This window comes from Paenibacillus prosopidis, from assembly GCF_003337375.1.
GTDB lineage: Bacteria > Bacillota > Bacilli > Paenibacillales > Paenibacillaceae > Pristimantibacillus > Pristimantibacillus prosopidis.
Map to the genome: position 1 here is coordinate 1 of NZ_QPJD01000006.1, position 45,074 is coordinate 45,074.

36 protein-coding genes, 12 tRNA genes and 1 pseudogene are annotated in these 45,074 nt (G+C 46.7%); 43 read left to right on the plus strand and 6 right to left on the minus strand.

Annotated features, from left to right (window positions below):
- Positions 1 to 199 precede the first annotated feature (199 nt).
- The 21 genes from DFP97_RS10365 (at position 200) to DFP97_RS10465 (ending at position 13,113) form a co-directional block, all read left to right on the plus strand.
- Positions 200 to 275: transfer RNA gene (locus tag DFP97_RS10365), tRNA-Asn, on the plus strand.
- Positions 276 to 279: 4 nt separating this feature from the next.
- Positions 280 to 355, plus strand: a tRNA-Thr gene (locus DFP97_RS10370).
- Between the two features lie 39 nt (positions 356 to 394).
- Positions 395 to 469: transfer RNA gene (locus DFP97_RS10375), tRNA-Glu, on the plus strand.
- An 8-nt stretch (positions 470 to 477) separates the two neighbouring features.
- A tRNA-Val gene (locus DFP97_RS10380) sits at positions 478 to 553 on the plus strand.
- A 9-nt stretch (positions 554 to 562) separates the two neighbouring features.
- Positions 563 to 637 (plus strand) — tRNA-Gln (locus DFP97_RS10385).
- A 10-nt stretch (positions 638 to 647) separates the two neighbouring features.
- Positions 648 to 723 (plus strand) — tRNA-Lys (locus DFP97_RS10390).
- A 22-nt stretch (positions 724 to 745) separates the two neighbouring features.
- Positions 746 to 828: transfer RNA gene (locus DFP97_RS10395), tRNA-Leu, on the plus strand.
- A gap of 61 nt (positions 829 to 889) precedes the next feature.
- Positions 890 to 972, plus strand: a tRNA-Leu gene (locus DFP97_RS10400).
- A 492-nt stretch (positions 973 to 1,464) separates the two neighbouring features.
- On the plus strand, positions 1,465 to 2,385 hold the full coding sequence (locus tag DFP97_RS10405; protein WP_114379946.1) for a helix-turn-helix transcriptional regulator: 921 nt from the start codon (positions 1,465 to 1,467) through the stop codon (positions 2,383 to 2,385).
- Positions 2,386 to 2,589: 204 nt separating this feature from the next.
- Positions 2,590 to 3,447 carry an ABC transporter ATP-binding protein gene (locus DFP97_RS10410; RefSeq protein WP_114379947.1) on the plus strand — a complete coding sequence of 286 codons (858 nt, stop codon included), beginning with the start codon at positions 2,590 to 2,592 and terminating at the stop codon, positions 3,445 to 3,447.
- 216 nt (positions 3,448 to 3,663) lie between these two features.
- Positions 3,664 to 3,738: transfer RNA gene (locus DFP97_RS10415), tRNA-Gly, on the plus strand.
- A gap of 6 nt (positions 3,739 to 3,744) precedes the next feature.
- Positions 3,745 to 3,821 (plus strand) — tRNA-Arg (locus DFP97_RS10420).
- Between the two features lie 34 nt (positions 3,822 to 3,855).
- Positions 3,856 to 3,932 (plus strand) — tRNA-Pro (locus DFP97_RS10425).
- A gap of 12 nt (positions 3,933 to 3,944) precedes the next feature.
- A tRNA-Gly gene (locus DFP97_RS10430) sits at positions 3,945 to 4,018 on the plus strand.
- Between the two features lie 235 nt (positions 4,019 to 4,253).
- Entirely contained in the window at positions 4,254 to 7,058 is a 2,805-nt protein-coding gene (gene ppc / locus DFP97_RS10435) for a phosphoenolpyruvate carboxylase (protein WP_114379948.1), read from the plus strand.
- Positions 7,059 to 7,241: 183 nt separating this feature from the next.
- Complete coding sequence (locus DFP97_RS10440; protein WP_245976092.1) at positions 7,242 to 8,372, plus strand: S1C family serine protease; 1,131 nt, start codon at positions 7,242 to 7,244, stop codon at positions 8,370 to 8,372.
- Positions 8,373 to 8,553: 181 nt separating this feature from the next.
- The gene (locus DFP97_RS10445) at positions 8,554 to 9,477 is read left to right on the plus strand and encodes an EamA family transporter (protein WP_114379950.1); all 924 of its coding nucleotides are present in this window, start codon (positions 8,554 to 8,556) and stop codon (positions 9,475 to 9,477) included.
- A gap of 2 nt (positions 9,478 to 9,479) precedes the next feature.
- Positions 9,480 to 10,046 carry an RNA polymerase sigma factor SigW gene (gene sigW, locus DFP97_RS10450; protein WP_114379951.1) on the plus strand — a complete coding sequence of 189 codons (567 nt, stop codon included), beginning with the start codon at positions 9,480 to 9,482 and terminating at the stop codon, positions 10,044 to 10,046.
- 109 nt (positions 10,047 to 10,155) lie between these two features.
- On the plus strand, positions 10,156 to 10,785 hold the full coding sequence (locus tag DFP97_RS10455; RefSeq protein ID WP_114379952.1) for a zf-HC2 domain-containing protein: 630 nt from the start codon (positions 10,156 to 10,158) through the stop codon (positions 10,783 to 10,785).
- A gap of 189 nt (positions 10,786 to 10,974) precedes the next feature.
- Positions 10,975 to 11,697: an isochorismatase family protein gene (locus tag DFP97_RS10460; protein WP_114379953.1), complete on the plus strand. Its 723-nt coding sequence runs from the start codon at positions 10,975 to 10,977 to the stop codon at positions 11,695 to 11,697.
- Between the two features lie 123 nt (positions 11,698 to 11,820).
- Positions 11,821 to 13,113: an MFS transporter gene (locus DFP97_RS10465; RefSeq protein ID WP_220271145.1), complete on the plus strand. Its 1,293-nt coding sequence runs from the start codon at positions 11,821 to 11,823 to the stop codon at positions 13,111 to 13,113.
- 43 nt (positions 13,114 to 13,156) lie between these two features.
- Here DFP97_RS10465 and DFP97_RS10470 read toward each other — a convergent pair whose 3' ends face one another.
- Entirely contained in the window at positions 13,157 to 14,095 is a 939-nt protein-coding gene (locus DFP97_RS10470) for a LysR family transcriptional regulator (RefSeq protein ID WP_114379955.1), read from the minus strand.
- 267 nt (positions 14,096 to 14,362) lie between these two features.
- Between DFP97_RS10470 and DFP97_RS10475 the strand changes: the two genes are divergently transcribed.
- The 16 genes from DFP97_RS10475 to DFP97_RS10555 all read left to right on the plus strand — a co-directional run bounded on the left by DFP97_RS10475 (position 14,363) and on the right by DFP97_RS10555 (position 32,955).
- Complete coding sequence (locus tag DFP97_RS10475; RefSeq protein WP_114379956.1) at positions 14,363 to 15,064, plus strand: isochorismatase family protein; 702 nt, start codon at positions 14,363 to 14,365, stop codon at positions 15,062 to 15,064.
- A gap of 70 nt (positions 15,065 to 15,134) precedes the next feature.
- Positions 15,135 to 15,842: an isochorismatase family protein gene (locus tag DFP97_RS10480; protein WP_181873456.1), complete on the plus strand. Its 708-nt coding sequence runs from the start codon at positions 15,135 to 15,137 to the stop codon at positions 15,840 to 15,842.
- A gap of 44 nt (positions 15,843 to 15,886) precedes the next feature.
- Positions 15,887 to 17,488 carry an ABC transporter substrate-binding protein gene (locus tag DFP97_RS10485; RefSeq protein ID WP_114379958.1) on the plus strand — a complete coding sequence of 534 codons (1,602 nt, stop codon included), beginning with the start codon at positions 15,887 to 15,889 and terminating at the stop codon, positions 17,486 to 17,488.
- Positions 17,489 to 17,550: 62 nt separating this feature from the next.
- Positions 17,551 to 18,498: an ABC transporter permease gene (locus DFP97_RS10490; RefSeq protein WP_114379959.1), complete on the plus strand. Its 948-nt coding sequence runs from the start codon at positions 17,551 to 17,553 to the stop codon at positions 18,496 to 18,498.
- Positions 18,499 to 18,599: 101 nt separating this feature from the next.
- Positions 18,600 to 19,493: an ABC transporter permease gene (locus tag DFP97_RS10495; protein ID WP_147275041.1), complete on the plus strand. Its 894-nt coding sequence runs from the start codon at positions 18,600 to 18,602 to the stop codon at positions 19,491 to 19,493.
- 54 nt (positions 19,494 to 19,547) lie between these two features.
- Entirely contained in the window at positions 19,548 to 21,683 is a 2,136-nt protein-coding gene (locus DFP97_RS10500; protein WP_181873457.1) for an ABC transporter ATP-binding protein, read from the plus strand.
- Positions 21,670 to 22,980, plus strand: coding sequence for an MFS transporter (locus DFP97_RS10505; RefSeq protein ID WP_114379962.1), 1,311 nt, complete (start codon positions 21,670 to 21,672; stop codon positions 22,978 to 22,980). Before DFP97_RS10500 ends, DFP97_RS10505 begins: the two co-directional genes overlap by 14 nt.
- A gap of 377 nt (positions 22,981 to 23,357) precedes the next feature.
- The gene (gene cdaA, locus DFP97_RS10510; protein WP_114379963.1) at positions 23,358 to 24,200 is read left to right on the plus strand and encodes a diadenylate cyclase CdaA; all 843 of its coding nucleotides are present in this window, start codon (positions 23,358 to 23,360) and stop codon (positions 24,198 to 24,200) included.
- The gene (locus tag DFP97_RS10515; protein WP_181873458.1) at positions 24,193 to 25,578 is read left to right on the plus strand and encodes a CdaR family protein; all 1,386 of its coding nucleotides are present in this window, start codon (positions 24,193 to 24,195) and stop codon (positions 25,576 to 25,578) included. The genes cdaA and DFP97_RS10515 overlap by 8 nt, the downstream gene beginning before the upstream one ends.
- Before the next feature lie 53 nt (positions 25,579 to 25,631).
- Positions 25,632 to 26,972, plus strand: a complete 1,341-nt coding sequence (glmM, locus tag DFP97_RS10520) for a phosphoglucosamine mutase (RefSeq protein ID WP_114379965.1) — start codon at positions 25,632 to 25,634, stop codon at positions 26,970 to 26,972.
- Positions 26,973 to 27,217: 245 nt separating this feature from the next.
- Entirely contained in the window at positions 27,218 to 27,466 is a 249-nt protein-coding gene (locus DFP97_RS10525) for a hypothetical protein (protein ID WP_147275042.1), read from the plus strand.
- An 84-nt stretch (positions 27,467 to 27,550) separates the two neighbouring features.
- Positions 27,551 to 29,383, plus strand: a complete 1,833-nt coding sequence (gene glmS / locus DFP97_RS10530; RefSeq protein WP_114379967.1) for a glutamine--fructose-6-phosphate transaminase (isomerizing) — start codon at positions 27,551 to 27,553, stop codon at positions 29,381 to 29,383.
- A gap of 195 nt (positions 29,384 to 29,578) precedes the next feature.
- Complete coding sequence (locus tag DFP97_RS10535; protein WP_114379968.1) at positions 29,579 to 29,884, plus strand: helix-turn-helix domain-containing protein; 306 nt, start codon at positions 29,579 to 29,581, stop codon at positions 29,882 to 29,884.
- A 378-nt stretch (positions 29,885 to 30,262) separates the two neighbouring features.
- Positions 30,263 to 30,826 (plus strand): NAD(P)H-dependent oxidoreductase, encoded by a 564-nt coding sequence (locus DFP97_RS10540; RefSeq protein WP_114379969.1) that lies wholly within the window; start codon positions 30,263 to 30,265, stop codon positions 30,824 to 30,826.
- A gap of 22 nt (positions 30,827 to 30,848) precedes the next feature.
- Positions 30,849 to 31,694, plus strand: a complete 846-nt coding sequence (locus DFP97_RS10545) for an oxidoreductase (protein WP_114379970.1) — start codon at positions 30,849 to 30,851, stop codon at positions 31,692 to 31,694.
- Positions 31,695 to 32,037: 343 nt separating this feature from the next.
- Entirely contained in the window at positions 32,038 to 32,955 is a 918-nt protein-coding gene (locus DFP97_RS10555; RefSeq protein WP_245976093.1) for a helix-turn-helix domain-containing protein, read from the plus strand.
- A gap of 704 nt (positions 32,956 to 33,659) precedes the next feature.
- Here the strand turns inward: DFP97_RS10555 and DFP97_RS10560 are convergent.
- Positions 33,660 to 34,355, minus strand: coding sequence for a response regulator transcription factor (locus DFP97_RS10560; protein ID WP_114379971.1), 696 nt, complete (start codon positions 34,353 to 34,355; stop codon positions 33,660 to 33,662).
- A 43-nt stretch (positions 34,356 to 34,398) separates the two neighbouring features.
- Complete coding sequence (locus tag DFP97_RS10565) at positions 34,399 to 35,547, minus strand: low temperature requirement protein A (RefSeq protein ID WP_114379972.1); 1,149 nt, start codon at positions 35,545 to 35,547, stop codon at positions 34,399 to 34,401.
- A gap of 328 nt (positions 35,548 to 35,875) precedes the next feature.
- On the opposite strand from DFP97_RS10565, the gene DFP97_RS10570 reads away from it, so the two are divergent.
- The 3 genes from DFP97_RS10570 (at position 35,876) to DFP97_RS31135 (ending at position 39,423) form a co-directional block, all read left to right on the plus strand.
- Complete coding sequence (locus DFP97_RS10570) at positions 35,876 to 37,396, plus strand: putative bifunctional diguanylate cyclase/phosphodiesterase (RefSeq protein WP_114379973.1); 1,521 nt, start codon at positions 35,876 to 35,878, stop codon at positions 37,394 to 37,396.
- A 565-nt stretch (positions 37,397 to 37,961) separates the two neighbouring features.
- Entirely contained in the window at positions 37,962 to 38,855 is an 894-nt protein-coding gene (locus tag DFP97_RS10575; protein ID WP_114379974.1) for an AraC family transcriptional regulator, read from the plus strand.
- A 121-nt stretch (positions 38,856 to 38,976) separates the two neighbouring features.
- Complete coding sequence (locus DFP97_RS31135; protein ID WP_245976137.1) at positions 38,977 to 39,423, plus strand: hypothetical protein; 447 nt, start codon at positions 38,977 to 38,979, stop codon at positions 39,421 to 39,423.
- On the opposite strand, the gene DFP97_RS10585 is transcribed toward DFP97_RS31135, so the two are convergent.
- On the minus strand, positions 39,349 to 40,239 hold the full coding sequence (locus DFP97_RS10585) for an SDR family oxidoreductase (protein WP_114380194.1): 891 nt from the start codon (positions 40,237 to 40,239) through the stop codon (positions 39,349 to 39,351). The genes DFP97_RS31135 and DFP97_RS10585 overlap by 75 nt on opposite strands.
- 152 nt (positions 40,240 to 40,391) lie before the next feature.
- Positions 40,392 to 41,416 (minus strand): annotated as a pseudogene (locus tag DFP97_RS10590) (catalase); the annotation flags it as partial.
- A gap of 402 nt (positions 41,417 to 41,818) precedes the next feature.
- On the opposite strand from DFP97_RS10590, the gene DFP97_RS10595 reads away from it, so the two are divergent.
- From DFP97_RS10595 to DFP97_RS10610, 3 genes are all read left to right on the plus strand, one after another.
- Complete coding sequence (locus DFP97_RS10595) at positions 41,819 to 42,214, plus strand: hypothetical protein (protein ID WP_220271146.1); 396 nt, start codon at positions 41,819 to 41,821, stop codon at positions 42,212 to 42,214.
- Positions 42,207 to 43,001, plus strand: coding sequence for a hypothetical protein (locus tag DFP97_RS10600; protein ID WP_114379976.1), 795 nt, complete (start codon positions 42,207 to 42,209; stop codon positions 42,999 to 43,001). Before DFP97_RS10595 ends, DFP97_RS10600 begins: the two co-directional genes overlap by 8 nt.
- Before the next feature lie 858 nt (positions 43,002 to 43,859).
- On the plus strand, positions 43,860 to 44,306 hold the full coding sequence (locus DFP97_RS10610) for a Dps family protein (protein ID WP_245976094.1): 447 nt from the start codon (positions 43,860 to 43,862) through the stop codon (positions 44,304 to 44,306).
- 286 nt (positions 44,307 to 44,592) lie between these two features.
- On the opposite strand, the gene DFP97_RS31450 is transcribed toward DFP97_RS10610, so the two are convergent.
- Positions 44,593 to 45,074, minus strand: a 482-nt coding sequence (locus tag DFP97_RS31450) for a hypothetical protein (RefSeq protein WP_245976096.1), incomplete at its 5' end; no start/stop codon positions are given.

Below are 45,074 nucleotides of genomic sequence, written 5' to 3' on the forward strand. Positions count from 1 at the left end.
GCAGCTGACGAATACTAATCGGTCGAGGGCTTATCCTAAAACCGTTTGCCTGGACCCATACATCCGGCAGACAAACAGCTAAAGTTCAGCAGCAACTTCTTTCGTATCCAGTTTTCAAGGCGCAATATGCCTTGGTTTTCAACCGTGCCTCTTTTGCAGTTGAAGCTCTTGGAGACATTTCAACCCAAAAGTGCAATGTTCCCTGATAGCTCAGTTGGTAGAGCACTCGACTGTTAATCGAGTTGTCACAGGTTCGAGTCCTGTTCGGGGAGCCATTTTGCTCTCATAGCTCAGTAGGTAGAGTGCATCCATGGTAAGGATGAGGTCACCGGTTCGATCCCGGTTGAGAGCTCCAGAATACTTTCAACTGTAAGGAAAACAATAATTTTAGCATGGCCCGTTGGTCAAGGGGTTAAGACACCTCCCTTTCACGGAGGTAACAGGGGTTCGAATCCCCTACGGGTCACCATTAGTTTTGGAGGATTAGCTCAGCTGGGAGAGCATCTGCCTTACAAGCAGAGGGTCGGCGGTTCGATCCCGTCATCCTCCACCATATCGCTGCTGGGGATTAGCCAAGCGGTAAGGCAACGGACTTTGACTCCGTCATTCTCAGGTTCGATCCCTGAATCCCCAGCCATTTATATTATGAGTCATTAGCTCAGTTGGTAGAGCACCTGACTTTTAATCAGGGTGTCGTAGGTTCGAATCCTACATGACTCACCATTTTATTTATTGCTTCACACATGCGCGTATGGCGGAATTGGCAGACGCACCAGACTTAGGATCTGGCGGGCGACCGTGGGGGTTCAAGTCCCTCTACGCGCACCATACTTCTTTTAGTAAGTATTTATCGCAACACGCATTACCTAGAATTACACGTTTAACCCACGCGCGTATGGCGGAATTGGCAGACGCACTAGACTTAGGATCTAGCGGGCGACCGTGGGGGTTCAAGTCCCTCTACGCGCACCATACCATGAGAAAACCCTTGGCGAACAAGGGTTTTTTGTTGTTTATTTTTCTTTTCCCCTTAAGCACGCCTATTGCACCAAGACATATAATTTATCTCTAATGCGTTAAACATTCGGCATAATATCCACTATGAAAGATTAGAGGAAAGTTTTGGTCTTATTGTTTGGTTTTAAACTTATAAAAATCAATTTCCCTCGCAATAACACCTATTTTTACTGCTATCACTTATACTCCCATTGCTTATAAGCAATATAACGCCCATAATGTCCGTTCGTGGAATGAATGTAAGCAATGAAATCAATCCGCTTTAAATCGCAACATTAAACCTTTATTGGATGAAAAGTAAAGTCCCTTATTATTTAAGGCGTGGAAGGAATCGCATTCATCATTCGAGGGGATTGATTTTCTTACAAAGGACGACAATTGGCAGCAAGATGTCAGCAGATAAATGTTATAATGAAAAAAAGTGAAATGACTTGGAGGTAGTGATTGTTGAAGCTGGACCGACTTCTTTCCATTACGATGGCTTTATTGAATACTAAGAGGGTAGGCGCCGCCGAATTGGCTGAGCGGTTCGAGGTATCTTTGCGCACGATATACAGGGATATGGAGTCAATCAACCAAGCTGGTATTCCAATTGCTTCATTTGCAGGGCAGGACGGCGGATACGAAATAATGGAGGGCTATCGATTGGAAAGGCAGAGTCTGTCTCTTGATGATTTTGCATCCATTTATTCAGCTCTCCGGGGAATTCAATCGGCCGCTGATAATCAGGATGTCGCAGGGCTGCTCGACCGTATAGGCGCCTTAATACCGGCAAAGTCAGATCAAAAAGCTGCTCTAAGCATGGACCTGCAATGGTTATCGACACCCGCGGAGAAAGAAAAGATCCGATTGCTGCACGCAACCATCAAGGAGAATCGCTTATTATCGTTCGAATATATGGATTTTCACGGGCAAGAGACGAGAAGAACAATCGAGCCGATGGCTATATACATAAAGGGTTATGCTTGGTATGTATGGGGTTATTGTTTGACACGATTGGATTTGCGTGTGTTCCGATTATCAAGGATAAATCATCTTCAGCAACTACAAGAGACGTTTATCCGCCGTAATATGGAGCTCGAGGATTCTCCGAACAAATGGGTACAGCAGGACGCAGAGCCGCAGGTAGAGACTGTGCTGCGCTTTAAAGCTTCCATGAAAACAAGAGTAAGGGATGTATTCGATCCTAGTCAAATCGAAGTCGAGGAAGACGGTTCGATGAAGGTAACCGCCCGCTACTTCACGAAGGAAGCTGTCTTGAAGCAGGTGCTCAGCTACGGTACGGAAGTGAAGCTTATCGAACCGCAGGAGATGGTCTTCCAATTGCGAAATCATCTTGCGGCTATCTCGAGATTGTATGATGAATAACTCAGTTAGTAAGTGCAGATTGAGAGCATTTAGGCCCAATTCCGCGGTTGGATGCAGTTATATAGCCGTTGACATTTTTTATGAGAACGATTATCATTAAAACGGTATTGATAACGGTTCTCAATTTTCTGGTCTATAGACATATTGGTTATATAAATATAGAAGGTGACTGCTATCAGTTAGCGGAAGGAGCGTGCATGTCAAATGATTCGTTTAACGACTTCGAACCTCGATATTGCTTATAATGATCGTCTAATCGTCCAAAACTTAAACATTGCTATACCTCAAGGTAAAATTACGGCACTCGTAGGAGCGAACGGCTCCGGTAAATCGACGATTTTGAAGACAATGGCTCGGATTATGAACCCATCGAAGGGCAACGTACTTCTGGACGGGAAATCCATTCACAAGCAGTCGACGAAGGAAGTGGGAAAGCAGCTGGCGATTTTGCCGCAAAATCCAACCGCACCAGACGGGCTAACGGTTGCTGAGCTTGTGTCCTATGGACGGTTTCCTTACCTAAAGGGCTTCGGTTCTATGAGCAAGGAAGACCGCAGCATCGTGCAGTGGGCAGTAGAAGCTACAGGCATGGCTGATTTCGCAGAGCGTCCTGTTGACCAGTTGTCAGGCGGACAACGTCAACGGGCATGGATTGCGATGGCGCTGGCTCAAGAGACTGACATTTTGTTTCTTGACGAGCCAACGACGTTTCTCGATATGGCCCATCAGCTAGAAGTTCTTCATTTACTGCAAAAGCTGAACGAAAGCAATAATCGTACCGTTGTCATGGTTGTACACGATTTAAATCATGCTTCGCGATACGCGCATCACATGATAGCCATAAAGAAGGGCGATGTAGTCGGCGAAGGCTCCCCTGTGGAAGTGATTACACCTGATATTATGCGCGAAGTGTTTAATATCGAAGCAGACATCGTGCAGGATCCGCGCACGGGTGTACCGCTTTGTCTGCCTTTCGCGCTCGCTGGCCAGCCGGCAGCAGATAAAGCAGCGCTGAACAGCCGTCAGATGCAAGAAGAGGCTTTGACAGCAGCAGGCGCTTAACCTCACTAATTATTAATGGTAGCAATTGATGCAGTTTTAAAATGAGATTAACTTAATAAATAATGAGCTATCGCCCCTACAGACAACCGTTTTTAAGGCATTAAAAAATAATTTAATATTTTTTTCGAAAAACAGTTGCATTTTGTTTTCAGGGATGATATATTATTACTTGTCGCCGCAATGATAAACATCACGAACGGCTGATGAAAGTAACGTGCGGAAGTGGCTCAGCGGTAGAGCATCGCCTTGCCAAGGCGAGGGTCGCGGGTTCGATTCCCGTCTTCCGCTCCATAATGTGTGCCCTTAGCTCAGCTGGATAGAGCGTTTGACTACGAATCAAAAGGTCAGGAGTTCGAATCTCTTAGGGCACGCCATTATTGCTTTAGTTATCGCACTTTATTTACTCCTCGGGACGTAGCTCAGCTTGGTAGAGCACCTGGTTTGGGACCAGGGGGTCGCATGTTCAAATCGTGTCGTCCCGACCACTTATATTTTTTGCGGGTGTAGTTCAATGGTAGAACTTTAGCCTTCCAAGCTAATAGCGTGGGTTCGATTCCCATCACCCGCTCCATAACGTAATCGACAAGACCTTGATACTCAGGGTCTTTTTTGTTGTATGTTTGATGCTCTATGACGGAAACAATAACGCTGACAAAGTGAATATCGAAAGGATCGGGGCTTCAACCCTGTTGCATTTTGTAGTATGATGGTAGAAGTGAAAAAAACGTTAACAGCTCATGCTCTTACTAACTAAGATCATGCTTACGAGGTAAGTTTGCATTCGCAAGCTTTTGAGGAGGAACAGTATGTCGGATCAATCTGCATCGACTTTGACGACAAATCGTCCGCAAGCAAACAATTTGCTGCGGCGGGATGTCCGCTTTCTAGGAAACATTCTCGGCGAAGTACTCGTACATCAAGGCGGCCGTGAGCTGCTCGATATTGTTGAACAAATCCGCGAGCAAAGCAAAGCGCTCCGCGCTGAATTTGTACCGGAGCTATTTGAACAATTCAAATTAACCGTATCAACTCTAAGCCCGGAAATTCGTCACCAAGTGATACGGGCATTCGCCATTTATTTTCAGCTTGTCAATATTGCCGAGCAAAATCACCGGATTAGACGGAAACGCGATTATGAGGTTTCGGCCGGCGAAGCGGTACAGCGTGGCTCCATCGAAAATGCGGTTCAAGATTTAAAGGAACGCGGCATCGAAATCGGCGACGTGCAGGATATTTTGAGCAACATCTCACTTGAGCTTGTTATGACCGCGCACCCGACGGAAGCAACACGCCGTGCGGTGCTTGATATTCATAAACGTATTGCGGAAGATGTTATGGAGTTGGACAACCCGACGCTTACGTACCGCGAGCGTGAGAAGCTGCGTGAGAAGCTCATGAATGAGGTTCTTATTTTGTGGCAAACGGACGAGCTTCGCGATCGCAAACCTACGGTTATCGACGAAGTACGGAACGGACTGTACTATTTTGATGAAACGTTGTTCGAGGTGCTGCCAAGCGTATATGAAGAGCTTGAGCGCTGCCTGAGCAAATATTACCCGGATGAGAAGTGGCATGTGCCAGACTACTTGCGCTTCGGCTCCTGGATCGGCGGCGATCGCGACGGCAATCCGTCCGTAACGTCGAAAGTAACATGGGAGACGCTTACGCTGCATCGGCAGCTTGCGATTCAGAAGTATGAGGAAAAGCTTAACGAGCTAATGGGATTGCTCAGCTTCAGCACGAACCTTGTTGAGGTATCGAAGGAGCTGGCGGAGTCGATTCAATCGGATCGTGAGCACGTAGAACTGAAATGTGTCGACTTGTGGAGAAATGCGAAGGAGCCTTACCGCATTAAGCTTGGTTTCATGCTGGAGAAGCTGGCGAATACCCGTGATGAGACGCTCAAGGGCTCGTCTATGCGCTATAACCATCCGAACGAGCTGCGTGAGGATTTACTCGTCATTGACCGCAGTTTGCGTCATCACTATGCCGATTACGTGGCGGATACGAATGTAGCGAAGTTTATACGACAAGTCGAACTGTTCGGCTTCCACCTCATGGCATTAGACGTACGTCAGCACAGCCAAGAGCATGAAAATGCAATGGCTGAAATTTTAGCGAAAATGAACGTCGTTGCAGACTACGCTTCCCTCTCCGAGGACGAGAAGACTGATCTGCTTCACCGTTTGCTGAAGGATCCCCGCCCGCTTACGTCGGGTCATTTGGATTATACAGATTCAACGCGCGAGTGCCTGAATGTATACCATACGATTTACCGCGCTCAGCAAGAGTTTGGCGTGAACTGTATTTCCAGTTATCTGATCAGTATGACTCAAGCGGCAAGCGATATGCTTGAGGTTATGGTATTCGCGAAGGAAGTCGGCTTGTTCCGTCAGGAGTCGGATGGTACGGTGCGTTGCACGCTGCAGTCGGTACCTCTGTTTGAGACGATTGATGATCTTCATGCGGCCCCAGCCATTATGAAGGAGCTCTTCGAGCTTCCGATCTACCGCAAAGCGGTTGAGGCCAGAGGCAACCTTCACGAGATTATGCTCGGCTATTCTGACAGTAATAAAGATGGCGGAGTCGTTACGGCTAACTGGGAGCTTCGCGTGGCGCTGAACGAAATTACAGCTGCCGGCAAAGCATATGATGTAAAGCTGAAGTTTTTCCACGGTCGCGGCGGAGCGCTTGGCCGCGGCGGAATGCCGCTTAACCGCAGTATTTTGGCGCAACCTCCGCACACGATTGGCGGTGGAATTAAAATAACGGAGCAGGGCGAAGTGCTTTCCTCGCGCTATTCAATGCAAGGTATAGCCTACCGCAGCTTGGAACAAGCGACATGGGCACTCATTACAGCCGCACGTCTGGCGAAATATCCGGAGCAGGCGCTCCAGGCTGAAGCGGAATGGGATGAGATTGCACGTTCCATTTCCGAGACGGCGCTTGAGAAGTATCAGGATCTTATTTTCCGCGATCCGGATTTCTTGACTTACTTCAAAGAATCAACACCGCTGCCTGAGGTGGGTGAGCTGAACATCGGTTCCCGTCCGTCGAAGCGGAAGAACAGCGACCGCTTTGAAGATTTGCGTGCGATTCCTTGGGTATTCGCATGGACACAAAGCCGCTACTTGCTACCGGCATGGTATGCGGCAGGCACGGCGCTTAAGCAATACGTGGGCGAAGACGAAGGTAAAATGGAGACGCTCAGAACGATGTACGAGAAATTCCCGTTCTTCCGTTCGCTCATCGACAACCTGCAAATGGCTTTGGCGAAGGCAGATCTGCTAATTGCGAAGGAATATGCGGACATGATAAAGGACAAAACGATCCGCGACCGCATTTTCGAGCAAATCGAACAAGAATATAAGTTAACGTCCGAGCTCATACTGAGCATTACCGGTCAGGCTGAGATTTTGGATAATGTTCCAGTCATCCAAGAATCGATCCGTTTGCGTAATCCGTACGTCGATCCGCTCAGCTACATGCAAGTGCAGCTGCTGACCGAGCTTCGCGCATTGCGTGACAACGATGAGGATGATCCGGAGTTGCTCCGCGAGGTGCTTCTAACGATTAACGGCATTGCAGCGGGTCTGCGGAATACAGGTTAATAACAATAAGCTGCCGGTAGGCAGCTATGTCAATAGAAATGCCAGTCATGGTGATTATACCGTGGCTGGCATTTTTCTTATGTTCATTTTAAATCCGCTTAAGTTTTGTTTAAGGTACATCCTGCATGATAGGTACATGAGAAACAGACACCGCATGATACCACAATTGAAAGGATGATTGAAATGAACGAGGAGAACAAACGCACTTCAGCAGACAACGGCTCTTATGATACAACTACAAATACTACTGCTTCAGCTAACCCGACACCTGTCACAACTTATACTTACGAATCAAGAATGAATACATCCGATTTAAGAGCATCGTATGAGAAGGAGCTTGGCATGCATATGGACATGCTGAAGCCTTCGATGGGCGGCAGTAAATTGTCTAAACGAAACAGCCGCAACTCGGCAAGAACGATGCTTGCGTCGTTCCTAATAGGCGCAGTCGTCATCGGCGGCTTCTCTTATATGGCGGACAAAAACAATCTGTTCAGCGGCAGCGGACAACCGGTCCAGAGCACCGGCAGCGTTGTCAGCAATGACGCAAATGACAATGCGGGGCTATCGACGGCTTCACTCAGCACAAGCGACGGTATCGCAGCAATATATGAGGAGGCAAGCCCTGCGGTTGTAAAAATTGAAACGTACGCGGAGCCTGTCAGATCGAATTCAATGATGGATGATCCGGCCTTCCGTCAGTTTTTCGGCGGTGGGGGGCAGCAGGAGGAGCAGCAGCAAACGGATGAGCAAAGCAGCGGGAATCTGGAGCTAATGGGTTCGGGAACAGGGTTTTTCTTCGAGAACGACGGCTATATATTGACCAATGAGCATGTTATTGCAGATGCGGAAGAGCTTCAGGTCTCCGTTCAAGGGTATGATGAGCCGCTGACCGCACAGGTGCTTGGATCGAGCTATGAGCTGGATTTGGCCGTGCTCAAAGTAGAAAGCCCTGACGGTAAGGAGTTTCATTCGCTCACGCTCGGAAGCTCTGACGGGACGCAAATTGGTGATTGGGTTATCGCAATCGGCAATCCGTACGGCTTCGACCAGACGCTTACGATGGGCGTGCTCAGCGCGAAGGAACGTCCAATTACGATAGCGGATGAGCAAGGCAATCATGAGTATGAACATTTGCTGCAAACAGACGCTTCGATCAATCCCGGCAACTCGGGTGGACCGCTTCTTAATGAGAGCGGCGAAGTCATCGGTATAAATACGGCGGTCAACTCCGAAGCGCAGGGTATCGGATTCGCGATTCCTACATCGACGATTACGGAAGTATTGGATCAGCTGAAGGCAAATTCTTTATAATATCGTTTTATAAAATCACAGAAGGTCTGGAGGCTAAGCAGCTTCCAGGCTTGTTTTTTATCAAGCCAAAGCGCTTCCTGGCCCAAGGTCGAACCGTATGCTGGTCCAAAGTCGTTTGCCGACTTCAAAACAAACGTTTATAATGGGCAGAATGGTTTGCACTCGCGGGAGGTCGGCTTCAATGAAACAATCATCGGCTTATTGGGTGTCGGTGTTTATCGTCTTGTTCGGAGCGGCCAGCTATGGCATATTGTCACCGATTATTAAGCTCGCGTACGATGCGGGATTCAGCTTCGAGCAAATTACGGTGCACCAGGTCGGTATCAGCGTTGTGCTGCTTTGGATGTTCGTGCTGCTGCGACCAAAGCTGTGGAGAAATCCTTTTCAGCGGGGAACATGGCTTATGCTAGCCGTAGTCGGCATATTCGGCTTATGTATGACGACTGTATTTTATAATTTGGCTTTGCAAAAATTGGAAGCCTCTTTTTCAATTGTCTTGCTTTTTCAGTTCATGTGGATTACGATTTTGCTAGAATGTTTATGGTTTAGACGGTGGCCGGTAGGACATCAGCTGGTCGCAATCGTCGTCGTAATGGCAGGCACGCTGCTTGCTGTCGGGCTTTTTGAGCAGGATAGCTTTACTAAGATCGATATTGCTGGAGTAGGGTATGGCTTGGCATCAGCTGTTACATACAGCTTATTTTTATTTTTAACGGGCAGATTGAAGGCAGAGTATGATCCGGTCATGAAATCTGCAATGATGATGACGTTCGGCTTCATCGTGATCGCGCTGCTTTACGGCTCGAGGGCATGGGCAGGTGATAATGAATGGACGCTTCTCGGGTGGGGGACCGCTTTAGCCTTATTAGGCAGCGTCATTCCGGCTATTTGCTTTAACGCAGGTATTCCAAAGATCGGAAGCGGGCTCGCTTCCTTACTGGGAGCAATGGAGCTGCCTGTAGCGGCGTTATGCGCTTGGCTTATTATCGGTGAGAAGCTCAGCGCTGGAATGATAATCGGGATCGTTCTTATCCTTGCAGGCATCATGCTTGCGGAGCATGCGAGTAGGCGTTCAGCCGAACGAACGGAAGGTTTGGAGGAGTAAAGGTGAATGTATTGGAAGCACGCCTGGCGCGATTAGCGCTCAATGGCAATCAGCAGGCATTTGCTGAGCTTGTGGACTTATATCAGGATAAGCTCTTTCATATGGCATATCGGATGCTGAACAACCGGCAGGAAGCGGAGGATGTTGTACAGGACACCTTTCTTCGCGTATACAAAAATTTGGACAGGTACGATGATACGTTGAAATTTTCGACGTGGATCTACCGCATTGCCACTAATCTGTGCATCGATCGGCTGCGTAAGCGCAAGCCGACCTATTCGCTTGACGCTGATTCGACAGATCACGAGGGACTAGACGGCTATTCGATGATTCCCAGTGATAATCGGACGCCTGAATCGGAGCTGCTTTTGTCGGATACGCAGCGGATTATTCATACGGCGATAGCCTCGCTGCCCCCGAAGTACAAGACTGTGATGACACTTCGTTATATGCAGGATTTATCGCTGCAGGAGATTGGCGATGTGCTGGACATGCCCGTGACAACGATTAAGACACGCGTGCATCGCGGCCGGGAATTTTTGCGCAAGAAGCTTGAACACAAATTGTAGCTGGAAGAAAGTATCAGCGAAAAAAAGTGAAACATCCTTTGATTCTGAACGTATCCTATAGCGAGAATAGAACTTATGCGCGAGCAATTGAAAGAAAGGACTGGCTGCTATGAATTGCAACGTCGCCATCGTATGGATGCATGACTATTTGGACGGCGAGCTGCCGCGTGAAGATATCGTTACGTTAAAATCTCATTTGCTTTCCTGTCCTGCTTGCCGGAGTCGGTTTGAACAGCTTGAGATGACGGACGCAGCGGCGTTCCTGACTTTAGAAGCCATTAAGCCAGCAGCGGAATATGACCAGAAAGCATCAGAGCAGTTGACACAGCGGATCATGCAGCAGCTGCCGAAGCAGAAGAGCAAGCAGCGGAACGGTATTGTCCGATTTATTTATCGTTACCCGGGCGTTACCGCGGCTGCGGTGTTTGCACTCGTGATGCTGGGCAGCTTCTTTACCATGTGGGAGGAGGATTCCAAGCTGATCGTAGCAGGCGAGGACCTTCAGCAGGTCATTATAGAAGGCAATACGGTTATCGTACCGGAAGGCGCACATTTAACCGGAAATTTGACGGTCGAGAATGGAAGAGCTGAAGTGAAGGGCGAGGTAGACGGCAACGTAACCGTTATTGACGGTTCACTTAACTTAGCTTCCACAGGCCATATAGCAGGGCAGAGCCGAACGATTGATCAGGCGCTTGATTGGTTCTGGTATAAGGTGACGCAAACTTTTGGCGGTTAATGAAAGCGGCCTCCCTTGGTTGGACGCGTTCAATGGTATTCACATCGGGCTAACCGCCCGATTTTTTTTAAGTGCCATGAATCCGCTATCATTCAAATAATGGAATTGTCCATTCAAAACCGCACATTTACAGTCCCTACTGTGTCGATTACGATTTACATGAACCTAATCGATTCGGAGGGATGTTAAATGTCAAAGTTAAGCTGGTACGATTTTATGACCGAGCAAGACAAGGCTCATGATGAGCTGCTTGGCAAGAAGGAGCTTGCCGGATTTGGAGCAACGCCGGCTCTGGTGCTGATTGACATCTACTACAGTGTGCTTGGTTTCGAACGGCTGCCGATTATGGAATCGGTTCAGACCTGGCCGATGAGCACCGGGCTAGAAGGCTGGGAAGCGGTTGACCACACGGTTACCCTGCTTGCATCTGCCCGTAAGAATGGCATACCTGTCATTCATGTGAAAGGGCTGCATACCGGCGTGAACAGTTGGTCGCGGGGCGGCAAGAAACGGCGTGATGTCTCCAAGCTGACTGAGGAAAGCATACGCTTGGGCCGTGAAATTATCGATGAGGTCAAGCCGCTATCGGGTGAGCTCGTCATCGAAAAAGCAGCCGCCAGCGCGTTTCATGGAACTCCATTACTATTTCAATTAGTTAGTCTGGGTATTGATACAGTTATCGCATGTGGCGAAACGACAAGCGGCTGTGTTCGCGCTTCTGTCGTCGATGGAGCAACTTACCGGTTCAAGATGGGCGTCGTTCAGGAATGTGTGTTTGATCGCACCCAAGCATCCCATTACATGAACTTGTACGACATGCATCAGAAGTATGCCGATGTCATCGATTTGAGTTATGCCACTCAATACTTCGATATGATCGGCAGCCGGAACGAGCAGACCGTATCAGCTTGATTTTCCGGAAAGAGCTTGAAGAAAGGAGCGTGCTTGCATCCTGAATGGGGATGGGTGCGCTCCTTTCTTCGCTACATACGGATGATTATGAAAAGTATCAGGCTAAGAGGCGGCATCCTCATATTGTTCGTTTCGGCAATTATGTATTGGATCGGATTCAGCATGCTTCGTCCGATGGTTGCGCTTTACTTCGAGTCCGCAGGCTATACAACTGCTCTTATTGGCCTTATAATGGCGCTTGGCGCCATCATTCCCGTCTTATTCGCGATGCCGGCCGGCAGCATAATCGATCGCATTGGTGTGCGCAGATCGGTGCTGTCCGGCTCAGCGCTTATGCTGGCAAGCGGTGTTCTCTACTGGCTTGGCGGCTCCCTGTCGTTATTATGGCCAATTCTTGGCGGACAAGTTATGCTCGGCCTCGGCAGCTTATTGAGCTGGGGAGCTCTACAGGCTTCCGCTGCCATCACATCGGATGGAGAAGGTGCCGCCGGAGGCAGAGAACGGCTGCTTCCAAACTTCGCTTTCGCCAATTCCATTGCCCAGTTTACTGGCCCGCTGCTTGGTGGGCTGTTGGCTGATTTTGGCTCCTATACGAGCGTATATGCCAGCTTTACCGTCTTATCGCTCGTATCGGGACTGCTTGCGCTATTTCTGCCGGCCAAGCTGGAAATATCCATCGAAGCTGAAGGTGATACCTTGAAGGCAATGAAATTGGAGGAGAATAACGGCATGAACTCCGCAATGCCCAGAGCTAGGGAGGAGGCGCCGTTTCATTTCTGGCGCAGTTATAGCAGCGGTTATCTCTTATTGAAGGGAAACCGTCCGTTTTACATGGCCATTTTTCTTAATGCTGTATTATTCGTGCTTGTCGATGTGAAGGGCACTTTTGTCCCGTTATATTTGGCGGCACAAAACTTGAGCAATACGAAAATCGGAAGTATTCTTTCAATTTCGGGCGCGGCTTCTCTGTTAATTCGCCCATTCATCGGCCTGCTGCTCCGCCTGCTCGGTCACCATTATATGATGATCGGCAGCATTCTGCTCGGTGCTTTCTGCCTCCTTGTTCTGGCGCTGCAGCCGCCGCTGTGGATGATTATTATATTGTTATTCTCATGGGGAATTTGCACCGGCGTCAATCAGCCGATGGCGCTAATCATGGTTGCCCGCAATGTGGAGAAGCATGAGCAGGGAATGGGGATGAGCCTTCGCACGATGTCCAATCGGCTCGTTCAGGTCGCGAACCCGCTGGTGTTCGGCTTGTTGTCCGGCACAATTGGCATTGCTTTAGGGTTTGGCGTATTCGGAATCGGCCTGATTGCCTTGGCTGGCATAACGCACCGGATGTCACGGAATACGAGCATGGGCGGTTCGATCGCTGGGAAGAACAGCCGGCAGGGCGTTCGGGAATCAGGCTAAGGTATGAAGCTGCGCAGGACTACCATCGGGATTTTGGTCCTGGTCAGTTTGTGCCTGTCGCATGGAAGACACCCACGAGGGTGTCTTCTTTGACTCGTTGATTGATTCGTTCCTCGAAATGCTTAATGAATAAATAATCCAGACTATGCAGCTCATTTTCACGATAAGCGATAAAAACCTGACTAAGCGGGAAAGGGTTGTTTTCAATTTCTACTTGAACCAGCTCTTTTTCTTTAATTTCATTCATCATATACGTCCTTCCGGATAGAAAGACGCCTGCGTTTCGTTTTAGGAAATGCTTGATCAGCTGCAAATTATTTGTTTCCAGCTTTGCCTGATAGGTTAAATTGAACTGGTTTAGCGTAACATCGATCATTTTGCGGTATTGGGTTTCCTTAGGGTAGGTCAGTATCGGCTCCTGCAAAATTTCCTCGAGTTTAACTGAGCTGCGTTTCGCAAACCGGTGCTCGGGTGATACGAGCAGCATAACATGCTCACTTAGAATCGGCCGATATATCATGCCGCTGTCATTGCTTGTATATCTGGTAATACCCAGCTGAAAATGTTGATTTTTCATAAGCCTAACGAGCTCGCTTGAAGCGTATGTGTAAACCTTGATCGATACATGCGGATAGTCGCGGGTAAAAGAATCCATGACATTCGGCAAGACATAAGCGGCAAATGAATTGTTGCATCCGATTGACAGTTTGCCGGTGGCCCCTTCGCCTACACGCTCCACCGCCTCCTGACCTTCCTTTATCGCTCCCAGTATGCGGCGTGCATAAGGCAGAAATGCTTTTCCTTCCTCGGTTAGCTTCACTTTGCCTTTACCGCGAAGGAGCAGTGATTTGCCTAGCTCCTTCTCAAGCTGATTGATCCGGTGGGAAACCGTAGGTTGAGGAAGATATAACAATTCTGCCGCTTTCTTATAACTTCCGCTTTGATAGACGGTCAGAAACGTTGAAATTTGCTCCAAATTCATTATCCCTTATTCCCCCTATTGGAATGGCGTTACAATATATGACGTAATTTTAACAAAAGAATGAAGTTGATACAATTAAAATATCAGAAAATTCAGTTATGTATCCGCTATCATTCACTAAATGAATAAAATTATTCAAAACCGACTATTTACCCTCCTATTTATCACATGTATGATGATGTCAACAGAAATATAAAGTCAGGTATAGGTTAAATTGATGTGAGTTTATTTTACGTAATTACAAAAAAATGATGAGGAGGAAATGAAATGAACTCCAAAGGCTGGGAAGTATATTTCTCGGAGCGGGACAAACAGCACAATCAATTAACAGGCAAGAAGGAGCCGAACGGCTTCGGGGAGTGCCCCGCGCTGGTGCTGATCGACATCTACTACAGTGTTTTGGGAACAAACCGCGAGCCGATTTTCGAATCGATGAGGACTTGGCCGGGCAGCACTGGAATGGAAGGGTGGGCAGCTGTTGACAAAACCGCTGAACTGGTTAAGGTTGCGAGGGAGAACGGCATTCCGGTCATTCATGTGAAAGGGCTGCAGAGCGGCATCAAACCGTGGATCCACCGCAAGTCCCGTCCATCGACTCTATCGGAGGAGCAGCGCCTTAAAGGGTACGAAATCGTGGACGAGGTGAAGCCGGTCAGCGGTGAGTTGGTCATTGAGAAATCGGCACCGAGCGCATTTCAAGGCACGCCGCTCCTTTTTCAGCTGGTCAGCTTGGGTATCGATACAGTCATCTGCTGCGGCGAAACGACGAGCGGGTGCGTGAGGGCATCCGTCGTGGATGGCGCGACACACAGATTCCGAATGGGCGTTGTAGAGGAATGTGTATTTGATCGGACGGAAGCCTCTCATTGGATGAATCTATACGATATGAATCAGAAGTATGCCGATGTCGTGCAGTTGGATGCGGTAAAGCAATACTTCAACCAGGTAGGCAAAACGGTAACCATATAAGATGTTTCAATTTAAATGGCTGTCAGGTAAACACGGTAAAATTCAAATCAAATTTTAGGAGGTTATGTACATGTATGGATGGGAAGCGTATTTAAGCGAGCGGGACAAAAAACATGATGAGCAGTGGGGTAAAAAAGAGCTGTATGGATTCGGAAGCAAGCCGGCGTTCGTTCTGATCGATATTTACTATAGCGTCCTGGGCTTCAAGCGGGAGCCGATCTTCGAATCGATGGAAATGTGGCCGAGCAGCACGGGACTCGAAGGTTGGGCGGCGGTAGATAAAACGGCAGAGCTGCTCGCGGTAGCCCGCGAAAACGGCATTCCAGTCATTCACGTCAAAGGGCTGCACAGCGGCGTTAATCACTGGGGCAGGCGGAAGCGGAAGCTTGTAGAGATGTCGCCGGAAATGCGGCAGCGCGGCACGCAAATCGTTGATGAGGTGAAACCGGTTGAAGGAGAGCTCATCATTGAAAAAGCGGCGCCGAGCGCGTTTCATGGCACGCCCCTCACCTTTCAGTTGATCAGCCTCGGTATTGACACCGTCATCGTGGCCGGTGAAACGACAAGCGGCTGTGTCCGTGCTTCCGTCGTGGACGGCGCGACCCAGCGTTTCAGGATGGGCGTCGTATCGGAATGCGTATTCGACCGGACCGAAGCTTCCCACTATATGAACTTGTACGATATGCATAACAAATACGCAGATGTCGTCTTTCTTGAAGACGCCAAAGAATATTTCAATCAAATAGGAGCGGCGAACAAACAGAAGATCCACGCGTGATATATGGATAAACTGGCGGTCCAAGCCAAAGGGGGAGAAACCATATGAGAAGAAAACGGAAGCTTAATATCGGCTTATTGGTCGTAGCGGGGCTGCTGCTGCTGTCCGCATGCTCCAACAACGTTGATCCTGCATCCGGAAATACGCCTGAAACCGCCGCTTCAGAAAATGGTGCTGCTACTCCTTCAACGGAATCCGGGGAGCCAAAGGTACTTAAGGTCCGTTTCTATGATGATCCCGCAGGCTATGATCCGGCCAACATTTTCCGGATCGAAAACGAGAACATAGCCTTTAATATTTTCAGCGGGCTAACAAGTTATGACTCCGTTACCGGAGAGATTATTCCGGATCTGGCTGAATCGTGGGAGACGAACGACAACATGAACTGGACCTTCAAGCTGCGGCAGGGCGTACAATGGCAGAAAGGTTACGGTGAATTCACCTCAGCCGACGTGCTGTATTCCTACAACCGTATTCTCGATCCGGCAACTGCATCACCTTATGCCGCAGAGTTCAACAACGTGGATAGCATTGAAGCGCCTGACGATTATACGGTCGTCATCAAGCTCAAATCGCCGGACGGCAACTTTCTGCATCAGGTGGCGAACTATCATCAGGGCCAGATCGTAAAGAAAGAAGTTGTCGAGAAATTCGGTAATCAAATCAAATGGAACCCGGTTGGTACAGGACCGTTCGCAGCAGAGAAGATTGATCCAAGCTCGGAAATCATACTTGTCAGGCATGACGATTATTATCAAGGGCCTGCGAAGCTCCAGAAAATTATTTTCAGCATTATCAAAGATGAATCGACCGCTACCATCGCGCTTCAGAACGGCGAGATCGATGTAATTATGCGTTCTAATCGCGAGGAAAATCTTGATATTTTGGAGAAGGCCGGCTTTAAAATGAATAACGTGGAAAATTATGCGACATCTCTGAAGGTGTTCAATTTGGAAAATCCGATTCTTGCAAATCTAAAGGTTCGTCAAGCATGGGCGCACGCTGTCGATTTCAACGCAATCGCCGAGGGTGTATCCCCCCGTTTGCAGAAGAGTGCTAAAAGTATGCTGCTTGATTGGATGAGTGGGTACAGTGAGAATACGAAACAGTACGGCTACGATCCGGAGAAAGCCAAGCAGCTGCTTGCCGATGCGGGCTATCCGAACGGGTTTACGATTACGCAGGACGGCACGTCGGCGTCTGGCGTAACCGAGCAGATGCAGCTGGAGCAAGAATATCTCAAAGCTGTCGGCATCAATCTAGAGTTCGAGCTAGTCGATACGCCGACATACAACGAAAAGCGAAACAGCGGCGATTTCGACGTCTCCGGAAGGCTGCTGCCGGCTGTAAATCCGGATATGGTACTGTTCAGCTATCTGCATCCCGACAACATTGCCCCGAAAGGCCTTAATGGCGCCCGCTACAATAATCCTGAGTTGACGGAGAAGCTGGAGGCCGCAAGGGCCGAAAAGGATGATACTAGCCGTCTAAAGCTTTACGAAGAGGTGCAGCAGATCGTCATGGAAGAACTGCCCTATCTGCCGACTTATGCCAGCAACGTCTACTGGCCAAGCAAGCCGAACGTCGAGGGTATCGTCATTAATAAGCTGGCACAGGTCAATTTCTACGGCGTTGACATTAAATAAGGCTATAGCTCATTACGAATATCGTTACCAGTGAGCAGTACAATAGGTGGAGGTGGAACGTGATGCTGAGCTATGCGATAAAACGGGTTATGCAGTTGATCGTCACCATGTTTGGCGTCGTTACGCTCGTCTTCTTCGCAATCCGTATGATACCGGGCGATCCGGCGGCGGCGATGGCCGGCGACAACCTGTCCGGCGCTGCGCTTGAGGAATTTCGTCAGAGACTTGGGCTTGACGCCCCTCTCTGGCAGCAGTATACGGATTATATCCAAAGCGTCGCCCGTTTTGACTTCGGCAGTACGATTACGACATCGCTTCCGATCGCCGGGCTAATGCTCAAGGCGCTCCCGATTACGCTGATGGTGGCGGGGCTCACCGTTCTGCTCTCCGTGTTGATTGCTATTCCGCTTGGAACACTGGCTGCTTTTTTGGCGAACAAGGGCAAGAAAAAGCTCGATAACGCGATTACCTGGACAGCCATGGTCGTCGATCTGATGCCTGCCTTCTGGACTGCGCTGCTTCTCATGCTGTTCCTTTCCCTCAACCTGCGGCTGCTGCCTGCAAGCGGTACGGTTTCATTAGAAGACCCCATGCTAATGCTTAAGCGTATCGCTTTACCCGTTCTTGTGCTCGCCATCTCTCAGGTTGCCACGCTGGCGCGTATTACAAGGACCGCCGTGCTTGAGGTATTAAACGAGGATTATGTTCGCACCGCGAGATCGCTCGGCATGTCCGAGATTGCTGTCGTCTTTCGGCATGCACTCAAAAATGCAATGCTTCCGATTATTACCGTAGTTGGTTTAAGCTTCGGCAATCTGCTCAACGGTACCGTCATAGTCGAGTTTATCTTCTCCATCCCGGGCATCGGAACGCTGCTTGTCTACGGCATCAATAGCCGAGATTACCCGCTTGTGCAGAATGTCATCCTGTTTTATGCGTTCGTTTTTGTCGCCATCAACTTCATTACCGATATCATCTACAAAAAGGTAGATCCGCGCGTCCAGTTTTGACGAATTCCAAGGGTTATGCTGATCGCAATCAATATGGGAAGGATTCTTGTCTGCACGAAGCGGTATTTTTTTCGCAAAATGAGGAGGAGGAGGGGTTAAACGTGAAACAAGAAGCTGTGGCCGGTACGATAGGGCAGCCGATTGCTCCGGCACAACCACGGATTCAGATCTCTTACATGCGATTTCTGTATGTAAACAAGAATGCGAAATGGGCGATGCTCATCCTGCTGCCTATTCTGCTGCTGGCCTTTCTGGCGCCGGCACTGCCGCTGCAAGCGCCGCTTGAAAGTAATATACGGGCAAGCTTGAATGCTCCGTCGTTAGAGCATCCATTCGGGACCGACAAGCTGGGCCGCGATGTTCTAAGCCGTACCCTGTCCGGCATTAAAGTATCGCTGTTCGTCGGCTTTTCAGTCGCACTTATCGCTCTGGCTTTTGGCATTGTGCTCGGCACGGTGTCCGGCTTTTTCGGAAAAACGACAGATCGAATGATCATGGGTGTCGTCGATATCTTTCTCGCCTTTCCCTCATTGCTTCTGGCCATCGGCTTGGTGGCAATCCTCGGTGCCGGGACGGTTCCCGTCATCTGTGCCATTGCTCTTTCTGACGTTCCCCGGTTCATCCGCTTGCAGCGGTCGCTTGTGCTCAGCCTAAAATCGCGTACGTACATTGATGCGGCCCGTACGGTACAAGCGCCCCAGATTTGGCTTATGGCAAAGCATATTGTGCCGAATACGATAGCGCCGCTGCTCGTCGCCGCCAGCATCGCCTCGGCTAACGCCATATTGATCGAAGCGAGTCTCAGCTTCCTCGGACTCGGCATTCTGCCGCCGGAGCCGTCGCTTGGCAACATCATTAAGGACGGTCAGATGTATTTGCAACAGGCATGGTGGATCTCCACGCTGCCAGGAGCGGTTATTTTGCTTATTGCCATTTCGCTTCACTTTCTATCGGACGGCATTCGTGAAGAGCTTGATCCGAGAGCCCGCAAATAGACCGACATACTGGTTAACAGCATTTCAACTTTAAGGCCAAAGGAGATGACAGTTATGGATAAGGGGGCAGCAGCAGGAACGATAGACCGCAATGCCGATATTCCGGGCTCAGCTAATCAGCCTTTGCTGCAGGTCCGCGATCTGCACACTCATTTCTTCACTGAATCCGGTATCGTCAAAGCGGTAAACGGCGTAAGTTTCGAGATTCAGCGAGGCGAGCGGCTGGCTATCGTAGGAGAGAGCGGATCGGGTAAAAGCGCGATGGCAATGTCGCTGATTCAGCTGATTGCCTATCCGGGCAAGCTTGTATCCGGCAGTGTGCGGCTGGACGGCAAGGAACTGGTGGGCCTAAGCGAGGCCGAGCTTAACAAGCTTAGAGGCAGTGCCATCGGCACTGTATTCCAGGATCCGATGACCTCGCTTGATCCGGTCATGACCATAGAGGAACAGATGGTGCTGCCGATTCGCAAGCACCTGAAGTTAGGGTCAAAAGAAGCACGCAAGCATGCGTTGGGTCTGCTGAATCAGGTCGGTATTCCCGATGCGGATAAGCGAATCTCCTCTTATCCATTCGAAATGAGCGGAGGCATGCGGCAGCGGGTTATGATCGCCATGGCGCTCTCGTGCAAGCCAAAGCTGATTCTGGCCGACGAGCCGACAACAGCGCTGGATGTAACGATCCAGGCGCAAATCGTCGAGTTGTTGAAGACGCTGACCGAAACGACCGGCAGCGCGATGATGTTTATTACGCATGATCTTGGGCTTGTTGCAAGGTTCGCTCAGAAGGTGGCGGTCATGTATGCGGGGAAAATTGTCGAATACGGCACAGTCGACGAAATTTTCAATTCGCCCAGGCATCCGTATACCCAGAGCCTGCTGAAGACGATTCCAAGCGTAAGCGGAGAGAAACGGGTGAGGCTGCTGCAAATTCAGGGCTTTCCGCCTGATATGAAGCTGCCGATAATTGGCTGCTCCTATAAGGAGCGCTGCCCAGCCGCATCGGAGCGCTGCAACAATGATTCGCCAGAGCTGATGCCGCGGCAGGGCAGGCAATTGGCTGCCTGCTGGTTGAAGAATGGGCTGATGACGGAAGGATACGAGAGCATCACTACGCAGCTTAGCAGAGGAGAGCTGAATGCGTTGACAAAGCAGGAGAGAGTTAACACAGCGGACGCTGCGGGCGTCATCACGACAGAGCGGAGCGCATTGCCGGTTGGGGCAAATGAAGGGGATGCGACTCGCATCAATGCGTTTGTCGCCGACGATGCGAATATCGTATTGCAAATTACCGATTTGCATAAGCATTTCAAAAAAACGTCGATGCTGCCTTGGAAAAAAGACTCGGAAATCCGTGCCGTCAATGGCATCAGCTTTAAGCTGCGGCGCGGAGAAACGATCGGCATCGTAGGCGAAAGCGGCTGCGGAAAAAGCACAACCGCCCGTATGCTGTTAAAGCTGGATGAGCCGACAGGCGGGCGAATTGAATTGAATGGCAACATTCAGATTGTTTTCCAGGATCCCTATTCTTCCTTTAACCCGAAGATGAAAATAGCTGAAATTATTTCCGAACCGCTGGATGTACGCAAAATCGGTACGAAGGAGGAAAAACAGCTGATTGTCCGGGAACTCATTCAGAAGGTAGGGCTTGATCCGTCTTATCTGGAAAGATATCCGAGTCAATTAAGCGGAGGACAGCGGCAGCGTATCGGTGTAGCGAGGGCGCTCGCGCTTAATCCCACCGTTGTAGTAGCCGATGAGCCGACATCGGCTCTAGATGTGTCAGTGCGCGCGCAAATCATCAATCTGCTTTGCGATTTAAAGGAGGAGCTAAAGCTCAGCTTCGTATTTATTTCCCACGATCTATCGACCGTACGCTATATTTCAGATAAAATCGCGGTTATGTATCTAGGCGAAATTGTCGAATATGGTGCAGCGGAAGAAATATTTGTGAATCCGGCGCATCCATATACGAAGGCGCTTCTTGCAGCCGTACCTGTCCCAGATCCGAAAATCGAAGCCTCCAGAAGCATCGAGCTGCTGAAAGGCGAACTGCCGAGTCCTGCCGCTCCCCCTGCCGGATGCGCATTCAGCAGCCGCTGCCCTCAAGTTACCGTATTGTGCACCGAGCGAAAGCCGGCGTTACAAGAATATCTTGAGCGCAGGGAGGTCGCCTGTCATGCTGTCTCCTGAGTTTTACCGGAAATTCGGCATATACGGCGGGGGACTTTTCTTTACTATTACCGGGATGGCTCAGCCTTTCTTTACACTGTATGCCCAGGAGATCGGAGCATCGACCGCCGCCATTGGTTTTATGGTGACGATGCGCTCGCTGCTTCCGATATTTATAGCCATGCCGATCGGTCAGCTGATTGATTCCGTCGGGCCGATTAAAATGCTTAAGTATGGAAGTGTGCTGCTCATTCTGTCGCTGTTCACCAACATGATTGCTTCAAGCTTGTGGATGCTTAGCCTGTCACAGATCTTCATGGGAGCCTGCGTTATCATTATGGCCTCTTCCTTTCAGGTGCTCGTATCGGAAGGAGAGAAAGAGGAACGCAACGAAAATATAAAAAAATATTCGATGTGGATGTCGGGTGGCAGCATGATTGGTCCGTTAATCGGCGGCGCCCTGACCTCCATCTTTGCCAATGCGCTATTCGGCTACAAGTTTTCCTTCGGGGCTGCTTGCGCCGCTTCGATACTCTTTTTCATCGTGCTGCTAGTGGTATCCAAAGGCTACCGAAACACTTCCCATGCAAATGCTGTGAATCCTAGAGAGCTGCTTAAGATGAAGGGAATAGTCGACAGCTATGCGAGCGGTATTCATTTGACTAAAATCCGTTCCGTTCAATTTGGACTGATCGGAACGTTTCTCATTATGTACATTCAGGCGCTGTATATGAGCTTCATGCCGATTTATTTAAAAGAGCTGGGCTATTCGACGATGCTGATCTCCATTATCATTTCGATAAAAGGGCTGTCCGGCATGCTGTCGCGTTATGGTCTGGGATGGCTAATGAAGAGGACGCACATGGAGCGAATTTTGCTGATCGCCGGTTTGATAGCCGCTATCTGTGTCGTCATAACGCCTGTCGCCGGGCTTCATGTGGCAGGAGTGGTCCTGCTCGCGCTTATCATGGGCGCTGCGGTAGGCGTCAATTTACCGGTGAGCATCATGATCATCGTCAACGATACGAAGGATTCGGACCGCGGCAAAATCATGGGACTTCGCCTCATTATGAACCGTTTTTCCCAAATTTTAAGCCCGGCTATGTTCGGGGTGCTTGGACAATGGTTTGGCTTGACAATCGCTTTCTATGCCGGAGGTGGATTTCTGGTCGTGACTATGCTTGGATTTTCAGCATACACTTCGATGAAGTGGAAGCTGCGCACGCAGGGGACAGCTGTAAAGGAGCGGGGAGTCGGCAAAGAACGGAGGAGCAGTACCACCACTGCCGCGGAGGAGCCTAAACCGCATACGATGTAAAAACTGGTCTCCTGCCTGATTATACAATCTTCATCAGTCTTATCACTTTAATGCTTAAACGCTTTAAAAGTTAAAAGGGAAGCCCGGAATTGGTTCGATTAATGAGCCAGTTCCGGGCTTTAATCATTTGTGCTTATTTTTCAAGCCTGTAGTTATGAATCCTTTCGATAATGTGGTGGCCGTATCCTGCGACAGCATTTCTTTTTGAAACTCCTTGCGGAAAAAACCTCAGGATGGTCCGGTCTAAAGTGTTATAATCAAATATTATAAAATATTTTTTTTGGAAAAAAGGATTTCCCTTCTCTAATCTAGAAAATAATAAAGTTGAAATCCGCTCATAGACACAAAAAAGGTGATCGGCTGTTGGGGGTTGGCATATGAATTATTTCTCAGATTTAACATGGCATGACTGGATTAAGGATATTATTGATGTTGGCATAGTCAGCTTTATTATTTATAAAATGATTTTGCTCGTGCGCGGAACCCGTGCCGTACAGCTGTTGAAAGGAATTTTCGTGCTGGTTGCGGTATGGGCGATCAGCACTTGGTTCAATTTGTATACGCTGAAATGGCTGATGAATCAGATGTTTACGTGGGGGATCTTTGCCGTCCTCATTATTTTTCAGCCGGAGCTCAGAAGGGTGCTGGAGCAGCTTGGGCGAGGAAAGCTGTTCGCTCGTTCATACTCGCTCGATCGCGATGTTGTCAACGATCAAATTGACGGCGTCATTAAAGCGATCCGGTTTATGGCCAGCCGGAAGATCGGTGCGCTTATCGTATTTGAGCGTGGTACGGGGTTGAACGAATTAATTGAATCGGGCATTCAAATGGAATCCAAAATTACGTCGGAGCTGCTTATTAACATCTTTACTCCGAATACGCCGCTTCATGACGGAGCGGTCATCATTCGCGGCAATCAAATTATGGCGGCCGGCTGCTACTTGCCGCTTTCGGAAAATCCTTTTATAAGCAAAGAGCTTGGCACAAGGCATCGCGCTGCAATTGGCGTAAGCGAGGTGACAGACGCGATTTCAGTAACTGTATCGGAAGAAACAGGACAAGTGTCGTTGTCGCTTGGCGGAATGATTGTTCGTGATATTAATGATGAATCGCTTATCTCAAAGCTGTTCGAGGAGTTAACGCCGAATACGAACGGGCGCGCCAAGGAGCATGATCTGGTCACTTCGTTCTGGAAGCGGAAAGGAGGCCGTCATGGATAGATGGCTAAGTCACCCGACTGCCCTTAAAATCATTTCTATTATACTTGGATTACTGCTGTGGGCGGTCGTGCATATAGACCCTGATACTTCGCCGGAAGCGGTGACGTCCAGCTTTGATATAAAAACCATTGAAGCGGCGAGAATTATTACGGATGGTTTGAATGAAGAGAAATTCACTCTTTCTGCTATGGAGCCTACCGTCGTAAGGATTGTAGTACAAGGGCGGATTTCCGATCTGCTTAAGGCTTCTTCAGTGGAAGATTATGAAGTAAAAGTGGACTTGAACGATGCGAAACCAGGTATTCAGGAATTGCCGTTGATCTTAGACTTACCTAAAGGCATTCAGCTTGTGGAAATGTCCCCTCGTACCGTTACGGTGCAGCTGGAGGAGATATTGACGAAGCCGTTCGAGCTTCAAGTCGTAGCGGAAGGCAAGCCTGCAGACGGTTACATAGCGGGAACACCCGCTGTCGTGTCAGAAACGAACGGGGTCGAGGTTACGCTCCCGAAAGATGATATGAGCCGTGTCGGACTTGTATCTGCTGAGGTCAATGTGGACGGTGCGGATGAAACAGTTGTTAACAAAAAAGCCAAAGTTATCGTATATGATACAGAAGGCATTGAAATGACGAATGCTGTCGTAACTCCGGAGACGGTACATGTTGAAGTGAAAGTAACACCGCCATTCAAGACCGTACCGCTCCAGGTACGTTATACAGGAAGCTTACCCGATGGTTTAAGCATCGTTTCCATTAAACCTGCAATCGATCAGGTCACCGTGTACGGTGAGCAGAAGTTACTAGATGAGGTACAGGTCTATGACGGCGCTGTACTTGATCTGTCGAAGGTAAAGCAGTCTGGGAGCTTACAGGTGAAAACACAGCCGGTAGAGGGCATTAAACTTATCGAGCCGGCAGAGGTGACATTGGATGTCGTAGTAGCTCCAACTGCAACCCGTACATTGAAGGATACCAAGGTCATGATTAACGGTGTAACAGCTGGCCTAACCGCTCTTATCCGCTCACCGGAAGACGGGAAAATCGATTTGACGATTAGCGGTGCAGAATCGGTGCTTTCTGCGCTGCGGCCTGATGAGATTAACGTTATTGCGGATGTTGAGGGACTCGGGCCTGGCGTACATATTGTACCGCTTCAGGTAGATGTGCCTGCTTTTGTCCAGACTGTTATCAGTAGGGGTCAACCATTGACCGTATCGATCGAAATTTTGGATAGCGCAGCCGCTGAGGCCGAGCAAGAAGCGGCGGAGGAGGTAGGCGGCACCCCATCGGAGCCGCCTCCGGCCGAGTCTTCAGACTCTGGCGATGGGATTAACGGCGATAACGCTTCCGATGGTACAACTACTGATACTGGTACTTGAACAACTTAAAAGAGAAAAAAGAACAGAACAATTACCAAAGGAGCATGTTAAAAATGGGGAAATATTTCGGTACTGACGGCGTGCGCGGTGTAGCGAACCGTGAGCTTACACCTGAGCTGGCTTACAAAATCGGCCGCTGCGGCGGTTACGTATTAACGCGGAAGGCTAACAAGCCTAGAGTGGTCATCGGCCTGGATACACGTATTTCCGGCCCGATGCTGGAATCTGCATTAATTGCAGGTTTATTGTCGATTGGCGCCAGCGTGGTGCGTCTTGGTGTCGTATCGACACCTGCAGTTGCTTACATTACTCGCGAAATAAACGCGGATGCGGGCGTTATGATCTCAGCTTCGCATAATCCGGTAGAAGATAACGGCATTAAATTTTTTGCTGGCGACGGCTTTAAATTATCTGACGATACAGAGCTTGAAATTGAGAAGTTAATCGATGCAGCGACGGATGATTTGCCACGCCCTGAGGGCGGGGATATCGGAGCGGTGTCTAGCGATAAAGGCGCGAAACAGCGCTACCTGGACTATTTGAAAACGACGATTAAAGGCGAGTTCAGCGGTCTCAAAATCGTGCTCGACTGCGCGAACGGTGCCGCATACGAGCTTGCGCCATCCGTATTCCGCGAGCTTGGAGCGGATATAATAACGGTAGGTGCCGAGCCGGACGGTCTTAATATTAATGCTGGCGTCGGTTCGACCCATCCTGAATATTTGCGTGAGCAGGTGCTTAAGAACGGTGCAGATCTTGGTCTTTCGTTCGATGGCGATGCGGATCGTTTGATTGCGATTGACGAGAAGGGCGAAGAGGTCGACGGTGATTTTATTTTGTGTATTATCGGCGATGCTATGAAGAGCGCTGGCAAGCTGAAGCAAGACACGATCGTAACGACAGTAATGGCCAATATCGGTTTCTTCAAAGGGACGGAACGTATAGGGCTGAAAACTGCACAAACAGCGGTCGGAGACCGTTACGTGATGGAAGAAATGCGCCGCGGCGGCTTCAATCTCGGAGGCGAGCAATCCGGCCATGTTATTTTTCTCGATCATATTACGACAGGCGACGGCATTTTAACTGCTCTTCAGCTTGTAGATACATTAGCTGCTTCAGGCAAGAAGCTAAGTGAACTCAAAGGACTTATGCGTAAATATCCGCAAAAGCTCGTTAACGTTCGTGTGGCGGATAAGAGCTTGTATCAAGGCAACGCAGCGATCGAGGAAGCTGTGAAGCGGGTAGAATCAGAGCTTGGAGATAACGGCCGTGTTTTGGTGCGTCCATCTGGTACGGAATCGCTGATCCGCGTTATGGCCGAAGGTCCTGATAAAGAGCAGGTTGAGGCATATGTAGCGCAAATCGCTGAGGTCGTTAAAAGTGAATTAGGTTAATTTTTAACTCCATGTAGAAGAAGAAGGCTGGTCAAACAGTCGTTTGGCCGCCCTTTTTTGCATGAAAATGTAAAAAATGAATTCAATTTTCAAAGAATAGGTTGCAGACTCAGCTCGAAATGAATATGATAGGTAGTATGATTCAAGAAGGAAAGCGAGGATAGAGGTTATTTAAGCAAGTTAAGCGCCAGAGCTTGCGTGATGAATGATTGGCTTCAAAGCTGAGAATGATGAGCTTGGAGCGGGTGTTCATACGGAAAGCTGACGAGGTGAAGGTGTTCGAAACATTCGGCGGGGACCTTCCGGTATTAGCAAGCCAACCGAAAGCCGTTACGCAAAACGGCCGGGCGACCGGTCCTACAAACGTGCGGCAGGCTGCTCTATTTTTGATCTCAATTAATGATCGTTTTCTCCCATATGTCCAAGATGCCGCCGGTGGGGCTGGCACGGGCAGAAGGGTTACATTTTCCGCAACGAATGGGATTAATCTGTGACAACTTCATATTTGCCTGTGCCACGCATTTGGCAGGCATCCGGTTTAGGACGGGAAATATACCTTATCGGAGGCTTATTAAATTATGTGTGGAATTGTAGGATATATTGGTAAACGCGACTCGCAGGACATTTTGCTCGATGGCTTGAAGAAGCTGGAGTATCGGGGTTATGATTCCGCCGGTATCGCTGTCTTCACGAAAAACGGGCTCGAAATTACAAAGTCCAAAGGACGTTTGGCGAATCTTGAAGGCTTGCTGCGCGAAGCGCCGCTTGAAGGCTCTGTCGGGATCGGTCATACCCGCTGGGCTACACATGGCAAACCGTCCGATGTGAATTCGCATCCGCACACCGACAACTCTGCCAAATTTTCCGTTGTGCATAATGGAATTGTCGAGAATTATTTGAACCTAAAGGAAGAACTGATGGCGAAAGGGCATATTTTCGTGTCGGAAACGGATACGGAGGTTATTTCCCATCTGGTTGCTGACGAATACGACGGCAATATTGTCGAAGCAGTTCAGCGCGCTGTTAAGCGTATGCGTGGAGCGTTCGCGCTTGGCGTATTGACGGAGTTTGAACCGGATCGTCTTGTTGCGGTTCGTTATGCAAGCCCGCTCGTTATCGGTGTAGGCGAAGGCGAAAACTTCATCGGTTCGGATATTCCGGCAATTTTGGAGCATACGCGCAACGTATACATTTTAAATGACGGCGAAATGGCTGTGCTGACACGTAATGGTGTCGAACTGTTGACGACTGAGGGCGAAATTATTTCCAAGGAAATATTTCATGTCGATTGGGATCTGGTGACTGCGGAGAAAGCCGGATTTGATCACTTCATGCTGAAGGAAATACACGAGCAGCCAAAAGCATACCGTGACACGATGATGAGCCGCATCACGGAAGACGGTAAATCTGTCGAGTTAAAAGAGCTGGGTATGACAGCTGAATTTATTAAATCAATTCGAAAAGTACACATCGTTGCTTGCGGTACGGCATACCATGCAGGTCTTGTCGGCAAGACTGTTATTGAGTCGCTTGTGCGCATCCCGGTTGAAACGGATGTTGCGTCCGAATACCGTTACCGCTCGCCGATCATTACACCGGATACTTTGGTAATTGTTGTAAGTCAATCGGGTGAAACAGCCGATACGCTTGCGGCATTGCGCGAAGCGCAGCGCAACGGTGCCCGCGTGCTCGCGATCACGAACGTTGTCGGCAGCTCGATCGCTCGAGAAGCGGACCATGTACTGATCACATGGGCGGGTCTTGAAATTGCCGTTGCTTCGACAAAAGCATACACGTCGCAGTTGGTCGCTTTCTACCTGTTTGGACTGCACTTGGCAGGTACGATTGGGGCACAAGAGGCTTCTTTTATCGAAGAAGTGATCACTTCGATGAAGCAGCTGCCTGAACAAGTTGAGAGCATTCTTGAGCAATCGGCCGTGCTGAAGCAAGTGGCGGAGTCGATCTCGCATCACAAGCACCTATTCTTTATCGGACGCGGCGTTGACTACGCAGTAGCGCAGGAAGGCTCGCTGAAGCTGAAGGAAATTTCGTATATCCACTCCGAAGCTTACGCTGCCGGCGAGCTGAAGCACGGAACGCTTGCCCTGATCGAGGACGGCATTCCTGTCATCGCACTCGTTACGCAAGAGGAGCTTTACGAGAAGACACTAAGCAACATCAAGGAAGTAAAGGCGCGTGGCGCTCACGTCCTAGGTATCGCTAATGCAGGCACAGAGGAAGAAGTAGCGAAATCCGTCGACGAGCTGTTCGCCATTCCGAAGACGCTGCCGCTCTTGTCGCCGGCTTTGTCGGTTGTGCCACTGCAGCTAATCTCCTATTATGCTTCGCTTGCATTGGAGCATGATGTTGATAAGCCGCGGAACTTGGCTAAGAGTGTAACGGTTGAGTAGGTAGAAAGAAACGAAGTGTGAATTTGTCCAGTGATAAAAAAGTGTGGAACCAGTAAAAAATGTCTGGAACCAGTAAAAAAACTGTGGAACCAGTAAAAAATGTGTGGAACTACTAAAAAACTAAATAAATAACTACATGGGTCGTCCTGAATAGATTATTTTCGGGACGACCTATTTTTTTAAGAGGGTACCATTATGAATACAATTGGATCGAAAATTAAAGCAATCCGTATCGAGCATCAGCTAAATCAAATTGATTTCTCAAAGGCACTCGGGATTTCTCAAGGCCGATTGAGTGAAATTGAAAAGGATAAGAATAAGCCGTCTGCTGAGACGCTCATAGAGATGAAGAGAAAAATGAATGTTGATTTAAATTGGCTTCTTGACAACGATTATGGATTCGATAATTTTCAGATGATAAAAACTTTGTTACAAGGAATGTCCAGTGAAGATCTTGAGGAAGTAAGAGAATTTATTAAGTTTAAGCGTAGTAGGAGATAACACAAGAGTATGAATGGTGGATTAAATCTCCTGAGTTAAACTTAACGATGCTGAGTAACATTCTCAGGATCGTCATTTTATTGATGCATTATGGTGTACGAGATGCTGAAATGGGAATATAACCTACTGGTAGTGCACCCCTAGAATGGACATTGGAATAACCACCCTGGTTTATCCAATGGAATTCTAGTGGGTGCATTTTTCTTTTCTAAAAAACGGGCATGAGCTAAATGAACAAATATATCGGACCTTACAGAAAAGCGAAAAGCCCAAATATACGTTAAAGTTAATACATCATCCGGAATTCATAAACAATATGTACAAGGCAAATACTGAAGGAAGTAAAAATACGAATTCCGAGAATAGGAGGGGGTAATCGTGAAGACTTTGGTACTAGTCGCTCATCCTAATATGGGCAAATCTCGAGTGAACAAGGCTTGGATTGAGGAAGTAAAGAAGTATCCGGATCAGATTACCGTGCATGATTTATATGCATCCTATCCAGATTGGCGGATTGATGTTCAAACAGAACAAGAACTTGCGGAAAAGCATGATCGGATCATTTTCCAGTTTCCATTTTATTGGTATAGTTCACCTCCGCTTCTCAAGAAGTGGTTGGATGATGTCCTGACTTACGGTTGGGGCTATACATCGAAAGGTGGAAAGCTGCGAGGGAAGGAACTTGGATTGGCAATTTCTATAGGTGGCTCGGAAATTGATTATCAGCCTGGAGGCGGTGATCTTTATACGATTCATGAGCTCCTTAGTCCTTTCCATGCTACGAGCAATTTAATCGAAACCGACTTCTTGAGGCCTTTCACGATCTTTGATACCGATGATAAAAGCGAGGAAGAATTAATTTCGAGCTCTCGGCAATATGCAGAATATCTGCTTGCTGATGGGATTATGAGGTTCCAAGCAGATAACGTACTACAAAAATAAGACAAAGGAAGAAGGAAGCAATATGAAAAATCAAAAAGCTTGGTTTATCACCGGGGCAGCAAGAGGCATTGGTTTTGAAATCTTGAAGGCTGTGTTGGAAACCGGGGATAATGTTGTTGCAACGGTCCGGAGCTCGGCGGAGTCTTTAGCTGATAAATTAGAAAATCCGGAGAATCTTCAAGTTGTTCTTCTGGATATTAACGATGAACAACAGACGATAGCGGCTGCGAATCAAGCCGTACAGAAATTCGGCAAAATTGATGTCCTTGTCAATAATGCAGGATTTGGGTTGTTGAGTGCCGTTGAAGAAGCCACTGCAGAAGAGGTGAGGAAAAACTTCGAAACCAACGTTTTTGGCTTGTTGAATGTGACCCGGGCGGTCCTGCCCCATATGCGTCAAAGACGTTCTGGACATATCATCAATATCTCGTCAGTTGGCGGATTGAGCGGTTATATCGGATGGGGCGTGTATGGTGCAACGAAGTTCGCTGTTGAAGGATTGACGGAGTCACTTGCATTGGAATTGGCTCCGCTTGGGATTCATGCGACGGTGGTAGCCCCGGGCTTCTTCCGTACGGAATTTCTGGATGCTGCGTCGCTAACGCGGTCAGGTAACATCATTCCGGATTATGCGGAAACGGTAGGAGAAATGAGAGAATTTGCTACCCAAGCAAATAAGAAACAACCGGGTGATCCCGTCAAGTTGGCCAAGGCAATCGTGCAGGTTGCAAACGCGGAGAAGCCGCCGGTACACTTGCCGCTTGGCAAGGATTCGCTGCAAAGATACCGGGAAAAGACGGCTAATTTTGAAAAAGATATACAGGCATGGCATGACGTTATTACAGGTACAGATCATGATGATGTCTAATTTCTAAGTCGAATACATTCAATTGAACCGGGGGCGTTCGCACTCCGGTTTTTCAATTCCGATCGTTATACAATATCGATATTGCTCCTTTGGTTCCGATTGATTGAATTATTAGGAAACCCAAGAGTAATCGGGGTATGCCCGTGGGCCGCAGACGAGCTGGCTGCCAAGCGACTCTGGTCATTGAGTGAAGAACTCACAAGAGTTAGTTTTTCCATCTGAAAATTTTCTTAACGAGTGGAATTTTATAAATGTGGAGGCGGTAGGATCATACTACTTGTAAGTATGGTCCTTGTTACCATGGAGGCGTTCCTAGCAGTTGAACAATAAGGAGGAAATACAGTTGTTTTTGCGAGCCGAAAAAGTAATAAAGGTTCCTCACGGTCTGGCCAGAGAACCGCTTAATCAAGGTATCTTGAAGATGAAAGGACTTACAGTTGTCGAGTCTTGTACCTTTACAAAAGGTTTAAAGGGAACCATGTTTTTGGAGGATCATCTGCTTTTGTTTGTACTAGAGGGAACCTATACGGTAAGATTCGGCAGTCAGGAATATATTGTACGGAAGAATGAAATGGTTCTGCTGCAGAAATCGATCATGGTTGAATATGAGAAATCGGGAGAAGAAGGTTCTGACTATGTTTTGGACTATATGATGTTCTTTCTTAAAGAAGAGCTACTCACCGAATTTATCAAAATGGTATATCTCGAAAGTAACTATCCATCAGCGTTAGTACCGGTATCTGTCAAAGCGGTCAATGAACGATTAATTACTTATATCTATTCGTTGAAACTGTATTTCAAGGAAACCGATAACATTAGGGATGGATTAATTAAAGTAAAATTGTTGGAATTATTGTTTGATGTTGCGGATGCTGACGAACAGTTTTTATACCAGTTTTTACTACTCAAACGTACAAAGAGGAAGAGCATAACGGAGGTTGTGGAGCAGAATCTAACCAACCCTGTCTCGCTAAATGATCTTGCTTACTTATCAGGCAGAAGTTTATCAGCTTTTAAACGAGATTTCCAAGCGATCTATAATACAACATCACCTGTACGCTGGATCCGTAATCGCCGGTTGGATATCGCGAAAGAAATGCTGCTTAACACCACTTTATCCGTTACGGATATTTGTTTTTCGACAGGATTTGAGAGTGTGGCTCATTTTTCCAAGGTGTTTAAAGAGAGGTTTGGTGTGGCTCCATCCACATGCAAGCAACCCCTGCAAAAGCCCAATCATGGGGCTCCCCTTAAAATCTGATTCAAATCTTTTGACGAAGACGGAGCGGATGGCAATCACGGACTATCCGTTCTCCCCATCTTCCAAACTTTTCCACTTGGACAATACATTGTAAGGTAATCTTTCGTTCTCCCAAATTTGTTAGTACAGTGTTTAGAAAACAAATAAAAAAATTGTGGAACTGCTGATGATTCCAAACATTTAGAGATTATTCTGGATAGTAAGTACATAAGCGAGATGAGATGTCTATTGCAGTTATTCTACTCCTACCGAGCCTATCCATCGGGCTTATTTCTTACCAATTAGTTAATCTTAATTAAAAACGCTTGATGAAGTCGTGAAAACGTCAAAGACAGCAGGCAAAGGAGGGACATATCTTTTTATCGGATACGAAAAAGCAGCTTTTGTCTCTCCCACTCAAGAGCCGAGCAAAGTGTTAGTCGGAGAACTTCGATTCGAGCACTCTTTCCTATATCACCCCAACGGACGGGAAGTCTAAAAGAGTGGTCTGTGTGACTAACCCATGTTGCGTGTCCGCTTTATTGCTTCCCAATTCGTATATAATTGGAACGTCCCGGAAGATCGCAAGGGAATTAAGCCAACGCGTTCGGGATGAAATCAAGAACGCGTTGGAATCCATGCAAGAAATATCATCATCGGACCTTACATGCATGGCGGAGTTTTGCAAGGATTGGTGGGCAATTTTAAGTTGTAATTGACACAATTTAAGGTTTTGCAAATCGATAGCCTAGACCCCATACCGTTTGGATATATTTCGGCTTTTTGGGATCGCTCTCGATCTTCTTCCGTAGATTCGTAATATGTACGTCGATGGAACGTTCATTAACATGGTTATCAATGCCTCGAATGATCGTAATTAATTCATCGCGTGTGAATACTCGATATGGATTGTGATAAAAAACCTTCAAAAGTTCGAATTCTGAAAATGTTGTCTCAACCATATCACCATTGACTGAGATAAACCGACGAACCGGGTCCAATTGCAATTGCGAAGAAAGTACAGTTGCGGGAATTTCCGGACCGTTTTCCGTAGAAGGTGGTTGCATTGATTTTCGGATCGCTATCATGATTCTTGCTTTCAATTCCTGCATACCAAAGGGTTTTGATAAGAAATCGTCAGCCCCTGCAGTAAAAGCCTTGATTATTTCACTTGCTCTGGAATTGATAGAAACAACTATAATAGGTGTTTGCGTTTGCTGTCGAAAAGTTTTACACAACGTAATCCCATCTACATCCGGAAGCGAGAGGGCGAGCAATACAACATCCGGTGCAAAGGAATGAAATGTCCTGAGCCCGTCCTGAGCCGTTAAAGCGGTTTGTACAGTAAAGTCTTCTTCGGCAAGATACATTCGAACCATATCGGCAAAGATGACATCATTTTCAATGATCAAAACCTTCATGAGTTGTCTGCCCTCCTCCGGCTTGACTATGTAATCTGAGAATTTAATTAGAAAATTTTTTATACTTGTGTTGTTCGATTACAATCATTCCTGCTAACACTAAAATCTGAATTGTCATCATTGGTAAAGTTCCCATCCAACTGAAGGCGTTGAACATAAGAATGAATAAAGATAGAGCGGCTGCACCAAGTCTCGTTCCAGCTGGTCCAATGTGAACCAATCTTCTGAATATGGCGCTCCCGACAAGGTATAAGGCAATGCCGCCATTTAAGTACCATGAAAAAGAGTGTACCGATTCGTCGTTAAGGTGTTTAATGGCTACTTCGATACCTGAAGCAGAGATGACAATACCAGATATCATAATTAAATGAGCATGCCAATAAGCCAGCATAGCTAGACGAGCGCGTTTCTCAAGTGATGCCTGCAACATATAATCTTCAGCCAGTATCGTATCCATGTGAAAATAACTCCACCATAATGTGATGACGATGGCCAAACTCAAAATTATAGACACAAATAAAGTGAATTTGATTATCAAATGGCTGGAACCTAACCCTATGGACAAAATGGTTTCTCCTAACGCAATGAGCACAATCAAGCTGTGCCTTTCAACAAAATGCCGAGTGTTAATAACAAAATTATCGCCTTGATTTTTAAACGAAGCGGTCAGAATAACCAAGACAGCTGCAACCATCAACCACCAGCTCCATGTATACCAGGTATTCAATATTCCGGAGGCAAGAACCAAAAGAGCTGCTGAAAAGTTAAAAGGAGCTAAGTATGTAATTGCTTTGATCGATGTTACATGAGGTGAATGTTTGAATAGAAGAATATGAATGATCGTAACAAGTAGAAAAGCGATGCCGAACGGAGCACCACCCGCCCTAAAAATAGATGGAATACTAATGGCCATAATAAGAAAGCCGGCCATACCGCAAAACATCAGCATCCTATAAATAAATCGGTCTGTTCCAATATTATTTGCCAGCCAAGCATATCCTCCATACATCCACCAGATTACAGTCAGAACCAATAAAGCTTTAAACACATCCAATAAGGAGTGTGCATCGATCACTAAATGGGCTACCTGAGTAATGGTGAAAACAAATACCAAGTCAAAGAAAAGTTCAAGGTAGGATACTTTGGCTTCCATATCAGCTTTTTCAGAGTCTCCGCGCCGCAATTGATGCATAGTGAGTCACCACCAGTTATTATTTTTGTTTGTTCCTGTCGATTGATAAGCTTACTATACCGAAATTTTACGAGGTTCACTTTTCCACAAAGTTCTAACTTATTGTTCATTTAGCCCATGCCTGGAAATCACCTTACAAAAGTGTGACTCCTTACTAATTGGAAAGTAAAACCAAAGGATTGGAAAACAGAAAAAAATATCACTGAATTTGGCGCTGCGAAAATGGTCATGGATCAGATACATCATATCCTTAAGAAATAAAATGCTGAAAAGAATTTATCGAACTCTCGAATTCGGAACTGAATCAAGGCGTTATGGGGGGACATAGATGAGAATAGATATGGAGCTAAACGTAGATGAGCTTTTCCAACAAAATCAGTTCTTGCAAACAATGAACAAAATCTTAATGATGTTCGCAGAAGGGGCGCCCTTTGACAAAATCATGGATGCAATCGACGAGAAGCGTCGAGCTCTCATGGAAACTAAAGGTTACGGATGGATGGAAATGGTGGAGGTCTTGACTGAACTCGAGGCGCATGCCAACAATCGAAATGAAGAGAAGCAGCAGATGAAACTGCTAGCCTATCACGATGGGCTGACCGGCCTTTACAACCGACGAAGCTTTAAGGAAAAGGCTGTCTCCATGATCAAACAGCATATGAACGAAAGACTAACGCTCGAATTGATGATCATCGATATCGATCATTTCAAATGGGTAAACGACTCACTTGGTCATGACGCAGGGGACCAGCTTCTCCTTCAAGCAGCAGAACGCATCGTCGCTAGCGTTGGAAACAATACGCTGTTAGCACGATTGGGTGGCGACGAATTTATCGTAATTCAAAGCGACATCCAACAGGAAGGTGATATTGCCGAAGTCGCAGAACGTATTATCGATGCGTTCAAGCAGCCTATGCTGCTGGATGATCATGAGGTCAGAGTGACACTAAGCGCCGGGATTAGTACATTTCCGAACGACGGAACGACGCTTAGCATGTTGATGAAGAAAGCGGATAAAGCGATGCACCAGGCTAAGCATCAAGGCAGGAATCATTACCTGGTCTTTCGACCATCCTTCGATCAAGGGGATTACAAAAGGCTGTTGTTAAAGTCGCAATTCGAGCAAGCGCTGGCGGATCGACAATTTTATTTGGAATATCAGCCAAGGGTCGATCTGGAGAGTGGTGGGATCATCGGTCTAGAAGCTCTGATAAGGTGGAAGCATCCGACTGAAGGGATTGTCGCCCCTGGGGAGTTTATCACTTTAGCAGAGGAGATAGGCTTTATCATACCTCTGGGCGAATGGGTGATTCGTGAGGTGTGTTCTCAGATGAAGCATTGGCAGGAGCAAGGTATTCCGGCGGTCCGAACTTCGATCAATGTCTCGGCCAAGCAGTTTAATAAGGCTTCGTTTGTCGATAAGGTGCAAGACATTCTCAACGAAATCGGGATTGGCCCGTCTTTGTTAGAATTTGAGATCACGGAAAGCGCATTAATGGGCCATGCGAAACCTATCATTGACGATCTTAAGGTATTCAAGGATATGGGGATATTCTTATCTATCGACGATTTTGGGACAGGGTACTCATCACTCCAATATCTGAAGCTATTCGATGTAGACGCGTTGAAGATCGATCGCGCTTTTATCAAAGATTTGCCGCGGGATAAATTGTTGGCGAAGATGATTATTTCCCTAGCTCGGAAGCTGAGGCTACAAGTCATCGCGGAGGGGGTGGAAACCAGTGCGCAGCACGCATGGCTTCTAAATAGCGGATGCCATGAAGCGCAAGGCTTCCTTTACAGCAAGGCGCTCCCGGCTTCCGACATCGAATATTTATTGAAAGCTTAGCCGCTTATGAGGTATACGGGAAATCAAAAAGCGGTTATATTTTAACTGATAAATAAAGAAATTCGGGATGTTGTAGTAAAGAATCCCAGAATGTAACATTAAAATATCAATCACCGGAATAAAATAAGACGATCCTGATTATCTTACTCAGGATCGTCTTATTTTATTTGTGGTGTTATTGACGCTTGGGGAAGCCGATTTCCCGCCTTTGGACGATCGAATGCAAGCTCCTTACGAGCCAATAAATGAAACATATTAGCACAGTAAATAAAGTTGTAAGTTAACGGGAGGATAGTGGAGAAATATATTAAAATTCGATTCCTGCGGCTCGGCGGTGACGGGTAAATCAATCGCTTTAGGTTATAATGAATGTAAGAGTGGAATTCCTTGAAAAGACTAAAAGACTAAAACCCGGATCGCTGGTAACGAATTCAGGGCTGCGTCAATAGTTGTCTGTTATGGAGGCAGCTATTACCGACCTACGGGTATTTATATATCGGTAAAGTATCAGTTTAGATTTGTTAGAACATTAAATGAAAATCTTAAATAGAAAGGAGGAATCATATTGCTTATAAGGTCCAGTAAGGTTGTAAAGGTACCTCTAGAATTGACAACTGCTCCATATCATCAGAGTATTTTAAAAATGAACGGGTTATCTGTCATAGAATCGTGTACGCACACACAAAATAACACAGGAAGCATGTTTCTTGAGGACCATTTGCTTTTGTTTGTACTTAAAGGTAAGTATACCGTTCGCTACGGGAACCAGTCATATACGGTAAAGAAGAATGAGATGGTTCTCTTGCAGAAGTCAATCACTGTCGAGTATGAGAAGTCGGGGGAGAAGGATGAGGAATATTTGCTCGACTATATGATGTTTTTTTTAAAGGAAGATTTAATTAACGAGTTTGTCAAGATGGCCGATCTTAAGCCCTCCTACCCCGCGGCTCTTGTTGCAGTATCGGTTAAATCAGTAAATGACCGCCTTATTAGTTATATTGAATCTCTAAAACCTTATTTTAAACAACCTGAAGAAATAAGTAGTGGGCTTATCAAGATTAAACTGCTTGAATTGCTGTTTGATGTGGCAGACACAAATGAAAATTTTTATTTTCAGTTGTTGCAATTGAAACGGAAAGAAAGAAAAAGCATTACGGAGGTTATTGAAGAAAACATTTTTAATCCCGTAACTTTAAATGATCTCACCTATTTGTCTGGAAGAAGCTTATCAGCCTTTAAGCGGGAGTTTAAAGAAATTTATAATACTTCTCCTTTACACTATATACGTAAGCGTAGGTTGGATAAGGCAAAAGAGCTGCTGACTCATACTTCACTCTCTGTAACTGACGTCTGCTTTTCTACGGGATTCGAAAATGTATCTCACTTTTCAAAAATATTTAAGGAGAGATTTGGTATTTCTCCATCACTGCTTAAAAAACCGCTAAGATTAACAGAATAGATTTCTATCAGAGGCTCTCAAAAATCGGAAGAATCGATGTATTAGTCAATAATGCCGGATTCGGACTTCTGAGTGCAGTTGAGGAAGCCACTGCTGATTGAAAAAGAATTTCGAAACCAATGTGTTTGGTTTGCTCAATGTTCCCCGGTCGGTACTGCCTTTTATGCGAAAAGAACGTTCTGGACATATTATCAATATCTCATCCGTTGGAGGATATGCCGCTGGAGTATTAGTTACGAAGGCAGGATTACCCATGATATTGACGCTTCCGCTCTCAGGTGTCATTACTGCTATTACAGGACTTATTAGGGTAACGTATAGGGATATATATGTTAATAACCAACACGTGGTCCTGTCCCTGCTTGTCGTTTTTCAAATTAACAACTTATTCTTTGAAACCAGTGAGATGCTCAAAAAGGCTTCAAACATCATTTTGATTCAGGGGTCCCGCCAACATTTTAACATTAAAACGTTGGCGGGACCCCTGAAGCGGTTATTGACCGAAAACCGATCCCCCGTTCACATGGATCACCTGTCCCATCACATAAGTGGAATCGCCCGATGCTAGGTAGACGTACGCCGGTGCAATCTCCCAAGGCTGGGCATCCCGTCTCATAGGATGATCAAAACCGGCCGACATATAAAGCTTCGGAGGCAGCGATGCCGGTTGTAGAGGCGTCCACGTTCTACCCGGAGCAACTGCATTTACACGGATTCCGCGGTCGATCAGCGACACGCTCAAGGAACGCGTAAACGTGTTAATCGCGCCTTTGGTCGTTGAATAGTCGATCATCCCTTTAAATCCGATATTTGCGGTTTCGGAAGAGGAGTTGATGATCGTACTTCCCGGTTTCAAGTAAGGGAGGGCCGCTTTGGTGAGATAGAACATCGCAAAAATATTCGTTCGAAAAGTCCGTTCCAGCTGTTCGCGCGTAATGCTTTCGATGCTCTCCTGATAAAACTGCACCGCCGCGTTGTTGACCAGGCAGTCGATTCGGCCGAAAGTGCGGTTCGTCATTTCCACCACATGCCCGCAAAATGATTCTTCTCCGATATCTCCGGCGAGCGTGAGGCACCTTCGACCCAACTGATTGATCCTTGACAACGTCTCCTGGGCATCCCCGTGTTCATTGTAATAGACGACGACGATGTCCGCTCCTTCTTTGGCGAACGCGTACGCCACAGCCCTTCCAATCCCGCTGTCTCCGCCCGTTATAATCGCCACTTTATCGCGCAGCTTTCCGCTTCCGGCATATGCGGGATTTTCGGAAACGGGTCTTGGAATCATGATTGATTCGATGCCTGGCTGCTGTGGTTGATACTGCGGCGGATAATAAACCGGAATCCTTTCACACTCGGTATAACTTCCGTAGATGGGCTTCATCATATCCCGTCCTTCTTGAAAATGAGATACCATAACTTATGCCCATTGTAGATTGGTTGTGCCCATTTTGCTTGATCAGCTTAACAGGAGTTTTTTTGTTTTTTTACTTTTACCCCCATAAACAAACTTGCAAAATATGTTTCGATTAGGGGGACCCGATAGCGGTGGGCATCGGAATAGGCGAATAAACGGCCTTGAAGCATTTTATCTGGAGAAGACTTAATGCCGGGTACGAACGCCCCAGAAGAGAAGGTCCCTTGTTCAACATCGGTAAAATAATTGTCCGGGGTTCCGATTGAGAACCATGTGTCCAACCTCAATTAGAGGGTATTCCTTTTGCGACCATACTTTGGTTATATCGAAGGGATCGAAACGGTACGTTTTTGCATCCTCTAGCGGCATTATTTGTACATACAGCTTCCATGCGGGGAAGTCGCCTTTGTCTATGGCGTTAAACAAATCTTCGATATGATAATCCGGGTTTTCACCGGCTAGCTTAGCCGCCAGCTCGACATCCAGATTCTTCACGCCTTGTTCCGTTTTAAAATGATATTTAACCCAGACGCCTTGTCCATTCGCATTGACCTACTTAAACGCATGGCTTCCGAAGCCATGCATATGACGGAGGGTAGCGGGTATGCCACGATCAGACATCAGGATGGTGACTTGATGCAAGGATTCCGGAGACAATGACCAGAAGTCCCATAAAGCATTGGGGTTTTTCAGATGGGTTTGAGGATGGTATTTCTGAGTATGAATGAAATCTGGAAATTTAATTGCATCCCGAATGAAGAAGACCGGAGTGTTATTGCCTACCCAATCATAGTTTCCTTCTTCCGTTTAAAACTTTAAGGCAAAGCCGCGTGGGTCACGTACGGTATCTGCTGATCCCAACTCGCAAGCAACAGTGGAGAAGCGAATAAATACCGGTGTTCGTTTACCAACTTCAGATAAAAAGTGGGATTTTGTATAGTTGCAGACATTGTGCGTTACTTCAAATATCCATGTGCGCCCGCTCCCTTGGCATGCACAACACGTTCAGGGACTCGTTCACGATTGAAATGAGCAAGCTTTTCAAGCAGGTGGACGTCTTGATCAATGTTGGGCCCCGCGATCAGGCGGTTATGGAATTCTGGTTATCACCAACAGGAGCACCACAGCTTGTAGTTAAAGTCATTTTGGTTTCCATTCATTAAACCTCCCCAGGAAAAATAAGATCGTCACTATGAATAAATAAGCTTGCTTCAATCGGTTAAGTTAAGATAAGTTATATAACCGAACTAAATCATCAATAAAGATAACCATTTTTGTTTTTGGAGGCATTGTTCTTTCAAAATATTTAGTGATTACATTTTTGATTTCGTCTTGTTGTGATGTTCCAGCATTTTCAATTAGTGAATCAATTAACTGTCCAATCGGAGTTTTTGTAGTTTGTATTCGGAATATTTTTAACAAAAGATTTTTTGCGTTGTGCAAAGGTGAGTTGTACTTCCATCCAGAGTGGCAGCGTCGATTTATCGATACACTCATTCGGTTCTTGTCTGTAGTCTATGGTCCAGAACGAAGGGTACAGATCCTGTTGACGTCGCATTCTCCATTCATACTGTCGGATTTACCCAACTACAGCACTACCTTTCTCCAACGCATTGGGAAGTGGACGAACGTTATAGACGGACAAACCGCAGGGTTTAGCACTCTTTCGGCAAACATCCATGATTTGCTGGCGAATGGCTTCTTCTTAAAGGCGAACATTGGCGAATTCGCTCTACAGAAGCTTAACGACGCAATCACAAGGTTGAAAGCTCTTCAAGTTCAATCAGGCGAGGAATCCACCAACTCTTTCACCAATCGCAATGAGGAAATTGACTATTTGCGCTCCATTATCCGGCTTGTCGGCGAACCAATTATCGCCGGTCGAATGCTTGAGTTGCTGGAAGGAACGGTACAAAAACCAGGAGCGAATAGACATGATTAATATTTACGAATTGACACAGGATGTTCTGGCAGAAAAACATTACAATGCGATTGTCAAAGAATTGAAAAAGAAAGGTTACAGTCCCCCTTCGACTTATACAAAATGGTTCGAAAAATTCGATGCTGACTATACGTTGAAGCACATCATCACGGCAAGGCCTAAGGATCTGCGGATCATTGTGAACAAATGTCAATCAGACAAGTATCCTCCATATATTATGGGACTCCACGATATGTACGTGCAGAAGTTTTCAAAATCTGACCGCTACATTGGTAACAATACGGATAAATATAATGCAGTGAGGCTTATGAAGAGCCTAGGGGTCAAGGTATGCCCACTTTGTAACAGGAACTATATTAACAATGTAAAACCGAAGGGGCGGCAGGAAAAGCGTGCTGGACGGCTAGATCATTTCCACGATAAGTCGACGTACCCATTCCTTGCGATGTCATTCTACAACTTAGTACCGGCTTGCTACGGGTGTAATCATACGAAGGGAACGTATGAGCTTGATCAAACGCCCTACGGTGAAGTTGATTTGGATCCCCTCATTAGGTTTAGCATTTTATTTGACAAACTTGAAGATATCTCTGACGAGAAGCATGTTAAGGTGTTACTAGATAATCATTCTTCCATTCAAAAGAATATTGATGTGTTGGGTCTATTAGGAACGTATACAGAGGATCATAACGAAGACGCATATGCGGTTGTGAAGACGTTAAAAAATTATACAGAAATTTGGCAAATCCTTGTTACTGCTGAATCTTGGAGGACTGTTCGAAGATGAGGATGACCTACGGAACAGATTACTAGGCGACTATATTGGTTTGAAGGATCGACTAAAGTCTAAACCGTTAGCGAAACTAAAGAAGGACGTTTATGAGCAGTTGGAAGGGTATTATTCAAAAATGGGCTTCAATAACATTTCATCGACCTGATTCGTCTTACGATCGATGCAAGATAAATGCAGTAAAGGTTCAACTCCCCCTTGATAACCAGTTCTTTACAAACGAAACCTTTAACATGGAAAATCCCTACTTCCCACTAATGCTAGCCATATTATTGCCGCTGCGACTGCTGGTCGTACCAATACGCTTCCAAATCCACAAGAGGCTGGAATCACTTGAATCTTTATTTCAGACCTTTTCTATTACATGGAAAAGCCAAGCATAAGACAGAGTCTTAAGACAAAGAAATATTGAAAAGCACAACTTGCACGATTGAGCTAAATGAATAAATTCTTCGGACTTTATAGCGAAGTGAAAGATCAACAAGTTTGGTATAGTTAACTCATAAGGTGGAAGGAACAAAAAGGATCCGCTGCGATGATCTGATCTGTGGGAATCATGATGAAATAAACTCAGATTCTTAACAGAATTACAAACTACATTGAAAAGGATGGGAAAATGGCAAAGCAAAAAGTTTGATTTATTACTGGAATATAGAAGAGGCTGGATTTCATAATTTATCGGTTAGAGCTTCTTCTCGAACTTCGAACATTGGCGACAACATTGTTTTCAGATTCTAGTACCGCCTTTACGATCTCAAAACCCAAAAAAATAGAATTGTTCGCGAAGATTATTTTCACACATTAATTTGTAAAATTATGTTAAAAGAAATAATTGAATTATGGAGGCGAGATGTGATGAGTTCAACTACCGCAACACTGCAAGAAGTGTTGAATAAACAAATTGCAAACTTGAATGTGATGTATACCAAGCTACATAACTACCACTGGTATGTGAAAGGACATCAATTTTTTACGCTTCATCTCAAATTTGAAGAATTATACAACGAAGTTGCGCTTCATATTGATGATTTAGCAGAGCGGTTACTGGCAATTAAGGGGCTACCAATGGCGAGAATGGTAGATTATTTAAATTATTCCTCAGTGAAAGAAGCAACTGGTACAGAAAATGCGGATCAAATGGTGACAACCATCGCTCAAGATTTTAGTATAATGATTGTAGAATTAAGGGGCGGGATGGCATTATCGGAATCTCTCAATGATGATACAACGGCAGATATGTTGCTGGCTATTCATACATCCTTGGAAAAGCATGTTTGGATGCTAAATTCATTTCTTGAGTAAGCGAAATCTTTGGTGTTTATGTTTAAGCACTTCTAATTGAAGTTAAGTCGTATGCTGCAGCATACCGACTTAACTTCTTTTTTTATGCTTTACCAAGTTATTTTGGATGAGTTTGCCGAACTCGTCTGAAGTCGGGTGGAATGAATGTAAGATGCATAGGAAATGTAAAAATCTAGGAAACATTCAAAATGTAAAACCATTTTCATCATCTGATGGTGCCGCGTTTGCGGCAGGGGCGTCTAAACCTTATTTTTCAAAAGCTGACGATTTTGAAACTCAAAAACCCTCAGTCTAACACTTTTTTTCTTTGGACAATAGGAACAAAGATAAACCGGACAAAAAACCGAACTGGGAAGACCGCTTTGAGGGCGCGAAAGTTGACGGCAAAAGAAAGCACATTACAAAAGCGGGTTTCCGCACAAAGAAAGAGGTTTTGGAAGCGGGGACGAAAGCACTTGCTGAATATAACAACGCAGGGCTTGTGTTTACGCCTTCCGAGGTGTCGGTCGCTGATTACTTGAATTATTGGTTTGAGCAATACGTTAAACCGATAGAATGTATAGCAAAAATAGAATTGATCGATATACTCGGTTTCAGTATTATAAGGCATGCAAGGGGCTTCATAACTAATGCCGTCGTAAAACCAATAAAAGTTGCGGCCCCGATCCATTCCTAAAAGACAGGAGAATACGAGATGATTACAGCAGAACAAGCCCGCAAGATCATCGCCGCCGGCGAGGCGCGGGCCACGGAAATCGGCGTTCCGGT

Coding starts and splice junctions, on each gene's coding strand:
- DFP97_RS10410 (WP_114379947.1), top strand. CDS start 2,590: ATGATTCGTTTAACGACTTCGAACCTCGATATTGCTTATAATGATCGT.
- glmS (WP_114379967.1), top strand. CDS start 27,551: ATGTGTGGAATTGTAGGATATATTGGTAAACGCGACTCGCAGGACATT.
- DFP97_RS10485 (WP_114379958.1), top strand. CDS start 15,887: ATGAGAAGAAAACGGAAGCTTAATATCGGCTTATTGGTCGTAGCGGGG.
- DFP97_RS10490 (WP_114379959.1), top strand. CDS start 17,551: ATGCTGAGCTATGCGATAAAACGGGTTATGCAGTTGATCGTCACCATG.
- DFP97_RS10500 (WP_181873457.1), top strand. CDS start 19,548: ATGGATAAGGGGGCAGCAGCAGGAACGATAGACCGCAATGCCGATATT.
- DFP97_RS10585 (WP_114380194.1), bottom strand. CDS start 40,239: ATGAAGCCCATCTACGGAAGTTATACCGAGTGTGAAAGGATTCCGGTT.
- DFP97_RS10600 (WP_114379976.1), top strand. CDS start 42,207: ATGATTAATATTTACGAATTGACACAGGATGTTCTGGCAGAAAAACAT.
- DFP97_RS10445 (WP_114379950.1), top strand. CDS start 8,554: ATGAAACAATCATCGGCTTATTGGGTGTCGGTGTTTATCGTCTTGTTC.
- DFP97_RS10565 (WP_114379972.1), bottom strand. CDS start 35,547: ATGCATCAATTGCGGCGCGGAGACTCTGAAAAAGCTGATATGGAAGCC.
- DFP97_RS10610 (WP_245976094.1), top strand. CDS start 43,860: ATGAGTTCAACTACCGCAACACTGCAAGAAGTGTTGAATAAACAAATT.
- DFP97_RS10545 (WP_114379970.1), top strand. CDS start 30,849: ATGAAAAATCAAAAAGCTTGGTTTATCACCGGGGCAGCAAGAGGCATT.
- cdaA (WP_114379963.1), top strand. CDS start 23,358: ATGAATTATTTCTCAGATTTAACATGGCATGACTGGATTAAGGATATT.
- DFP97_RS10475 (WP_114379956.1), top strand. CDS start 14,363: ATGAACTCCAAAGGCTGGGAAGTATATTTCTCGGAGCGGGACAAACAG.
- DFP97_RS10570 (WP_114379973.1), top strand. CDS start 35,876: ATGAGAATAGATATGGAGCTAAACGTAGATGAGCTTTTCCAACAAAAT.
- DFP97_RS10480 (WP_181873456.1), top strand. CDS start 15,135: ATGTATGGATGGGAAGCGTATTTAAGCGAGCGGGACAAAAAACATGAT.
- DFP97_RS10535 (WP_114379968.1), top strand. CDS start 29,579: ATGAATACAATTGGATCGAAAATTAAAGCAATCCGTATCGAGCATCAG.
- DFP97_RS10515 (WP_181873458.1), top strand. CDS start 24,193: ATGGATAGATGGCTAAGTCACCCGACTGCCCTTAAAATCATTTCTATT.
- ppc (WP_114379948.1), top strand. CDS start 4,254: ATGTCGGATCAATCTGCATCGACTTTGACGACAAATCGTCCGCAAGCA.
- DFP97_RS10505 (WP_114379962.1), top strand. CDS start 21,670: ATGCTGTCTCCTGAGTTTTACCGGAAATTCGGCATATACGGCGGGGGA.
- DFP97_RS10440 (WP_245976092.1), top strand. CDS start 7,242: ATGAACGAGGAGAACAAACGCACTTCAGCAGACAACGGCTCTTATGAT.
- DFP97_RS10470 (WP_114379955.1), bottom strand. CDS start 14,095: ATGAATTTGGAGCAAATTTCAACGTTTCTGACCGTCTATCAAAGCGGA.
- DFP97_RS10455 (WP_114379952.1), top strand. CDS start 10,156: ATGAATTGCAACGTCGCCATCGTATGGATGCATGACTATTTGGACGGC.
- glmM (WP_114379965.1), top strand. CDS start 25,632: ATGGGGAAATATTTCGGTACTGACGGCGTGCGCGGTGTAGCGAACCGT.
- DFP97_RS10560 (WP_114379971.1), bottom strand. CDS start 34,355: ATGAAGGTTTTGATCATTGAAAATGATGTCATCTTTGCCGATATGGTT.
- DFP97_RS10460 (WP_114379953.1), top strand. CDS start 10,975: ATGTCAAAGTTAAGCTGGTACGATTTTATGACCGAGCAAGACAAGGCT.